At 47.3% G+C, this 43,472-nt stretch carries 47 protein-coding genes, 2 pseudogenes and 1 riboswitch; of the genes and pseudogenes, 14 read left to right on the top strand and 35 right to left on the bottom strand.

Going from position 1 to position 43,472, the window contains the following annotated elements; all coding sequences use genetic code 11:
- Positions 1-131: 131 nt before the first annotated feature.
- Positions 132-281 (top strand): S-layer homology domain-containing protein, encoded by a 150-nt coding sequence (locus ACFPXP_RS14440; protein ID WP_379895011.1) that lies wholly within the window; start codon positions 132-134, stop codon positions 279-281.
- Here ACFPXP_RS14440 and ACFPXP_RS14435 read toward each other — a convergent pair.
- The 3 genes from ACFPXP_RS14435 to ACFPXP_RS14425 all read right to left on the bottom strand — a co-directional run bounded on the left by ACFPXP_RS14435 (position 244) and on the right by ACFPXP_RS14425 (position 2,816).
- On the bottom strand, positions 244-1,143 hold the full coding sequence (locus ACFPXP_RS14435; RefSeq protein ID WP_379895013.1) for an IS3 family transposase: 900 nt from the start codon (positions 1,141-1,143) through the stop codon (positions 244-246). The genes ACFPXP_RS14440 and ACFPXP_RS14435 overlap by 38 nt on opposite strands.
- A 17-nt stretch (positions 1,144-1,160) precedes the next feature.
- A complete protein-coding gene (locus tag ACFPXP_RS14430) occupies positions 1,161-1,493 on the bottom strand; it encodes a transposase (protein WP_379895010.1) in 333 nt (110 codons plus the stop codon).
- 576 nt (positions 1,494-2,069) lie between these two features.
- Positions 2,070-2,816 carry an IclR family transcriptional regulator gene (locus ACFPXP_RS14425; RefSeq protein ID WP_379895009.1) on the bottom strand — a complete coding sequence of 249 codons (747 nt, stop codon included), beginning with the start codon at positions 2,814-2,816 and terminating at the stop codon, positions 2,070-2,072.
- A 225-nt stretch (positions 2,817-3,041) separates the two neighbouring features.
- On the opposite strand from ACFPXP_RS14425, the gene ACFPXP_RS14420 reads away from it, so the two are divergent.
- The gene (locus tag ACFPXP_RS14420; RefSeq protein ID WP_379895008.1) at positions 3,042-4,250 is read left to right on the top strand and encodes a Fe-Mn family superoxide dismutase; all 1,209 of its coding nucleotides are present in this window, start codon (positions 3,042-3,044) and stop codon (positions 4,248-4,250) included.
- Between the two features lie 14 nt (positions 4,251-4,264).
- Here the strand turns inward: ACFPXP_RS14420 and ACFPXP_RS14415 are convergent.
- Positions 4,265-5,221 (bottom strand): annotated as a pseudogene (locus ACFPXP_RS14415) (IS30 family transposase).
- 120 nt (positions 5,222-5,341) lie between these two features.
- Complete coding sequence (locus ACFPXP_RS14410) at positions 5,342-6,568, bottom strand: MFS transporter (protein ID WP_379895007.1); 1,227 nt, start codon at positions 6,566-6,568, stop codon at positions 5,342-5,344.
- Between the two features lie 145 nt (positions 6,569-6,713).
- On the opposite strand from ACFPXP_RS14410, the gene ACFPXP_RS14405 reads away from it, so the two are divergent.
- A complete protein-coding gene (locus ACFPXP_RS14405; protein ID WP_379895006.1) occupies positions 6,714-7,466 on the top strand; it encodes a MerR family transcriptional regulator in 753 nt (250 codons plus the stop codon).
- A 317-nt stretch (positions 7,467-7,783) separates the two neighbouring features.
- Here ACFPXP_RS14405 and folE read toward each other — a convergent pair whose 3' ends face one another.
- The 7 genes from folE to ACFPXP_RS14370 form a co-directional block, all read right to left on the bottom strand.
- A complete protein-coding gene (folE, locus tag ACFPXP_RS14400; protein ID WP_379895005.1) occupies positions 7,784-8,377 on the bottom strand; it encodes a GTP cyclohydrolase I FolE in 594 nt (197 codons plus the stop codon).
- A gap of 270 nt (positions 8,378-8,647) precedes the next feature.
- The gene (locus ACFPXP_RS14395; protein WP_379895004.1) at positions 8,648-8,860 is read right to left on the bottom strand and encodes a YneF family protein; all 213 of its coding nucleotides are present in this window, start codon (positions 8,858-8,860) and stop codon (positions 8,648-8,650) included.
- A 100-nt stretch (positions 8,861-8,960) separates the two neighbouring features.
- On the bottom strand, positions 8,961-9,488 hold the full coding sequence (locus ACFPXP_RS14390; protein ID WP_379895003.1) for a methylated-DNA--[protein]-cysteine S-methyltransferase: 528 nt from the start codon (positions 9,486-9,488) through the stop codon (positions 8,961-8,963).
- Entirely contained in the window at positions 9,488-10,654 is a 1,167-nt protein-coding gene (gene queG, locus ACFPXP_RS14385) for a tRNA epoxyqueuosine(34) reductase QueG (RefSeq protein WP_379895012.1), read from the bottom strand. The genes ACFPXP_RS14390 and queG overlap by 1 nt, the downstream gene beginning before the upstream one ends.
- 28 nt (positions 10,655-10,682) lie before the next feature.
- Entirely contained in the window at positions 10,683-11,120 is a 438-nt protein-coding gene (gene rnhA / locus ACFPXP_RS14380) for a ribonuclease HI (RefSeq protein ID WP_379895002.1), read from the bottom strand.
- A gap of 38 nt (positions 11,121-11,158) precedes the next feature.
- Positions 11,159-11,710: a DUF402 domain-containing protein gene (locus tag ACFPXP_RS14375; RefSeq protein WP_379895001.1), complete on the bottom strand. Its 552-nt coding sequence runs from the start codon at positions 11,708-11,710 to the stop codon at positions 11,159-11,161.
- Between the two features lie 153 nt (positions 11,711-11,863).
- A complete protein-coding gene (locus tag ACFPXP_RS14370; protein ID WP_379895000.1) occupies positions 11,864-12,289 on the bottom strand; it encodes a GNAT family N-acetyltransferase in 426 nt (141 codons plus the stop codon).
- Positions 12,290-12,628: 339 nt separating this feature from the next.
- Here ACFPXP_RS14370 and ACFPXP_RS14365 point away from each other — a divergent pair, with 339 nt between their 5' ends.
- The 3 genes from ACFPXP_RS14365 to ACFPXP_RS14355 all read left to right on the top strand — a co-directional run bounded on the left by ACFPXP_RS14365 (position 12,629) and on the right by ACFPXP_RS14355 (position 14,980).
- A complete protein-coding gene (locus ACFPXP_RS14365) occupies positions 12,629-12,811 on the top strand; it encodes a hypothetical protein (RefSeq protein ID WP_379894998.1) in 183 nt (60 codons plus the stop codon).
- A gap of 122 nt (positions 12,812-12,933) precedes the next feature.
- Positions 12,934-13,548: a superoxide dismutase gene (locus ACFPXP_RS14360; protein WP_379894997.1), complete on the top strand. Its 615-nt coding sequence runs from the start codon at positions 12,934-12,936 to the stop codon at positions 13,546-13,548.
- A gap of 346 nt (positions 13,549-13,894) precedes the next feature.
- On the top strand, positions 13,895-14,980 hold the full coding sequence (locus ACFPXP_RS14355; RefSeq protein ID WP_379894996.1) for an acyltransferase: 1,086 nt from the start codon (positions 13,895-13,897) through the stop codon (positions 14,978-14,980).
- 4 nt (positions 14,981-14,984) lie between these two features.
- Here ACFPXP_RS14355 and mutY read toward each other — a convergent pair whose 3' ends face one another.
- Together mutY and ACFPXP_RS14345 are read right to left on the bottom strand one after the other, a co-directional pair.
- Positions 14,985-16,079: an A/G-specific adenine glycosylase gene (mutY, locus tag ACFPXP_RS14350; protein ID WP_379894995.1), complete on the bottom strand. Its 1,095-nt coding sequence runs from the start codon at positions 16,077-16,079 to the stop codon at positions 14,985-14,987.
- 8 nt (positions 16,080-16,087) lie between these two features.
- Positions 16,088-18,067, bottom strand: a complete 1,980-nt coding sequence (locus ACFPXP_RS14345) for an FAD-dependent oxidoreductase (protein ID WP_379894994.1) — start codon at positions 18,065-18,067, stop codon at positions 16,088-16,090.
- A 183-nt stretch (positions 18,068-18,250) separates the two neighbouring features.
- On the opposite strand from ACFPXP_RS14345, the gene ACFPXP_RS14340 reads away from it, so the two are divergent.
- The gene (locus tag ACFPXP_RS14340; RefSeq protein ID WP_379894993.1) at positions 18,251-18,589 is read left to right on the top strand and encodes a c-type cytochrome; all 339 of its coding nucleotides are present in this window, start codon (positions 18,251-18,253) and stop codon (positions 18,587-18,589) included.
- On the opposite strand, the gene acpS is transcribed toward ACFPXP_RS14340, so the two are convergent.
- The 5 genes from acpS to ACFPXP_RS14315 form a co-directional block, all read right to left on the bottom strand.
- Positions 18,590-18,979 carry a holo-ACP synthase gene (gene acpS / locus ACFPXP_RS14335; RefSeq protein ID WP_379894991.1) on the bottom strand — a complete coding sequence of 130 codons (390 nt, stop codon included), beginning with the start codon at positions 18,977-18,979 and terminating at the stop codon, positions 18,590-18,592.
- A gap of 205 nt (positions 18,980-19,184) precedes the next feature.
- Complete coding sequence (gene nadE, locus ACFPXP_RS14330) at positions 19,185-19,994, bottom strand: ammonia-dependent NAD(+) synthetase (protein ID WP_379894989.1); 810 nt, start codon at positions 19,992-19,994, stop codon at positions 19,185-19,187.
- Positions 19,995-20,189: 195 nt separating this feature from the next.
- Positions 20,190-20,624: a BrxA/BrxB family bacilliredoxin gene (locus ACFPXP_RS14325; RefSeq protein WP_379894987.1), complete on the bottom strand. Its 435-nt coding sequence runs from the start codon at positions 20,622-20,624 to the stop codon at positions 20,190-20,192.
- Positions 20,625-20,896: 272 nt separating this feature from the next.
- Complete coding sequence (locus ACFPXP_RS14320; RefSeq protein WP_379894986.1) at positions 20,897-21,031, bottom strand: hypothetical protein; 135 nt, start codon at positions 21,029-21,031, stop codon at positions 20,897-20,899.
- Entirely contained in the window at positions 21,028-21,765 is a 738-nt protein-coding gene (locus ACFPXP_RS14315) for a prolipoprotein diacylglyceryl transferase family protein (protein WP_379894985.1), read from the bottom strand. The genes ACFPXP_RS14320 and ACFPXP_RS14315 overlap by 4 nt, the downstream gene beginning before the upstream one ends.
- A 195-nt stretch (positions 21,766-21,960) precedes the next feature.
- Here ACFPXP_RS14315 and ACFPXP_RS14310 point away from each other — a divergent pair, with 195 nt between their 5' ends.
- A complete protein-coding gene (locus ACFPXP_RS14310; RefSeq protein WP_379894984.1) occupies positions 21,961-23,235 on the top strand; it encodes a BaiN/RdsA family NAD(P)/FAD-dependent oxidoreductase in 1,275 nt (424 codons plus the stop codon).
- A gap of 93 nt (positions 23,236-23,328) precedes the next feature.
- Here ACFPXP_RS14310 and ACFPXP_RS14305 read toward each other — a convergent pair whose 3' ends face one another.
- Genes ACFPXP_RS14305 through ACFPXP_RS14295 form a run of 3 tightly spaced genes read right to left on the bottom strand, consistent with a single transcriptional unit; the run spans position 23,329 to position 25,733 of the window.
- Entirely contained in the window at positions 23,329-23,736 is a 408-nt protein-coding gene (locus tag ACFPXP_RS14305; protein ID WP_379894983.1) for a DNA/RNA helicase, read from the bottom strand.
- Positions 23,737-23,796: 60 nt separating this feature from the next.
- Positions 23,797-25,023 (bottom strand): ABC transporter permease, encoded by a 1,227-nt coding sequence (locus ACFPXP_RS14300; RefSeq protein WP_379894982.1) that lies wholly within the window; start codon positions 25,021-25,023, stop codon positions 23,797-23,799.
- Positions 25,020-25,733, bottom strand: coding sequence for an ABC transporter ATP-binding protein (locus ACFPXP_RS14295; protein WP_379894980.1), 714 nt, complete (start codon positions 25,731-25,733; stop codon positions 25,020-25,022). The genes ACFPXP_RS14300 and ACFPXP_RS14295 overlap by 4 nt, the downstream gene beginning before the upstream one ends.
- A 196-nt stretch (positions 25,734-25,929) precedes the next feature.
- Between ACFPXP_RS14295 and ACFPXP_RS14290 the strand changes: the two genes are divergently transcribed.
- The gene (locus ACFPXP_RS14290; RefSeq protein ID WP_379894979.1) at positions 25,930-26,268 is read left to right on the top strand and encodes a hypothetical protein; all 339 of its coding nucleotides are present in this window, start codon (positions 25,930-25,932) and stop codon (positions 26,266-26,268) included.
- 6 nt (positions 26,269-26,274) lie between these two features.
- Here ACFPXP_RS14290 and ACFPXP_RS14285 read toward each other — a convergent pair whose 3' ends face one another.
- The gene (locus ACFPXP_RS14285) at positions 26,275-27,267 is read right to left on the bottom strand and encodes a ComEC/Rec2 family competence protein (protein ID WP_379894978.1); all 993 of its coding nucleotides are present in this window, start codon (positions 27,265-27,267) and stop codon (positions 26,275-26,277) included.
- A 293-nt stretch (positions 27,268-27,560) separates the two neighbouring features.
- On the opposite strand from ACFPXP_RS14285, the gene ACFPXP_RS14280 reads away from it, so the two are divergent.
- Complete coding sequence (locus ACFPXP_RS14280; RefSeq protein ID WP_379894977.1) at positions 27,561-27,857, top strand: HesB/YadR/YfhF family protein; 297 nt, start codon at positions 27,561-27,563, stop codon at positions 27,855-27,857.
- Positions 27,858-27,883: 26 nt separating this feature from the next.
- Here ACFPXP_RS14280 and ACFPXP_RS14275 read toward each other — a convergent pair whose 3' ends face one another.
- Entirely contained in the window at positions 27,884-29,359 is a 1,476-nt protein-coding gene (locus ACFPXP_RS14275) for a putative bifunctional diguanylate cyclase/phosphodiesterase (RefSeq protein WP_379894975.1), read from the bottom strand.
- Between the two features lie 199 nt (positions 29,360-29,558).
- Positions 29,559-29,643, bottom strand: a riboswitch (cyclic di-GMP riboswitch).
- 321 nt (positions 29,644-29,964) lie between these two features.
- Here ACFPXP_RS14275 and ACFPXP_RS14270 point away from each other — a divergent pair.
- On the top strand, positions 29,965-30,189 hold the full coding sequence (locus ACFPXP_RS14270) for a cold-inducible protein YdjO-related protein (RefSeq protein ID WP_379894974.1): 225 nt from the start codon (positions 29,965-29,967) through the stop codon (positions 30,187-30,189).
- Between the two features lie 189 nt (positions 30,190-30,378).
- Positions 30,379-30,594 (top strand): hypothetical protein, encoded by a 216-nt coding sequence (locus tag ACFPXP_RS14265; RefSeq protein WP_379894972.1) that lies wholly within the window; start codon positions 30,379-30,381, stop codon positions 30,592-30,594.
- 1 nt (position 30,595) lies between these two features.
- Here the strand turns inward: ACFPXP_RS14265 and ACFPXP_RS14260 are convergent, their stop codons facing one another.
- The 9 genes from ACFPXP_RS14260 to ACFPXP_RS14220 all read right to left on the bottom strand — a co-directional run bounded on the left by ACFPXP_RS14260 (position 30,596) and on the right by ACFPXP_RS14220 (position 39,717).
- The gene (locus ACFPXP_RS14260; protein ID WP_379894971.1) at positions 30,596-31,090 is read right to left on the bottom strand and encodes a GNAT family N-acetyltransferase; all 495 of its coding nucleotides are present in this window, start codon (positions 31,088-31,090) and stop codon (positions 30,596-30,598) included.
- 127 nt (positions 31,091-31,217) lie between these two features.
- Positions 31,218-32,411: an anhydro-N-acetylmuramic acid kinase gene (locus ACFPXP_RS14255; protein WP_379894970.1), complete on the bottom strand. Its 1,194-nt coding sequence runs from the start codon at positions 32,409-32,411 to the stop codon at positions 31,218-31,220.
- 85 nt (positions 32,412-32,496) lie between these two features.
- Positions 32,497-33,678 carry an exo-beta-N-acetylmuramidase NamZ family protein gene (locus tag ACFPXP_RS14250; RefSeq protein ID WP_379894969.1) on the bottom strand — a complete coding sequence of 394 codons (1,182 nt, stop codon included), beginning with the start codon at positions 33,676-33,678 and terminating at the stop codon, positions 32,497-32,499.
- The gene (locus ACFPXP_RS14245; RefSeq protein WP_379894968.1) at positions 33,650-34,348 is read right to left on the bottom strand and encodes a hypothetical protein; all 699 of its coding nucleotides are present in this window, start codon (positions 34,346-34,348) and stop codon (positions 33,650-33,652) included. Before ACFPXP_RS14245 ends, ACFPXP_RS14250 begins: the two co-directional genes overlap by 29 nt.
- 34 nt (positions 34,349-34,382) lie before the next feature.
- Positions 34,383-35,486: an ABC transporter ATP-binding protein gene (locus tag ACFPXP_RS14240; RefSeq protein WP_379894967.1), complete on the bottom strand. Its 1,104-nt coding sequence runs from the start codon at positions 35,484-35,486 to the stop codon at positions 34,383-34,385.
- Positions 35,487-35,499: 13 nt separating this feature from the next.
- Positions 35,500-36,333, bottom strand: coding sequence for a carbohydrate ABC transporter permease (locus ACFPXP_RS14235; protein ID WP_379894966.1), 834 nt, complete (start codon positions 36,331-36,333; stop codon positions 35,500-35,502).
- Positions 36,334-36,382: 49 nt separating this feature from the next.
- Positions 36,383-37,297: a carbohydrate ABC transporter permease gene (locus ACFPXP_RS14230; protein ID WP_379894965.1), complete on the bottom strand. Its 915-nt coding sequence runs from the start codon at positions 37,295-37,297 to the stop codon at positions 36,383-36,385.
- Positions 37,298-37,375: 78 nt separating this feature from the next.
- Positions 37,376-38,806, bottom strand: a complete 1,431-nt coding sequence (locus tag ACFPXP_RS14225; RefSeq protein ID WP_379894964.1) for an ABC transporter substrate-binding protein — start codon at positions 38,804-38,806, stop codon at positions 37,376-37,378.
- 74 nt (positions 38,807-38,880) lie between these two features.
- Complete coding sequence (locus ACFPXP_RS14220; protein ID WP_379894963.1) at positions 38,881-39,717, bottom strand: MurR/RpiR family transcriptional regulator; 837 nt, start codon at positions 39,715-39,717, stop codon at positions 38,881-38,883.
- A 244-nt stretch (positions 39,718-39,961) separates the two neighbouring features.
- On the opposite strand from ACFPXP_RS14220, the gene ACFPXP_RS14215 reads away from it, so the two are divergent.
- Both ACFPXP_RS14215 and murQ read left to right on the top strand, forming a co-directional pair.
- The gene (locus ACFPXP_RS14215; RefSeq protein WP_379894962.1) at positions 39,962-40,921 is read left to right on the top strand and encodes a BadF/BadG/BcrA/BcrD ATPase family protein; all 960 of its coding nucleotides are present in this window, start codon (positions 39,962-39,964) and stop codon (positions 40,919-40,921) included.
- A 62-nt stretch (positions 40,922-40,983) separates the two neighbouring features.
- Positions 40,984-41,892 carry an N-acetylmuramic acid 6-phosphate etherase gene (gene murQ / locus ACFPXP_RS14210; RefSeq protein WP_379894961.1) on the top strand — a complete coding sequence of 303 codons (909 nt, stop codon included), beginning with the start codon at positions 40,984-40,986 and terminating at the stop codon, positions 41,890-41,892.
- A 41-nt stretch (positions 41,893-41,933) separates the two neighbouring features.
- On the opposite strand, the gene ACFPXP_RS14205 is transcribed toward murQ, so the two are convergent.
- Together ACFPXP_RS14205 and ACFPXP_RS14200 are read right to left on the bottom strand one after the other, a co-directional pair.
- Positions 41,934-42,509 carry a nitroreductase family protein gene (locus ACFPXP_RS14205; protein ID WP_379894960.1) on the bottom strand — a complete coding sequence of 192 codons (576 nt, stop codon included), beginning with the start codon at positions 42,507-42,509 and terminating at the stop codon, positions 41,934-41,936.
- Positions 42,510-42,570: 61 nt separating this feature from the next.
- Positions 42,571-43,277 (bottom strand): annotated as a pseudogene (locus ACFPXP_RS14200) (DNA alkylation repair protein).
- Between the last annotated feature and the right edge of the window lie 195 nt (positions 43,278-43,472).

Genomic DNA, 43,472 nt, shown 5'->3' with positions numbered 1-43,472 from the left:
GAGTTCACCTCATCTCATTTGGTATCGTTTGGTCACTTTACCTATTCGAGATTTGGGGAGGTACTCCTTTTTCTATGTCTAAAAAAGTCAGTCATATCAAGGCATGAGATTTATGAAATTGATTCAACTTTGTGTTTATAGTTCATGCTGCTGATAAAAATGATATTCAGGGACATTGGTCAGAAAATATTTTTTCTGAATGGATCAGTGAAAAATTAATATCTGGATACCCAGATGGTTCCTTTAGATTATTTTTGGCACAATCTGCCCTGTCGCTATAGCTTTTCGGTACTGCTCGGGAGCCAGATCTTTTAAACTTCCATGCATTCGACGTTTGTTATAAAACTCAATGTATTTCGTTACAACAGCATAAGCTTCCTGGTAGGTTGCAAATTCATGCCTTTGCAAACACTCTGATTCGAGCACACTGTGGAACGATTCAATGTGAGCGTTCTTATTTGGCGTTTTCGGCGGGATGCGCTCATGTACGGTTTCATTTGTCAAGCAAGCCTCTTCGAAGACATGGCTAATAAACTGTGGTCCGTTATCTGTTCGAACGACAGGGCGAATGTTAGTTTGAAACAACCGCCTCTTCCACAAGCTGCGCTGGATGAGAGCCGCCGCGTGCTTTCCTTCACAGGAGAGCCCAAAGTGAAAATCCACTACTTCCCGATCACAAACATCAAATACACAAAGAAGGAAAAAGAAGCGCTGCTCACCTGCGATATAACCGTATTTCACGTCCATCTCCCAAAGCTCATTCGAAGCCGTAATCTCGCGGTTATTCGCCAACCTGCGCGGATATGCGGTGCGTTTCCGGCGTTGTGGCTGCAAAAGCTCCAACTGCTTCAGCAGTCGATAGACTTTCTTCTTGTTAATGACAAGGTTGTATTCCCGTTGCAGACAAACGGTAAGCTTACGATAACCATATACTTCAGTTTCATCGCTAATGAGCTCACATAGCCACTCACGTATCTGTTCGTCACTGATTTCTTTGCCGGTGGTTGTTTTCGAATAACCCGGCACAGGACGGCCACCTCTGCGCTTCACAGCTTGCGGGGAAGGAATGTTCTTCTTGCGATAGTAGTAGATTTGCTCGCTAACACCGACAATCTGTAAGATGCGCTTAGCCGCATATCCCAGCTTGATCCACTTGTCGGCTATTTCAATTTTGTCCGATAAGCTGGGTTCTGCTTTTTTAGCAAGTCACGTAATACAGCAATCTCTAGATCTTTTTCACCAAGGATCTCCTTAAGTTGTTTGTTCTCTCCCTCGAGAGCTCGGAATTCCTGCGGTGACGGCACATACGCTTTTATGGCCTTGGCTGATGGCTCAGTCTGCTGCCAGTCGGTATGCTCCGCCTGCTCTATCCAACGATACAGCACTTTTGGATTAATGTTATGTCTACGTGCGACCTGCGAGGCGTTCCCGACTTCCTTCGCTTCTTGTACAACCTGTTGCTTGAACTCTAACGTGAACCTTCTTCGTTGCATAAATAATCCCCTCCACTGGTTCTGCTTCTAGCTTACACTGTTAAGTGGGCTAGACTCAAATCCAATTTCGGGGCTTAAGAGTAACCTTACCATACCTTTTTTTGCTATTACAACTAAATATACCAATTAATTGGTTTTCCTTAAAGGTATTTTTCCTTTTATGCATCTTTTGTTAAATAACTTAAGAAATTCATACTAATCTACGATACCGTTATGGCTTTAACAAGTGTTAGCGCAATTATTATTGCAGCGTTTGTCACTACACTTTTCAGGTAGCCCATATGAATATCGAACTCAGGTTGCTGGAATTGTTTTTTAATTAATATTTACTTGACCGTGGTCAGTTCAGTGGATGTAGAGGCATTTTGATTACTGAAAAGGGGTATGGTGAAGTATGGTTTATACCGAAGTGCCGACTTTTGAAAGAGCGTTTTCACCTTAGGATATTTTATTGTGAAATTAAACGCTCGTTCAGGCGGCAGGCCGAAGGTATACCCCGTACGTATTTCATGGTGATATTCCTTTCGTTTTAAATAGCAACCCCCATACCGTAATCGGCATGGGGGCTTATTTTGATTATGGCCGGATCATGCTGCCCATTCTTCTCGCCGCTTCAATCAGCGTAGGCACATGCTCCTTCATTTTATCAACGGTTAACCGATTCGCTGGGCCGGACACCGACAACGCCGCTACCATTTGATGATGTCGGTCATAAATCGGCACAGCGACAGCAGCCGCTCCCGCTTCCCTCTCCTCAATACTGGTCGCATAGCCAATCTCGCGAATCTGTGCCAGCTGCTGCTCGAAGGCCATCTTTTCGATAAAATCCGGCCATTCCTCATCTCGCAATATTTGCTCCTGTATTTCCTTCGGAGCAAATGCAAGCAGCACCTTGCTGGACGCGCCGACATAGAGCGGAAGTCTTGCTCCTACGGTTGCGACTCTGCGAATCGACTGCCGGCTCTGCACCGCTTGAATTCGAATCCGTTCTTTGCCGTCACGAATGTAAAGGCTGACGGTCTCTTCCAGCTGATCCCTCAGCCGCTCCAGCTCCGGAAGCAAAACGATTGCTGGATCATCGGTTTCGGAAAGATGTGCCGACAGCTCCCAAATGCGGAACCCCAGCTTATATTTATCCGTCTCCGGATTACGGGTAACAAAGCCCTTATGCTCTAGGGAGGCAAGCAGCCGATGTACCGTGCTTTTATGCAAATTTACCTTGGAAGCGATCTCCGTCATGGCCCATTCCTGATGCTCGGTAAAGCACAGCAGAATGTCTAACGCCCGTTCAACAGATCTCACGGTTGACTTTCCTTCTTCCATGGCAAACACCTCTTTTCTACATGTTTCACACTGTGAAACTCGATACCATTAGTATAACGAACAGAATCATCATCGTAAAGCTTAATCTCCGTGTTTCAGTCAGTGCGCAGCTTCCATATTTCAAGAGATGGACCAAATTGGAGGGACCCTATTTTTTCATAAAATCAACGATACCAGAATATACATGATTACAGTTTGAAGCTTGAATCGGGGAGGCGTATTGCGGTGCTGATGATTTACGGCAGGCTCATGCCGCTTAGAATTTTAGAGGAAATCCGGTTTTGGAAAATGCAGGAGAAGGAACATACGGTTGTCATTCGCAGTCTTGTTCCCCAGCTGGAACCCCCATTTGTCCGTTTGATGAATGAATGGGAGCAGGTATTTGGACAAACCGAAGAGTCTGCAAATGCACTCATCACTTCGGCTCTAGGTTCGGCACCTTCCTACATCCCAACAAGTGAAACAAAGCTCCAACAGCTCATGCAAGTCTCTATGATGCAGTCTCAAGAATTTATAAAACAGCTTTATCAGATGATGGAGCACAGCCGTGCCATTCGCAGCCTTCCGATCGCTAGAACCGTTATCATCCATATTATCCGTGAATCAGAATATTTCCTTAACGTCATCCATGCCTATATGCATGCCGAACCGTCCCCATATCGAGAGAACTATCGAAGCCAACACGGGTCTACCGAACCCTCTGCCTCTGCTCATTCTTATGTGGAGCGCTTTGAAGACACGATCCAATCGCAACAGGCAACCGCTACGAATGAAGGACTTTGGTCTTCTGCGTATCAAAAAGAAGGTCAAGTACCGATCGGCAAACATACGCTTCCTCCTCTGCCCTACGCTTACAACGCTTTAGAGCCTTATATTGACGAAAAGACGATGCGACTTCACCATGACGAGCATCATCAAAGCTATGTGAACGGGTTAAATCAGGCGGAGAAAAAAATGATGGAAGCGCGGCGAAGCGGTAACTTCGACCTCATCAAGCATTGGGAACGGGAAGCAGCCTTTAACGGAGCTGGCCATTATTTACATACGCTGTTCTGGGAAACGATGAGCCCAGAAGGCGGCGGGAAACCAGAGGGAGCCATCGCCGAACAAATCCGCAATGATTTCGGCAGCTTCGATGCCTTTAAGAAACATTTCAGCCAAGCTGCTGAGAAAGTGGAGGGCGGCGGATGGGCCATCCTCGTTTGGAGCCCTCGCAGCCGCCGAATGGAGATTCTACAGGCGGAGAAACACCAAAATTTATCCCAATGGGATATCATTCCGCTGCTTCCGCTCGATGTTTGGGAACATGCCTATTACTTGAAATATCCGAATAAGCGGGCGAAATATATTGAAGCTTGGTGGAATGTCGTCCATTGGCCTTCTGTGAACGAACGTTTTCGAAAAGCCCGGGAGTTGAAATGGCAGCCTTTTTAATAAAGGACGGATTGTCAAGCTAAGTGCAACAGATCCTCCATGAACGATTCATTTGCAGACTTCCACCCGAGACACTTCCGAGGCCGGTGGTTTATGAGGTGGAGGGCGCGGGCCAGTTCTTCATCTGTAACCTCCGCAAAATCTTTCCCCTTCGGGAAAGATTCGCGGAGGAGCCCATTTGCATTCTCATTGGATCCACGTTGCCAGGACGAGTAGGGATCGGCGAAATACACGTTGAAATACACGTTAATACCATGAAAGAACTCCAACGCTGTATGGCAAGCGAATTCCTTCCCACGGTCAACGGTCGCGGTCTTGAAGGCTCCTTGTGGAAACTGCCCAGTTACTACGCCAAATGCAATCTCCATGGAATGAGCGGTGCGGTCAGGCATCTTAACAGCTAGGTACATACGCGTCTTGCGTTCAATAAAAGTCGCTACGCAGGCACGACTTTTTCCCCGGCTGGAGACAACTGTATCGAGTTCCCAGTGACCGAATGACTCACGCTTCTTAACGGATTTAGGACGCTGGACAATCGTTTTACCCACTAGAAACCGGCCACGTGTCTCCATAGGCTTCCGTCGTTTTCCTTTAAACTTCGCCCCCAGCCAGACGTCCGTTATAAAGCCACCGGTAAATTGTTTTGAAGCATACAAACGACTTTCCGCTTGCACGACGTTCTTCAGCGATCTGCTCAGGCGACCAGATCAGGTGCAGCTTATCCTCCAGTTCATCAGCTAACTCCGTCGTGTAGCGACCTTTTTTCGGCTTGCTGAACTTCCGCCGATCTTCGTAGGCAACCTGCGCTGCTCTGCTTGGTATACGCCACTCAAGCTTCCTCGCTTTCGTTCTCTTGCGATTGCTGAGTGGTGCCGCCCTAACTCCCTGCCGATTTCTCGATTCGACCATCCAATTCGGATTAGGACTTCTAGCTGGCTACGTTCGGTTATGCTAAGATGAGTGTAACTCATGGTTATATTCTCCTGTTGTTATATGAAAATAAAGCGCTAAAATTGGTAAATAAAGTTATTAACCACGAACCCGCACGAGCGTGTAGCATAAAATCCTGCCCCGTCCAGAGTAATGATTCATTATGCCACCGATTGCTCCTCTTTACCTTTACTTCGGAAAAGCGGAATCATAATTAGGAATCCTGCAAAAAAACAGAATCCGGCCAATTCGTACACAATGGTAAGTGAAAGAGTATTTTTCAGCACACCTGCAACACTCATCATAAGGAGCATCGCTCCCGTCATAAGCGGAGTGCGGATTCCCATTACCCGACCTATAAAGTTTTGATCGGTATGCTGCACGACCATTGCGCTATTTCCGACAAAAATGGCCGGCTGCAGAAGCGCAATGATGAATTGGGCCATCATCGTTAGCCATATCACGGTAGACATCCCTGTTAAGATGATCCCGACACCGTTGACGAGTAAGCCGATCATGAGGAAACGTTGTGGGGCGACCTTAGCCGCGAGAGCAAATGTTACTATTCCTCCGACAATTTCACCCAAACCATAAGGTATGCTAATCCACTTCAAAGCCTCTGCAGGCAAGTCCAATTGCTCCGTAACAAGGAAGATTCCCAGCGGCGAAATTAACCCAACTCCTAGTCCCACCAACGTGAAACATATACTGAGCTGTAAGAGTAACTTGTTTACGTAGACAAAACGAATGCCGTCCGCCATTTCGCGAAAAAGCGATGATGGGTTTGTCTCTCGAATATTTAGTTGCTTTTCATCAGAAGGGACGAAGACTAGGGAGAAAGCGGATAGCAGAAAGCAAGTGCTGGTCGTCAATATTGAAACTTCAATTCCGAATTGCTGATATACCAACGTTCCCAGGATCGGACCAAGAACCATAAAGACAGATGTTAAGGTTTGTAGCAGAGACATGCAGGATTGTGCATCTTCATCACGTACATGATTCTTGAATAGCTTCATGCCGGAAGGCTGTGCAAACTGTGATAGAATGGAGGAGCATAATGTTGCTAAAAAAATGATCTTCCATGTTCCAACTTCCAACATAACAAAGACAATAAATACGGATAACGAACTTAAGCATTCACACCAAACCATTATTCTCTTGGGCCGCCATCTATCTGCGAATACCCCGCCAATGAAAGAAAAGATAAAAATTGGCGCATATTCCGCGACCGAGATCAAGGAAACGGCAATTGAATCTCCGCCTGTCACCTCCATAACATACAAGAGAACAGCAAAATTACGAATCCAAATACCAATTTGAGAAAATAGAGTTGAAATCATAACGGCTCGAACAAAGCCGTTTTGAAGCAGTTGAATGGATCCTGACATTTATAGCTTCCTCCCTCGTCATCTATTCGATTGTCATCTTACGGTCTACTGTAAGGGGAGGGTCAATATACTTTTCGAAAAAAGTTCGTCTTGACTCTCCTCTTAGGGAAGACTTTAAGCTACGTAAGGAAGGGAGGGATGAGCCATGTTGTACACGATAAAAGAAGTATCGGAACTGTCCAATATTACGATCAAAACGCTTCATCATTATCACAAGATCGGTCTCCTCTTACCGAGCAAAGTAAGCGAAGCCGGATACCGATTGTATGGAATGAAAGAGTTAGAACGTTTGCAAGAGATTCTATTTTACAGAGAATTGAATATTTCCTTAGATCAAATCAAGGAAATGATGGAACATCATTCAGACCGGCTATCCATTCTTTCACAGCAGGAGGAGTTACTTCTTAGCCGCAAACACAGGCTGGATACCATCATTCAAACATTGCGTAAATCCATTGCATGTATAAAGGAAGGGGAAACCATGGATAATAGGGAAATGTTCAAAGGTTTTGAAAACGAGGAAGAGTGGAACAAAGCGCTGACTGAGCAAAATCAATATTTGAAGGAATCGTATGGGATGGAGTCTCATGAGGTTGCCCCAACGGATGTTAAGGACTTAAACGAACAAGCAGTTGAAGCCATGACTTTCATGAATGAAATGGCAAGTTCATTAAGAGAAGGCTTAAAGCATAACGATGAAAAAACAAGAAATTTGATTCGATGCCATCTTGAGTTTATGAATAAGCATGGGCACAAAGCATCGATTGAAGACTTTGTGGCACAGACTCGATTTTTTCTAAGTGATGACTTTCATCTTAAGATGCTCGAAAGTCAGCAAACCGGGTTGGCTTATTATCTATCAGCAGCGGCAGAGTCTTTCGCGGCAACGAATCAATAAAGCAAAACCCGGTTGACCAAAAAAGCTGGTGTACCTTTTGAGTATAAGGGCCACCAGCTTTATTTTTCTTGAAGGATGTTATTCCTTGATTGCTTCCGGAGCGCAAGTCTATTTTAATTTTCTTTCTCTCGCTAACATCTACAACTTTTACTTTCAGACGACTACTCTGTAATAGTGGTTGCGGTGATTCCATTTTACATAAATACTTCCATAAGCCTTTAATCTACCTGTCGCACTTCTTTTTACAATCCGTCAAAGTAAAAAGCGGAGCGCATGCTTATCGTCAGCATACGCTCCGCTTTCATATCAACCGCCATTTATTCTTTCACAAGAGATAAAAATTCAGCGCGCAGAGCAGCATCCTTGAGGAAGGATCCGCGTACCGCAGAAGTCATCGTCTTGCTTCCCGGCTTCTTCACGCCTCTGGAGCACATGCACAAGTGCTGCCCGTCCACGATGACCATTACTCCATGCGGCTGCAGCGTCTCCATCATAATATCCGCAATTTCCGATGTAATGCGTTCCTGCACCTGCAGCTTCCTCGTCACCGCTTCGACTAGACGGGCTAGCTTGCTTAATCCGGCAATCTTACCGCTTGGAATGTACCCGATATGGACGTTGCCGAAAAAAGGTGCCATATGATGCTCGCATTGGCTGTAATAGACGATATCCTTAACAATAACTAGCTCCTCATGCTGCTCATCAAAGGTTACACCCAGCACATCTCGCGGGTCTACTTGATAGCCGGCAAAAATCTCCTCATACATCCGAGTCACTCTGGCCGGCGTATCGATCAAGCCCTCCCGGTCTACATCTTCCCCAATTAATCGTAGAATTTCCCGAATATGCTGTTCGATTTGCTCTCTATTTTGTGCAACTAATTCATTTCTGTAATCTTTAACACCTGACATGATGGGTTCCTCCTTCCGCTGCCTCCCTTGGGTTTGACAGCTGTTACACCACAAATGTAGCATCTGATGCTTAGCCTATTCCACCATTATACAAAATCCCCCGCTAAAGTGAAGCCATTCGGCTGCACAGCTTATCCACATTTCAATTCACAAGCGTCATGCAGAGAGAGTCCACACACACACGGACGATGATTCGTATAACAGCCTACTAGCTTTTTACATTTAAAAAAGCGCCCCTTGGCAAGGTTGCTTCCGGCGGCGCTCCTAAGGTCATTTGAATTTTTTGTTGTTCTTCATCATATGCTGTACTCGATTCATTTGCTTTTGATTCAAATTGTAGCCCATTTGCTTTGCCATTTTTTGCAGCATCTCTGGATTGCTTTGCATTTTCTCCACCTGCTTACGAAGGTAAAATACACCTACTGCAAAGCCGATAACCAGGCCCACAATCAGCATGAGTATGGCAATAATCCAAGTCCACATCAGCCCAACCCCCATTACATCGTTTCCAACGGTGATTCTCTCTTCCATCTAATGAAAAGAGCGATTTCAAGTTCACACTGCAATAATAGCATGGATTGACTCAACTTACAAACCGTTTCCAGCCTTCCAATGCGAGCAGCGTTTCCTTGATATAAAGGCCGCCGCCGTACCCTACCATGGAGCCGTTCTTACCAATTACCCGATGGCAGGGAACGATGATTGGAACCGGATTGCGGTTGTTGGCGCCGCCTACTGCCCTCACTGCCTTCAGATTGCCTACAGCTCCAGCTATATCTTGATACGATCGTGTTTCCCCATACGGAATATCCATCAGCGCCCGCCATACCTTCCGCTGAAAATCGGTTCCGCTTAAGTCCAATGAGAGATCAAAGATTTTCCGTTTCCCGCTGAAATACTGCTCCAGCTGTAAAACAGCAGCTTGGAGCAACCCAGCTTGCGGAGCCTTCTCAACAGTATCCTGATCAAACGCTTCAGCTGGATTAAATGCAGAAAGTCTCTGCACATACTCTTCAAAGCTGCAAAATTCAATACTGCATATTCCTTTGTCCGTCGAAATAAGGGTAAGCGTTCCGATCGGAGAAGACATCTCGCATGCATACCTCTTCACTAGGATTTCTCCTTCCCTGCACCAGCACGAATCTTCTCAGCGGCTTTAGCTAAAGCTTCAAGCACCTCCGGCCTATCTTCCTTGCCCTGCGCCTTATTAATCCACGATGCCGCTTCCTCGCCTGCAATTTCGCCCAAGCTCCATGCGGCGGCTTCCCGGATCTCATACCGGGGATCGTCCATCAGCAGCTGCCCCAGCAGCTGAACGGCACTGCGATCCTTGAAATTACCAAGCGCGATGACCGCATTGCGCTGCAGCGGCTTCTTCCCGCGCCAAGCTGCTGCACTGGCGCCGAATGTCTCCTTGAACTGCTTATTGCTCATCGTCAGCATCGGCTTGAGTAATGGCTTAGCCACTTCTGGGTCCGGCCGCAGCTCCTCATGCTGAGTCCAGTTCTTCCCTTTATTTTTCGGACATACTATTTGACAGGTGTCACACCCGTACAGTCGGTTGCCGATTTTCTTCTTAAAGTGATCCGGAAGTACGGTCTTCGTCTGTGTCAGAAACGATACACAGCTGCCCGCATGAAGCTGTCCGGGGCCAACGAGCGCACCCGTAGGGCATGCGTCGATACAGATCGTACAGTCTCCACATTCATCCAAAATCGGTTTATCCGGAGGCAGTGGAATATCTGTAATCATTTCCCCTAAGTAAACCCATGAGCCGTATTCCGGTGTAATGATCGCACAATTTTTGCCGCTCCAACCGATTCCCGCCCGCTCCGCTACAGCTCGATCCGATAATGCGCCCGTGTCGACCATGATCTCTGTCCTGCAGTCCGGGACTTGTTCCTTCAACCATTCCTCCAAGCGCTGAAGCCGCCTTCTTAACACATGATGATAATCTTCCCCCCATGCAGAGCGGGATAAAATTCCGCGATATTTGCCCGGCTCGGATTTCGGGGGACTGCTCATCTTAGATGGGTAGGCGACAGCGATCGCAATAATCGACTTCGGTGATTCCATCAACCGTTCGGGATGTGTCCGTTTCTCAATATCCGGCTCCTCAAAACCGGATTCTCTGCCCAATTCCCGATGTCGAATCAAAATTTCCTTCAAATCCAAAAAAGGGTCTGCCGAAGCAATCCCTATTTTATCGATCCCCATGCTAGGAGCCGCCTGCAGCAGCTCTTCCTTCAGAAGTGACCAATCCTGCTCGTCCGTCATGCGCACGGAATATGGCACCCTATTCACCTCATGTTAGTTGTTTGATCGCCTCTCTTGCCAGCTCATCACAACGATTATTATATTCATTATCGCTATGACCTTTTACTTTAACATATTCTACTCGATGTGTCTCCATCAGTTGAAGCAGCTGCTTCCATAAATCCTGATTTTCGACCGGCTGATTTTTGCTGTTCTTCCAGCCATTCCGCTGCCATCCCTTATACCACCCCTTCTGAAAACAGTTTACAACATAGGCCGAATCACTATATATCGTGACATGGCACGATTCCTTCAGCAGCTCAAGCGCTCGGATAACAGCCAAGATTTCCATTCGATTGTTCGTCGTTTGGGGCTCTCCCCCGGATATTTCCTTGCGGTGCTCCCCAAACATTAATATGGCCCCATATCCGCCGGGACCCGGGTTGCCGGAACAAGCGCCATCGGTGTAAATATCTATTTTTTTCATCTTATCCCCCTTATGGTTATCCATCTAACGCCCACTGCTTACTGGTCGGTATTCCCATTCTTCCATTCTTCGTAATATTGTATGACCGCTTCATCTTGAAATGGTGCCTGATTCCTACGAATGCGCTCAATCACGGATTCCAATCCTCGCTCGACCTTTTCTTCTACTAAAGGAGAGTAATTATACCGATGCTTATGCAGCTCATACTCTGCTTCGTCGAGCACATGCACCTGCTTATGATGCGTGACAACAACGTCCAAATCGTAATCAATATATGTCATATTCGAACCATCATTATAAGGTGGAGAAGCAATATTGCAGTAATACCTGATCCCGCCCTCTTCAATCAATGCCACCACGTTAAACCACTGCTTAGGGATAAAAAAAGAGATGCCTGGAATGCGGCTGACCCAGTGACTGCCATTCGCCTCCTGAATAGGGGTTTGATCGTTGATCAACACATGTATCCCCTCATTCCGGTGCTCCGGACGCAGCTTATGGCCTGGGATAAGCCAATTTTCTTTCCACATCCGATGCAGGTGGCCGTCATGCTTGAAGCTTTTAATGATGTATGGAAGGTAGCTGTCCATCTCCTAATCCTCTCTTGTTAAAGACATATTTATGGTAAATAAACGAAAATGTATTCCGCTGATGTTTATTCTATAGTAATAGAAAAGCATATCTGTCTGCCATATGCAAATGACAAAAAGATATGCTCTTCCACCTTTTTCGCTGTCTTCCGATCAGCTGGACAGGATGCTTAATTTGTTATTAACCGCGGTCTCAAAGTGCCTGTCCTCATAGCCTAAAGAACGATACATTGGCACCAGAGTTTCATTATGCGGATCGAGTGGAACCACTACACTGCGCACGCCGCGGGCGTCAAAACGCTTATTCAATGCTTGAATCAATCCTGCATTTACGTCTTGCTCATTTTCGTACGAACGGACTGCAATTCTATAGTAGTACCCCCTGCAGTTATCAATCGTGCCGATAATAGCACCAACAATGTCGCCGTCCTGCACCGCCACCATGATCAATTCGGAGTCCCAAGACAATTGGTTGGCAAATGCATCCATCGTCTCTTCGAAGCATTCTCCAGTCAGAACTTCCTCCAACAGTCTACTTGTTGCGGCATAATCGCTCAGTTGAAAAGAACGTATCAGCATCCTATCATTTCGCTCCTGTTCTGTTATCGATGAATTCCCTTACTGACCATGCTCAATAACCCATACTCCTAAGCTGATTTACAGAAGAATAGAAATGTATCGGGATATTGGACAGACTATTAGATTATAACTTAATAATACGACAAAAAGTGTCATTTTCCTTTTAAAACATTAAAAAAAACTTAAAAAAACCGATTTTTCTGTTGTAAGCGCTAACTATTAAGCGCTTACAACCGGATTTCTCATCCATGCTTCATATTATGTATACAAACCGAAAGGCCTGTTCATGATAATAGCGGTTCTTTTTTACCAGCTTATTAATAGGAGGAAAGGATAGCAATGACAGAAAACCATCGCAGGCTTGAGGAGCTGAGTGATGTGCAGTTATCGAATTGGACCAGCGAGGAGCTCATGCACCATCACCGGTCGATGAGCGATCTATCCCCTTGGCTGAATAGTCAAGGCTCTTCCCTGCATCACCAAATTATCGATGAAATCATGCGCAGAAACTCTTCCGATTAGCGTTTTCCCGTTTGCTTAAGTGTGAAATCGGAACTTACTTTTCATACATAAATGTTGATTTATTATCAAAAATCAGGGATAATATGATTGGAAAAAACATCTAATAGGAGGTTTTTATACCCATGGCACATCAATTACCTGCACTTCCGTATGCAAACAACGCACTCGAACCCCATATCGACGAGCAAACGATGATGATTCACCACGACCGTCATCATGCAACTTACGTGAATAATTTGAACGCAGCTCTTGAAGGTCATGCAGATCTTCAAAACAAATCGATCGAGGATCTGATCAGCGATCTGAACAGCGTGCCAGATGCGATTCGTACAGCCGTTCGCAACAATGGTGGCGGACATGCGAACCACTCCTTGTTCTGGACGGTTATCGGCCCTAACGGCGGCGGACAGCCTACTGGCGCTGTTGCTGAAGCCATCAATAACGAGCTTGGCGGATTCGATAAATTCAAAGAAGATTTCTCTAAAGCAGCAGCTACCCGTTTCGGCAGCGGTTGGGCTTGGCTGAGCGTAGACCAAAACGGCAAATTAGTCGTTAGCAGCACGCCAAACCAAGACAGCCCTCTGATGGAAGGCTTGACGCCAATTCTGGGATTAGATGTTTGGGAGCATGCATACTACCTGAACTATCAGAACAAACGCCCTGATTATATTGCTGCATTCTTCAATGTCATCAACTGGGATGAAGTGAACAAGCGCTACGAAGCAGCGAAGAAGTAATCCACATTACGGTGGTAGAAGGAAGCTTCCATACGGTGGCTTCCTTTTTTTATGTAAAAATCAAATGTTCATCGCATTGCCTTCTCCATAAGCTGAATCGATCTTCACTTGTTGTTTTAACCCCTGCACTTCATGCATATCCACCCCAAAAAAAGTCACGCATGACCACCTTGAAATTCCCCACGAAATCCGCCAAAATGGAAATTATAAACTAAAATTGAAATTTATGAAATATGCCAATTCTCTAAAAATGTGACTGTGAATGAATATTTTGCGGGAAGATGCCCGGATAATGAACTAGGGCTTTTCATTTTCATATAGGGTGCGTCACTAGGGAGGATTTTGATTGAAGTCAAAAATTGAAGAGTTGGATATCGTTCGAGCCTTTGCCATGATTGGTGTTCTTCTGATTCATGGCACCTCTCAAGCAACGGTCAGCTTAGCGGTGAAGAGTACAACACATAACCTGTTCCTTGCTGTCAATCGCTTCAGTCTTTTCGCAGTCCCCGTATTTCTCATGCTCAGCGCCCTCGTTCTATTTTATCGATATGGAGACGAGTGGGATGCTGGACGAATTCGATCCTTTTACAGCAAGCGGATTAAATTCATCCTGCTTCCTTATCTTATATGGTCTGTTGTCTATTATACCTATAACTACATATGGCCCAAATTAAAGCTCGGCCTGCCTTGGCAGCCGGGGGAGATGGCTGCAAATTTCTTGGAGAGGCTGCTGCTCGGACAGAACGGTCCGCACCTGTATTACTTCATACTGATGTTTCAGCTGTACCTGATCTTCCCGCTACTGATGTCACTAGCCAAGAGATTGCGCAGAGCGCCGATGCTTTTCATTGCCCTTTGTGTCGCAATAAACGCCGCCTTCTACCTATTCACTTACTGGTACACGCCTAGATACGGCCCCATCCCCCAAAGAGCGACTTATATTTTCGGCTACATGGGACTAATCGGGGTCGGCGCCATGATCGGCATGCATTACCACCGTTTTGTCCAGCGGCTCGACAGACTTAAACTAGCACCGATCGGTTTCATGGCCATAAGCGGGAGCGCGTTAGTTCTATGTTACCTCTTGAGCTACTGGGGGATATACAGGCCGCAAACGATCACGTTTGATATTGTATTTCATCTGCATGCGCTGTTCTCTGCTGCAGCGTTCATTACTCTAAGCAGGTGGCTGCTTCGCAGACATCGTCCGCTTTCACGCATGTTCACCAGCTTGGGGTCCGCTTCCTTCGGCATCTACTTAACCCATGTCCTGATCCTTTCGATTTTACGAAATACGATTGAGCTGCCAAGTACGACCGCCGGATATTCACTGTACACCTTTGGTTTCATTGTGATAACGACGGCTGTGTCTTGGATTTTCGTCAAGATGGCAAGGAAATGGAAATATCAATGGATTTTGTTCGGTCGATAAACATTTATGACTGGCGGGCACCGATGATACGAAGGAATATGTTTGGAAACGCGAAATGCTGCATTTCTTCCTTTCGAATCCAGCGGTAATGATCAGGCAAAGGATGCTGCTGAACGATTTCAAAAGCATACACCTTCATGTTCCAATGGATGTGACTGAATGTATGCTCCGCATTCATTAGAAAACCATGCGGCTTCACGATCAAGCCGGTTTCAGCTTGAATATGTCTCGCTAGCGCTTCTTGTTCTCCTGCCTCTGAGAGCTCCTCCATGCCTTTGCCATATTCCATGTGCGGGAGCTCCCACATATTTGCGAGCAAGCCTTGACCGCTGCGCTGTCTAATCAGAAACGGCTTCTCTCCTTCAACGGAACCGACCATCGCGGCAATCCGATATTCCGGACGAGGCGCCTTTGCCTTCTTCTTGATCGGAAGCTGCTCCTCCTTGCCTTCGAGCCGTCCAGTGCATTGTTCCATGACAGGACACACCAAGCATTGGGGCGATTTCGGCGTACAGATCAGAGCACCCAGCTCCATCAACGCTTGGTTAAAGTCACCCGCCGCATCATGTGGGATCATCTCTCGGATCAAATGCTCCATATGTGCTCGGGTCGAGCCCTTCATGATATCCTCTTCAATCAGAAAATAACGCGAAAGCACCCTCATGACATTGCCGTCGACAGCAGGCTCCGGTCGATTATAAGCGATGCTTAGTACCGCGCCCGTCGTATAAGGTCCTACACCCTTTAACGATGAAAAATGCTGTCTGTCATCAGGCACAACTCCGTTATAAGTATCTCTTACCTCTCTGACAGCGGACTGCAGATTTCGGGCCCGTGAGTAATACCCCAAGCCTTCCCAAAGCTTCAGCACCTCTTCTTCCGGCGCATCGGCTAACGCTTCTACGGTTGGAAAACGTTCGAGAAATCTTTCATAGTAAGGAATCACTGTATCTACACGGGTTTGCTGCAGCATAATTTCTGACACCCAGATGCGGTATGGATCTTTCGTTCTGCGCCACGGCAAATCTCTCTGATACGCCCGAAACCAGGCCAATAAGGAATGAACGAAATATTGTTTTTTCTCTAGTGCGGTTGTCATAAGCTTGCTTATTCCCCTCTATTCTTTGCTCCTGTTCCGTGCTCTCCTGGCGCTATATCTGCTGACTTGTCCTGATTTAGATCTTCAAGTCCCGCAGAAGCTTCTTGACCGGCCAGCTTTAAATCCCCCCATGTAGCATGCTCCATCTTTACTGAAGGCTGTTCGTCCGAATGAAACATTTCAGCGGCAGACTTCACCGTACTTTCCTCTGCTTGACCATCCTGCCCGGTGGTCACCATTTCACCGATTACCGCTGTTGCTTCGGATCTTTCTCTATCGTGGTCATCACTTTCATATTCCTGCTCCGCTTGTTCTGCGTTATGCCCACTGCCTTGCGCTTCGTCTGTCTCCGCCTTCACAGCACCTTCCTGCTGCTCCTGATCTGTCAGCTTTACCCCTCGATGGGAGAGCTCCAGTCGCAGCCATTCCCGCTGTCTGTATTGTTCACCCTTATCCCACTCCAGCAGCTCGCCACAAATCTGGATCACCGAATCCATAATCTCTTCCACATAGCTGTAATGGATGGAACCGAGTCCCGTGCGCCGAATCAGCACATCGGCACAGCTGGCAGCCATTTCATATTCAACGGCATACAAGATTTCAGCACAGAGCAGACGCATCAGTACCGATTCCTTGTCCGATATTTCGCTGAAATAGCTGATAATATACTCGCTGCTGGATCCGTAAGCATCCAGAAGATGGCCTGCCCAGCGTTTGGGAATGCCCCTCTGTACAAAAGACTGTATAGTCAAGTCTCTATAGACGGAAAAGTCCTTACCAATAAAGCCTCCGCCAGGAAGCTTCGAATCTACTAATGGCATGCTTCCGGTACGCCAGTCATGCGCTTCTTTCAAATAATGCACCACCGCCTGTACGGCATCCAATGTGGTTCTTCGCAATTCCGCTAAAGACGCTTCTTCCACTACAATCGCATCGTAGGAGGTCGCATGAAGCCTGCTTGAGGAATCCATAGGAACATGCGATTCCCAATGATATTCCACATCGTTTACGGACAAGTCCACGCCGGGAAACACCTCTTTTAGTCCGCTCAGCATCCAGCCCATTTGCTTATCTATGTTCCAATCGGAATGGAGGTCTGCTGAAGGCACTTTCGCGGTGACATGAATCATCCCTTTGAAAGGAATGACCTCTAGAAATCCCCCTTCCAGCGTAGGTATGCTTAAAGCCTGCTCCAGTTGAAAATGCTTATTCTCAATCACCATATGAAATCTCGAGTCCATTTCTTGCGGAATGTACGACTCTTTATGCAGTGGCTGCAGCTTCAAATATCGACCGTTTAGAGGCCCAGAGGCGATGATGATGGCTTTGGCTTGAATCGTATAAGCCTTCTTCCTCAATCGGTCCTCCACGACCGCTCCAACGATGCTCCCGTTCTGTTCCAACCAACTGCTAACGCCTGCATAGTTGCAGGCGAGCGCGCCCCTTTCATAGGCGCCTTTCATCAATTCAATGGTCAGTCTGCCGATGTCGTGTACATATTCATCATACTCCAAGCCGCCTTTTAGCTTGCGCTGGAGCATAAGAGGATATCGTTCTAGCATCTGCTCAGAGCTAAGCAGCTTCGCTCCGAAAGGCCCCTTCTTCCGCGACATCCACTCAAAGCCTTTCAGCTTCAGTCTTGTTCGCAGATGGGCGGTGCTGTTCTTTTTATAATAGGGAAGGACGAACCGCTGCTGCTGTACCGTATGAGGCGCAAGCCGACGGTAGTAATCACATTCGCTGTTGACCTCCGCCTTGTGTCTCCAATCGTCCCACTCCAAATCGGGGACGGTCCCTGCCGTTAACCCGTCTGACCATGAAGCAAAGTCATGCTCCTCAATCAATCCGGTCCGGAGTCCTTGGCCGGCCGCTTCCCAAGCGATAGAGGCTGCCGTCAATCCTCCTCCAATGATCAGCAGATCCAATCCTTCTCTAGACATATCGCGCAGAAGTTCGCATCGGTAACGGGCCGAGCATTTTCTTTTCATTTTAAAGCCTCCTGTACTGCCCACTCTGTTCATCTCATCTCCTCAAGCATGAATCGATATGAGCCTATGAGCATCAAATTATTGTCATGGCAGCGTCTGCCGATGGGATGAAAAAATGTCTTTCAAGCAAAGATCGTCTATAATAAGTTTAAAATTGAATTTATATCTTATGGAGGATATACGATGGGTGTTCGAGGTTCAATTATCTTCATTGCAGCGTTACTTCTCTTCGCTGCGGGCTGCAGCAATGAAGGCGGCACCGGCTACGATATCGATCAGGATCAAGACCTATATGAAGAAGCCGTCCAGGTGTACAAGCAGTCATGCATTCAGTGCCACGGAACAGATCTGGAGGGCCGCGTAGGCGATCGTTCCAATCTGACGCAAGTGGGCAGCTCGCTATCCAAAGAACAAATTATGGATGCGATCAAACAAGGCCCTAAAATCATGCCGGCATTCGAAGAACTCCTCACCCCTGAGGAAATCGAAGCTCTAGCCGAATGGCTAAAGACCAAGAAGTAGCTACACTTCGACTACCGCATAGGCCACTACATGCTCTTCGCTATGCGAGATGCTAAGATGAATGACAAAAGACGCATTCAGCCCCAGTTCAAGGCGGCTTCTTTCCGTGATGCGGCACAGCGGCTTTCCTGCTGAGTCAGGCACAATTTCAATATCCTTTAAGCCCAGCTTACCGCATATTCCACAGCCCAATGCTTTCGAAACAGACTCCTTGGCTGCAAACCGGCCCGCGGCATATTCCACCTTTCGGGTTTCCGAGCCCATGACTTCATACAGCTCCTGCTCTCGTTCCGTGAGTACTTTGCGCAGAAATGAAGGACCATGCGTGCCGCTCACAATACGGCGGATTCTCGATATTTCCAATATGTCGCAGCCTATTCCGTGTATCATCGTCATCCCTCTACCCGTCTAATGACGTTTTAGTCCTGTAAACTTGGAACTACTCTAGTGTACAACAAAATCGCAAAACATTGAATGCTGCCAGGCCCATTCCTGGAAGTTGTGCCGGATCCATATAAAAAAAGACTGCTCCGCATATATCATTCGCGCGAACAGCCTTTCCTTAAGTGGGCCCCGGTCAACTTCCTGCCGGTGATCAAATGCCGGGAATAGGGGCTCTTTTATGTTCGGTTCTTTCGTATGCTTGGATTAATTTTTCTGCCGCCTTTGGATCAATCGACTTTCCTTCCAAAAAGTCGCTGTTGTCCTCGTACGTAATCCCTAGCTCCTTCTCGTCGGTTTGTCCCTCCCAGAGACCAGCCGTTGGCGCCTTGTCCAAAATGCTTTGCGGAACACCCAATTTCTGTGCCAGCTGCCGAACCTGCCGTTTATTCAGCGTACTGAGCGGTGTAATATCGACTGCGCCGTCTCCATACTTTGTGAAAAATCCAGTGATCGCCTCCGAGGCGTGATCCGTACCGACCACGAGCAGATTTTGTTCAAAAGCGAGCGCATACTGCACTACCATACGAGTTCTCGCTTTGATATTGCCTTTGCCCGGAATGCTGACATGCTTGTGAACCCCAATGCCTTTCAGTGCATGCTCCACCTCAAGGGCAATTTCATTCACTGCCTCCTCAATGTTCGTTTCCACCGTATATTTCAAGTCGAACGCTTTCGCTACCGCGTAGCTGTCGTCAATATCGGATTGCTCTCCGTACGGCTGAAACACACCCAAGGTACGGTATTCCATCCCGGTTTCCTGACTTAATTCATCTGTCGCCTGCTTACACAGTCCCGCTGCCACAGCACTGTCTATGCCGCCGCTGATCGCGATCAATAAGCCTGTCGTTTTCGATTTACGTACATATTCCTTTAAGAAATCCACTCTTTTACGAATTTCCTCATCCACATCAATGGTCGGCTTCACACCGAGCGTACGAATGACTTCCTCCTGTGTAGTCAACACCGCTTCCTCCCATCCGTTTCAATTCTACTTCTTAGTATACCCCACCGATAAGGAACTTCAAGAGAAGAGTGTGAGGAAATCTGACCTCACTTATCTGCATGAAAAATAAGCTGCTTACCTGGGTAAAATGAACATAAAAGCCCGCAGCACCTAGAACATCGCTCCAGTGCGCGGGCTTCAATTACGTTCATATTATTTACAGTGCTCATTAAATGCACCGACTAGATCGGCTGCAATTTCCTCAGCAGAGCGATTCTCAATCTGATGACGCTCGATGAAGTGAACCAGTTCCCCATCCTTCATTAGTGCAATTGACGGAGAAGAAGGCGGGTATGGCGCAAAATATTCTCTTGCCTTTGCTGTTGCTTCGCGGTCTTGTCCAGCAAAAACCGTAAACAGGCGGTCAGGCTGCACATCATTTTCCAGCGCTTTAGCAACTCCGGGACGGCATTGGCCCGCAGCACAGCCGCAAACCGAGTTGACAACGATCAATGCGGTTCCTTTGGCATTCTCCAGCTCCTGCTCCACCTCTTCAGGTGTACGAAGCTCTTTAATTCCAAGACGAGTTAGCTCGTCTCTCATGGGCTGAACCATATCGTGCATATACATTTCAAAAGACATGGACATCTTTTGCTCACTCCTTCACAAGGTTTAGTCTCATTTCATTATACCTTGAAGGAAAGTGAATTCCAATCGCCGCCATCATGAGTGGGGTAAAAAAGATCATTTTAATCCTTTCGCCGATCCTTTATCATTACGCCATACTTGCCTTTGAAAGCATCCTCCAGCTCCCTAGGCAGCATGAATTCGGGCATCAGCGGCTTCGCAGAGGCTTTATCAGCAGACTTCTCTGACCTTTCCTCGCCTTGATGCGGACGATGTGTATCTCTCAGCATGATTTAAGTGGATGGCCGATTAGGGCCGTTCAGCTGCTTATCAACGACATTGCCCATTTGCTTGGACTCATTCGTTGCACGGTTCGCCTGTTCTTGTTTGCGTTGAGCGATGGAATCTCCATTCGTTTGCTGCTTCATGAATGTTCATCTCCTTTCTCGCTTATTATGCTTGTATAAGACCAAACATATCCGAGCAGCATACAAGCGAAATACCACCACTGAAGTTGGGAGAAACCGAGATACTGATCGCCCTTCTGCACCTCAAACAAGCTTATAACCATACGGCTCGTTCCAAAAGCAAGAACAAATCTTCCCGCATGCTTCCCGCTTCCTAAAGGGGATCTCGTCCGCCATAAATATATCCCCGACAGAACCGCCAACACGGCCAAATATACGTTCAGGGGATGGTACTTTACACCTTCCTCGATCACCCGAATCCCCCAGGGAACATCCGCTTCCATGCCGTATTGCCAAAAGAAGACTTGGTATACCGTATGGAAGACCAGCAAACCGTAAGCCAGCACGTCGGCAGCAAGCCATAGCGATACTCTTTTTCTCAGGGACCATATGTAAAAATAAATGATAGCAGCGGCCATCCCGATCCATAAGTAGGTGTCTCCGCCAGATGCGAGTATGATCATAAGCGGTTCTTCCCAAATCCATTGGGGCTGTCTTAGAACAGGTCCGAACTTCCAAAATAAAACACAAATCCACGCCCCCGTCATAAAAGCATCGAGCAGACTAACATGAATGGTAACGGATGAATGCTTCATTCTAAGCTTCATCGTGTAATATGCCGCCACAGCGGCTGCAAATATCATCAGTAATTTCGCCTGCAGCGAAATCGGACCGATCGTTAGAATATCGGGCAATTCATTCCCCCCTTTCGTTCATGATGAAGGCCATAAAAACAATAGGAGCTGTATTTTGTATTGTTCATCTATTGAAGTTACAATAGGACTAATATGATCATACCAGCTTCAAAGCTGCTATGCGAACATGCAAAGCAGGACATAAGTGGTAACGCATGTATATAGATCGGCGTGTAAGAAAGGAGCAAAACGGAAGTGACGCATGATGTCATTATCATAGGAGGAGGCCCTTCTGGACTCATGGCGGCCATCGCGGCCAGCAAGCACGGTGCTTCGGTCCTTCTGCTGGACAAAGGCAAGCATCTGGGAAGAAAACTCGGCATATCCGGCGGCGGGCGCTGCAATGTAACGAATAATAAAGAACTGGACGAGCTTATCCAGCATATCCCGGGCAACGGAAGGTTCCTATACAGTGCGCTGGCGCAGTTCGGCAACAAGGACATTATCGACTTTTTTGAAGGGCTGGGCATTCGTCTGAAGGAAGAGGACCGAGGACGCATGTTTCCCGTTTCAGATAAAGCGAAGACAGTCGTGGATGCACTCATCCATCAGGTCAAGCGGCAAGGTGTCGATATTCGAACCCATGCGGAAGTCGATGAAGTGCTGTACGAAGGGCAGAAGACAGTGGGCGTGCGGCTAAAATCCGGAGAAACGCTGCGCAGCAGAGCAGTGATTCTTGCCACAGGAGGAAAAAGTGTACCTCATACCGGTTCTACTGGCGACGGCTATGTATGGGCTGAGAAGGCAGGGCATACGATTACAGAGCTGTATCCGACCGAGGTGCCCCTGACCTCCGGCGAATCGTTTATTCAAAGCAAGGAGCTTCAAGGCCTATCTCTTCGAAACGTCGTTCTGACGGTGTGGGATCCAAAAGGAAAGAAAATCATCGATCATGAAGGCGATATGCTGTTTACCCATTTCGGCATATCCGGTCCAGCCGTGCTCAGATGCAGTCAGTTTGTCGTCAAAGCACTGAAAAAATGGAATACGACGAAAGTTCTGCTGACGGTTGATCTCTTTCCTAACCAAACATTAGACGAAATATATCAGCTTCATTCTTCGCTCGCAGAGCAGGAGCCGAAAAAAGCCATTAAAAATATACTCAAGCTGATACTGCCGGATCGACTTGTCCCAGTCATATTGCAGCAGGCAGGCGTAGCGGAGGATATCACCTTCTCTCAGCTGCCTAAGGCAGAATGGAGACAATTGAACGAGCGGATGAAGAAGTTCCCTATTCATATCAACGGAACCTTGTCGTTGAATGAAGCTTTCGTAACAGGCGGCGGGATTCATCTGAAGGAAGTAGATCCGAAGACGATGCAGTCAAAGCTGATGCCGGGTTTGTTTTTCTGCGGAGAAATTCTCGACATTCACGGATATACCGGCGGTTACAATATTACCGCTGCATTCAGCACAGGTTACACGGCAGGGAAGCATGCCGCCGAATCGGTGCAGGAGCCTGCAACTTAAAGATCGCTTCGAGGATGACGATTGTAATGGGAAGTTCAACTTCCTATGCTGTCAAAAAAAAGTCCCATCATCGGGACTTTTTTTGGTGATCTTCTATATCCGGTCAACGGAAAAGGAGTTCAAAGTTTCATCAGGGAAGAATAGCGTATCCTCATCTTCATCGTGAGATTGCAAAGCACCTTCGCCGTCGCCTCTCATATAAGCCTCTGAAAAATCCTCATTCACGATATGCGCGGGAATCGACAATTCGTCTGCCATTTCATAAGCGGTGTCATATACATCTGAGGCACCCCCATCTCGTTCCTCTACTAATGTTCCTCCATGAGCCTGCGCAATCTCAAGCGCTGAAGTCAAATCGTTGCGTTCCATATGGATCTGAACCATCGGATACGCTCCCTCATCTTGAAAAACCGGCTGATATCCGAGCTCCATTAATGTATCGAATGCATAATAAGCATCCCGTCTGTCCTGAAATTGAAAACGCAGTTGGTTGGGTTCCACTTTCCTTCTTCGCCCCTTCTTTGGAAATTCATAACCTTATCTTATCCTGCAGAGATCAGGTTATTCTCTTCCGCGATAGAACAGTACGCTTTGTCCAGCCATCCAGCAGACGGCAACAGCTCCAATCGCTAATAGAACGGTCCACCATCCCAAAGCAGAAAACATCCCAATTACAACCGTCAGCAGCAATTGATAGGGGAGCAAAAACCAAAAGGCTGCCGTCGTATCCCCATGTACGGGCCATCTTCCTGATAACATTCGGAGAAAATCATGCGACCTAAACATCCGAATATGAAAACTGAACCAATAGCTGAACAATAAAGGCAGAATTATCCATACTAGTATCTTGAGCCATAAAGGCGGCCCCGCTACGGCTGCCATTCCCAGCAAAGTAAATTGGCCATATCTTAAAATTCCACCAGATTCTCGAAAGTATGATTTGATCAAAAGTGCAGCCGCCGTATACTCACTTTTAGAATAAATCCGCTCAGTCGGCGGGATGACCCGCGGCCGTTTGACATTAAATAGCGGTTTTTTTTCCGTATAGTCTCCTACAAGCAGAGTCGTAAGCCTCATTTGCTCCCGATGCTCCCGCTCCAGGTCGACTCCGAAGCTTCCTCTCATATTCAGCCTTTGTTTCACTGTGTACGTCAATCCGAGGGCTAATACGATCCATTCGATGAAAGCATAAACCATACTTGCTCGAAAATAATACAAATGAGTGAGAACAAGAAGAAGTATCCCGACACGAAAGCAATGGATTCGAATCCATCGGCTGATCCCCGAATAATTGCACTCCATCCATTGAATGCATGTTGTCTGTATTCCTTTAGCCCCTAGTAACAACGGAAGAAGCAGCAATAATTCATACGGCTTCCAACCATAAGCATGGATGGCAAGGGGGGTGATAAACAGCAATAAGGCCGATAACGATAAAATCTGTATTACAAAATAATAGCAAAGAGCATAGCGATACAATGGACGCATCCACTGGTTCGAGTACGTTAAAAAAAGCACATCCGCTTCGTGAATAAACCAGCGGATCGTTCCTAACTGAATAAATACGATAAATAAAAACCATAGAATAAATTCCGGAACGGATTCCGTCCACACAGGGACTTCCTGCCACCAGCTCCAATATTGATACCCTGCAAATAGGACGGCAGGAACGAGTATATACAGTCCAGTCACCCAATCGATGATCATGAAAAAAGCATTACGATATGTATTCCAATGATGGCTGAGCCGATTGCGGAATAAAGTCAAGGGAGTGGCCATATGGTTCATTCCACCCCCTGATGAAGAATTTGAAAGCATTCGAACAAACTGCCCTCTGGACGAAAGCTTCTGGAGCGAATCTCTTCAAGATCACCTGCGACAATTAATTGCCCCTCCCGCATGACTAGAAACCGCTCGCATATTTTCTCTGCAGTATCCAATACATGCGTGCTCATGAGCACGGCAGCCCCTCTTCGCCTTTCCTCTCCTAGAAACTCCAATAAATCCTGCATACCTTGCGGATCCAGCCCGATAAACGGTTCATCAATAATATAAATCGAGGGCGAGTGCAGGAAGCCGATAATGAGCATCATCTTCTGCTTCATGCCTTTGGAAAAGCTCGTTGGATAATGATGCTTTACATGTTTCAGCTTGAAACGCTCTAGCAGCATGTCCCCGCGAGTCTTTAACTGCTCTTTCGACATACCATAAACAGCCGCAGCTAACGCCATATGCTCAAAAAGTGTCATTTGATTATAATAAACCGGCTGCTCCGGAATATAGCCCCACGACATCTCTCCGCTTTTAAACCGAACATCCCCCTTCATATGCCGAAGTAAGCCCAATATTGCTTTAATCGTCGTACTCTTCCCTGCCCCATTCGGACCGATTAATCCAACGAGTTCCCCCGGATAAAGAGAGAATTCAATTTCAAAAATAGAAGCCTTCTGTTCGGAATAACCTGCTTCTTCAATGCGCACATCCATGATACTATCCATTGTAATACCCTCCTGAAGCCTATCCTGTCCTTCAATTCTAACAAAATAAACCAAGGGATACGAATATCCCTTGGTTCTCCTAAGCAGCAGACAAGATATTGTCATGCTCCAGCCTTCACTCACATATCATGGTACTAACCTACTGCGTGAACAAGCCCCATTCTCAAAATCAGAACCTTTTCCGTAAGGAGGATTCATGATGCTTGACTCTGGCAATCGCCATCCAGCACATTCCGTTACGAATCAAGAGAAAATTGTTGCCGTTCTCGCCTACCTTCTATTTTTTCTGCCGCTCATGATGCAGAGAACATCCGCATACGCCCTATTTCATGCGAATCAAGGACTCATTTTTCTCTTGATGGTCTTATCCGTCAATGTCATCGGCACCTTTATTCCCGTACTGGGATGGCTGTTTGTGCTGCCATTTGGCAACCTGCTTCTGCTTGTTTATTTATGCTTTGGCTGGTACCATGCTGTAAAAGGCGAGACACGTCCGTTACCCGGGATTGGACATTATCAGCTGCTGAAATATTGAAATCAATCATGTCACCCGCTGAGTGACTAATTGTATACTGTTTCCATCACAAAGAATTAATATATTCCCATCAATTCCGGTTACGGCAATCCGGCTCCCGCTTTTTCGGTAATTCTCATAAACGGTCTTGCTGTAGACTTCATGAGAGCTGAATATGGTCAGCTTCGGCCTAACGGCTTGAATGAACGGAATGGACGATGACGTATGGTTTCCGTGATGAGGAGCATGCAGCATATCCGCCTTTAAACTGCTGCCGAAGGCCTCAGTAAGCTCAAATTCAGCCCTCTTGTATACATCACACGTGAATAAGAACGTCCTCTCTCCATAATGAAGCTTCAACACCAAGCAGAGGTTATTAATCGCTGAAGTACTCATGGAAGTAGGAATATTCTTCGTCCCCGTTCCCTTGGGCGGCCCCAGCACATCCAGCTGCACATCCGTATTCATGGCAATGACGTCTCCCCGTTCCAAAAAGGAAACCGGAATCGCCTTCTCCTTGATCTTCTCTACAAACTGCTCGAACAAAATCGTATCGTTCGCAACCTTCGGCATATAAACACGGCCCACATGCTTTGCGTCCAAAAGGGAAATAAACCCTCCGATATGATCGTGATGCGGATGGGTCGCTACGACGGCATCGAGATGATCCACTCCCAAGTCGCTTAAGGATTGAACCAATGCTTTACCAGCCTTCTCATATCCAGCATCAATCAGCAGGTTTGAGCCGTCCGGCGCCTCAATGTAAATCGAATCCCCGCCCTTTTCTTGATCACTAAAATGAAAATATCGAATCGAAAGCTTGCCTTCATCCCGGCTTCGGTCCAAAAATGCTTTTTCATCCACGATGCTCTGAAGCGTAAAATCTGCATCGTTCGCTTGCACGGGAGCAGCACCGAAAAATGGCTCCCTCTGTCCGCATCCTGCCAAGAAGAATACCGTGATGCAAATCCCGGTGATGATTCTTGTTAGCTGTACCTTCTTCATATGTCTTACCTTCATACGGCATCCTCCCTTCATGCTGTAGCAAACCGAATATATATGGTATTGTTTGTCATGCATTCGTTTCACATGCAGCATTTTTGTCTTCTACAGCTGCGATGTGCCCAAAAGCATACCTGTGAACTGTGCTGTAAAAATGTTGATATTATATTAAATTCAATAGTAAGCGCTTTCTTTCCTGCTTTTTTGAACAAATTTTCAGAATTTTCTATTAATTAAGCCCAATTTCTTGCTTTCTCTTTATTGTTTTGCCATAATAAAGCTACTTCTTGTAGGGAAAGGTCGATGCAGAAATGAAAATTGATGTAGATTCCCAAGCCGCTCAGCACTTTATTCAAGAGATGGATCTGAAGCCGGGAAGCTATGTCCGTTTCTTCACCAAATACGGCGGACACAGCACCATTCAGACAAGCTACTCCCTCGGCATTTCATTTGATGAGCCTTCAAGAGCCGCTGCCAAGACGGAGGTTGCAGGAATTACGTTTTACGTGGAGCAAACCGATCTTTGGTACTTTGACGGTCATGATTTGAAGGTGCGTTTCAACGAAAAGTCGCAGGAAATCGAATACGAATATCCTGCAAGCGAATGAAAAAAACGCCTACGAGGATGCTTTCCTCACGGCGCTTTTTTTCTGATCATTTCGAATTGTACTCTCTTGGCAAGCTCCATTGGGGGCAAAGGCTTGCTGTATACGTACCCCTGGATATACTCACATCCGTTTTGCATTAAAAATTGTACCTCGTCCTGCTTTTCAACGCCTTCGGCGATCACCATCATATCCAAATGCTTCGTTAAGTCAATAATCGTTTTCAAAATACCCGCTTTTTGTTCATCATTCAATATATTTTGCACAAAGCTTCTATCGATCTTCAGTTTATCTACCGGAAGCTTGTGCAGTGCATTCAGTGAGCTGTAACCCGTACCAAAATCGTCCATACTGATACTAAAACCGGATTCCTTCAAGCTACGGATAGCTTCTGCCGCATGATCCATATCAATTGCGACGCTTTCAGTAATTTCAAACTCGAGAGCGCAAGGATTTAACTGCTCCTGGTGAATGATTTCGAGTACCCTCTTCGGAAAATTCGTATGAAGCAGCTGCTTCAATGACAAATTAATGGCGATTTTAGGCACTTCCAGTCCATGCTCCTGCCATTCTTTAATTTGCTCGCAAACTTTCCTTATCGTCCACTCGCCAAGCGGCACGATCAACCCGCTTTCTTCTGCAAGGGGGATAAATTCCCCGGGAGATATCCATCCCTTATCCGGATGCTTCCAACGAAGCAAAGCTTCTAGTCCAATCATACTAGAGGTTGCAGAATGATATTGCGGCTGATAATGCACCTCGAAATGTTCATTCTGAAGCGCGGACTGCATTTCATTCTCGAGCAGCAGCTGTTCTCTGTACGATTTAATCTCGGGCGAGAAGAACTGCAGCTCCTTGCCGTCCCTTTTTGCGATCTGAAGCGCATAATTTGCCTGTTGATGCAGCTCTTCTAAGCTGCAATGACTCTTCGACAAGGATGCGCCGATTCGAATATGAGCATAAATTTCATAATGCCCGATCAACAACGGCTTCTGAAATTGGTCAATCAACATATTACATAATTGCTGAAGATCCTGCAGCCCGATTTCCTTTTCGATTAGTATGGCAAATTCATCGGCATAAATTTTAAAGAGCTTCATCCCCATACTGATTTGGCCCTTCATCCTTTGCGCAGTCTCACGGAGCAGCTGATCTGCTGTTTCCTCTCCAAAAGCATCATTCATTTGCTTGAATCGATCAATATTTATAAGGAGCAGTGTGACCTTTCGACCATCAACGAATTTACTTTTCCAGTTGGCTTTAAACAACTGCCGATTCGGCAGGCCCGTATTCTCATCCATATACCTTCTTAGCATCGATTTACGTATAAGTATGTACATCAATATGGCTGTCGCCGTAATAAAAACCCAACCTTTGATGGATTGCAGCCGATGTACACTGTCATGCGTGATGCCGAACCACTCCAGCGCATAGTCGGAAAACGCAATATACATGACACCAAATAAGCCGTAAATCACTGCTGCTTTCATAGCAAATTCCTTCATGTACACATTCGACCATCCTTGAACTGCAAAATTCTCAAACTTGGCGCATGCATCCAGTTATGAAACAAGTCCTAAAATCCACCTCCGACTTCATGAATGATATAGATCCAATTTTCCTGATCACCCCGCACTTCCCTAGGCAATACAAAGCACCGATAAAAAAAACCGCCCTTCTAGTAGGCGGCAATAACCCCAACCTCTAGGCGACCCGGCTGCCATTGCTTTTTGCTTTAGGCCCGTGGCTTTGCGTCCCTGTCTTTCGACTAGGTTTGCCTTTTCTGAAGTTTTCTATATGACTTCATCAGTTCTATAGTACTATATTTTTGTAGAAAAAACAGATATTTTGTAAAAAAACAAAGGATAATTTTCCATACGCCTTCGATGCCCGGCCTCATCGCAAAAAAGCAGGAAGTTATGAACTCCCTGCCTCGGATTAACTTGAATTGAAAGTTATTCAGCGTCCTTGCTTAACCAATCCAACTCCAGCTGCGACGGAGCAATCAGCTCGCTGAAATAATACCAACGCGGGTTATGAAGCATTTGTCAACACACGGCAGTCATGAAGCCTTCCATGTGAGGGATATTAAGAGCGGAGGTGAGCATGAATGGATACAGAAACCTCTCCAAAGCCGGAAGTTGCCCCTGTCCCCATCTGGAGATGCCGAAATAACGAATGCAAGGCATGGATGCGTAAAGAAATGTCAGATGACGATTCTCCAGGCTGCCCGCTGTGCGGCGGTCCAATGCTCCGCGGAATTCGTCATTTGCCGAAGTTAGATAAAAAGCCCATTCGCAAAAAGAAAAGCGAGCAGCCTGCGTGGACATCATAATTTCGTGACAATGGAAAATAAGATACTATTTTTGATTTTTGTGTTAGATATGTGATGCAGGTGAACTAGGCAGTCAGCTTTACTGACTGCCATCTTTTCGTTCCCCGCTATCTTGGATGGAGGAATCGCCTTCCTTTTGTTACAATGTTGATACAACCCAATGATTTATAATAGAGGGGGAATCGGTCCATGGCACGCAATCAAAAGCTCGTCACCGATGCCGATTTGGATGAAGCGATGGAAAGAGAAGCGAGAATTCGTGTGTTCCAAGACGACCACATGGTTGGTACTGGGGGCACGATCGTTCGTTACACGGAAGACATGGTCGTCATCCAAAATAGTGTAAGTGATGTGACTTATTACCGCAGAGATGAATGTGAATTTTTCGAGATGAGAAAAAGTTGAATTATTTCAGCATGCCCCGGTAAATGCCTGGAGATGATTCCGGAATTTCAATGGCACCCACGGTCTTACTGTAAAATTGAACGGGACCGGCCCCTCCGATAATGCCATATCCGTATCCTTCTTCTCGCATAGCATGCAGGGCCGCGATCAGCAGCGCCTTGCCTGCCCCTATACCCCTTTCTGCTGGATCGACTCCCGTCGGACCGAAGAATGCTTTGGCCGTTGCGTCATAACAGGCGAAGCCGATCAGCTTTTCCGAAGACTTGCCGTCAATCGTGATCGTCTTTGTTGCAAGCAAGCAGGACACCGGTTGTCTAGCGAACGCCGCCTCGCATTCACTCGACCAATGCGCATTAAAATGGCTCTTCACCCATTCCGTTACGATGTGCTTCTCCGGAGGAAGCCCCCTGCGAATGGTGATTCCTTTTTCTTCGAGTTTTTTGTGAGCGCTCCCATTCGGAGGTAAATCATACAATTTCACAAGCATATCAGGCATATTTACTCCACCTTTCACCATATTTTGTGTTCTAAAGATCATTATACCTCACTAGAGAATGTGCTGACACGAAATTTTCTCGATACATTCTCCATCTCTAATACGAACCTTGTCGCCTTCTCGGCATCTAGGGAAGTGCCAGCTTTCCCAAGACCGTAGCACGATGCGCGCCAGTAGCAGCGGGCAGATTGCTGCTTATGCCATGCAGAAAGTCATTTCCGAGCAGAGCAAATATGACCGCTTCTTTAGCGTCATCATCAAATCCGAGCATATTGGAGGTCATCACGTTCTGTTTAGGCAGCAGAGTACGGAGCATCTGCATCAGTGTTCGATTGTGGGCTCCTCCACCGGTTACGATCACTTCCTCAATCGAATAGCGCGGTAACACAAACCTTCTATATCCGTCCGCTATAGATCTGGCTGTAAAAGCGGTGGCTGTTGCCACAATGTCGGCATCCGTGCAGCCCGCTGATTTTACCTTCGCAATCCAATGTTCGGCATAGGCTTTTCCAAACACCTCCCGCCCTGTTGATTTAGGCGGAGCTTGTTTGAAATAAGGATGAACCAGCATTTCGGTAAGCAGTGCCTCGTTCGGGGTTCCTCTGGAGGCCCAAGCACCGCCGGCATCCAACATAAGCTGTCCCCCGGACAAGGTTTGTACAGCTTGATCGATCAGCATATTGCCAGGACCGGTATCGAAGGCTAACAGCTCTTCTGGTCCCGCTCCAGGAGGCAGTGCTGTACAGTTCCCGATTCCACCGATATTTTGGAGAATCCGGCCCTTGTCGCCTTGGCGAAACAAAATCAGATCACCGTAAGGCGCCAGCGGTGCTCCTTGACCGTTCATGGCCATATCTGCCGGACGAAAATCACCGACGACGATTCTTCCAGTTCGCTTCGCCAATACCGACAGATCGCCAAGCTGCAGTGTTGACCGTATGAGACGAGGATCGTCAGCTGAGTTCTCAGGAATATGCCACACCGTCTGACCGTGTGAACTAATAAAGTCAATCGCCTCGAGCGGCATTCCGGCCTCTTGGACGGCCTCTATCGCAGCCTGGGCGAAGCGCTCCGCCAGTTCGAAATTCATGCTGCACACCAGCGCCACATTCGAATGCTCTAGTGTACAAAGCTCTTTCAGCCTTTCACGGAAGTTCGGATCATACGGCTTATTCACATACTGAATCAGCTTCACCTTGGAATCCAGACCACAGCCTTCAATCGTCACAACGGCCGCATCAATGCCGTCCAGTGAAGTGCCCGACATCAAACCGACAGCGGTCACAACGGTTTTACTGCTTATTGTATTTAATGTTTTCATAAGCGATCACTTATTAAATTTTGATCCTGCTCTTGAACGATTGCCCTATATTGCGTGTTTAGAAGACTTGCGATCATGCGCTTCTTCATCCCAGCCCCTCCTCGTAACGTAAATATGGCTCTCGCATTCGTTTCCACCTCTCCACATCGCTCGACCAACTGGATATGATATGTTCTAAACCATAGATCTTGGCTATGTTCTTCCGAACCTCATCGCTGCCTGTCAGCAAATCGATGAAACAGCGCCTCCCTTCTTCTGCAGGCTTCAGCCATTCGAAATGTTCAGGGTACTGACGGCTTAGCTCATGCAGGAGCACTAATCCGGTGTGAACGGGCTGATACGCCTTCGGGTCCGTCACGAACAGCTGTACACCGCCGCACTTCTGTCCCTTATACTTCGAGTAGACCGGGGACGCATACATCGGATGAAAATGAATACCGGGAAGGCCATATGACTTCATCCTCCCCGCCAATTTCCTACCGTCTATCCAAGGCGCCCCAATCCACTCGAACGGTTTCGTCGTACCTCGACCTTCGGATACATTGGTGCCTTCCAGCAGACAGGTCCCGGCATACGTCCGTACTGTATCCATTGTCGGCATATTCGGTGACGGCATAAGCCAGGGAAGGCCGGTATCTTGAAATTCCATCCGTCGATTCCATCCTTCCAGCCAGACAACTTCCAGCTCACAGCCTAACTGACGTTCCGCGTTATACATGCCAGCCAGCTCACCGATCGTCATTCCAGTACGGATCGGCATCGTCCATGCGCCGACCATGGATTCAAAGCCCGGAACAAGTAATCCGCCTTCACACCTCAGCCCGCCCAGCGGATTTGGACGGTCAAGCACGAGAAGGCTTTTTCCATATTCCGCACAAGCTTCGATGACGTAAAACAGCGTCGACAAATACGTGTAAAAGCGAACCCCTGTATCCTGCATATCAAAAATAACTGTATCCAATGGCTCCAGCATGTCTGAAGTCGGCTTTCGCCGCTCGCCGTACAAGCTGTATACCGGAACGCCATAGTACGGTTCGAACTCATCCCCGAACGTCTCACCTGCCTGCCGTTCCCCGTACAAGCCATGCTCACAGGCGAATAGAGCCGCAATCTTGGCGGAAGCAAGACCAGCGCAAACCTCAATCGTAGAACGGAAATCCGCTGTAATTCCGGTAGGGCCTGTCACTATACCTATTCTCCGATCGGACAGCATCGGGTGGTTTAAATCCGGCAGTCGATCAATCCCCGTACGCACGATACGATCCATCGTTCATCGCCTCCGCCGCCTCATTCTTACCCGCCTCAGGCTGAAACATGTTATTTGCCGCTTTATGCATATATATCGCGGCAATACCGCCGAACAGCGCGGCAAACCCGACGATCGTGACCAGCAGGGGCATCGTAAAGATCAACGCCTGTATACAAGCCCCAATCGTATAGGCAGGATGGCGAAAAAACAGCTTCACACTTTCCCCCATCGCATGAAATATCCCCATTTGTTTCTGCAGGACGAGCTGGAGTGTATAAAACTGGGAAGCCCATGCCATAAGCGCAAAATACGTCTGAAATACGGCAATCGTCAAATATATGAAGCCATCCTTTCCGCCGTAATACCACCAGGTGGACCAAACGATGAGGATCAAAACCGTGATAAGAAAACCGAACACAGCTGAAGGGACAAAGCCTTTCACAGCACCTGCCCATACATCCCGGATTTTAGATGCTTCTCCCATCCATTTGCGATGATATGCATACATTCCTCCATACAGTAAAGGCATATACAAGAGGGGAAAAAGCATGAGCGCTACCGGCGCAGGCGTGAACAGCACCAATGGAATCAGCACGATCGAACCCATTAGGCTGTGCAGCACCGCCGTGACGATCTCTCGGTACACCTCCGCTCCCGATTTGACGAGTACTTCATTCAATTTGCGCATAATGTATCTCTCTCCTTCTCTAAGGGCGCTCTCTTCATAAAATCCGCTGCTCGGTTAACGGGTCGAAATAATGAACCTTACTCATATCAAGCACAAAGGTTTTCTCCAAGCCGGCATAAGCCTTCGTCTCCGGGTGCACCTTTGCCGTAATTCTACGGCTTCCCATTCGAAAATAGACCAAATTTTCCGAACCGAGATGCTCCACCACTTGAATGCGCGCCTGCAGCGTATGCTCACGATCGATACTCGGCGCATAGTCGTCGCCATATATGTGCTCGGGACGTATTCCCACGACGATAGGCCGATGCTCATACCCTTGCAATACTGCAGCCACATGGTTCGGCACCTTCAAGAAAGTACCCTCCACGATGACCTTATTGCCTTCCACAACAGCGTCTATAAAATTCATAGCCGGTGAACCGATAAATCCGGCCACAAACATATTTTGCGGATTGGCATAGAGCTCCTTCGGCGTGGCGATCTGTTGGATCATTCCTTGATTCATCACGACAATGCGCTCCCCGAGTGTCATGGCCTCGACCTGATCGTGTGTCACATAGACGATCGTCGCTTCTAACCGTTTGTGCAGCTCCGAAAGCTCTACACGCATCTGAACCCGCAGCTTCGCATCCAAATTTGAAAGCGGCTCGTCGAACAAGAATACTTGCGGATCACGGACAATGGCCCTGCCGACCGCCACACGCTGACGCTGGCCGCCTGATAATTCACGTGGCTTGCGGTTTAGCATATCCTCCAGCCCCAATATCACCGCGGCTTCCTTCACTTTCTTCTCAATATAGTCCTTCGGTTTCTTCAAGTTACGCAGACCGAACGAAAGATTTTCCCGAATCGTCATATGCGGATATAGCGCATAGTCCTGAAACACCATCGCGATATCCCGATCCTTCGGATGAAGATGATTGACGATACGATCCCCGATTAAGATATCTCCGCTGGTCTGCCGTTCCAATCCGGCGATCATCCGCAGCGAAGTGGTCTTGCCGCAGCCGGAAGGTCCGACGAATACGAGAAATTCCTTGTCCTGAATGATCAAGTTGGAATCCGCCACGGCCGTGAAGGTGCCCTTTTTCTCATCCGTAAACTCTTTACGTACATTCCGAAATTCAACACAAGCCATCGGTTATCCCCCCTTATCCTTTAACGGCCCCAATGGTGATGCCCTGCAGGAAATAGCGCTGCAGTGCGAAGAACAAAATGATCATGGGCAGTGCCCCTACCGTCGCGCCAGCCATAATCGCCCCATAATCCGTTGCATCCGCGAATACGAAAGAAGCTAATCCCACCTGAATCGTCCGCATTTCCGTGGAGCTGGTGACAAGGAACGGCCAAAAGAACTCATTCCACGAGGTCACAAAAGTAAAGATGGCGAGTACCGCAAGCCCTGGCTTTGCCATCGGCAAAATGACCTTCCAAAAAATACCGAACTCACTACAAGCGTCGATTCGCGCGGCATGAATTAAAGATGACGGCAGTGTGGACATATACTGCTTCATCAAAAAGATATTGCCCACACTGACGAGTGCTGGCGCAATGATGGCTGTATACGTATCTCCCAAATTAAATACGTTGATGACAAGGATGTACAGTGGTATGAGCGTCACCTGTGCCGGGATCATCATCGTGCTGAGCAGAATCCAGAAGACCGTTTTGCTGCCGGGAAACTTTAATTTGGCAAAGGCATAGCCGGCTAACGAAGCGAAAAAGACATTCGTCACGGTCAGCACAGATGAAACGAACAAAGAATTGAAGAGCCAGCGCAGTGCGTCGGTTTTGTCGAAGAAGCGTTCATACGGTGTCATCGACCACGAGGTGGGAAGCATTTTCGGCTTGTAAGTGGCGGAAACGGTCGTGTCCTGAATAGAACCGATGACCATCCAATATAAAGGAATGACCGTAATGAATGCCCAAATGCATAAGACCGCTGCGGATATGATGAGCAGAATGATCTTCGATTTCGAATTCATCTATACACCTCCAGGTTTTACAGGATGAACTGTTCTTACCTGAACCCTATTAATATTCGACGTCGCTGGAAAAATACTTGAATTGAATCACCGAAACAATGATAATCAAAGCCGCGAGCACAAAGGATTGTGCCGAAGCGAGACCGAAATCGTAAAATTTAAAGGCTGTTTCATAGATGAGATAAGCGATCGTTGTCGTTGCGAAATTAGGACCGCCTTGTGTCATTAAATAAACGGAGATGAATACTTGGAAGGATGTAATGACACCTGTGACCAGCAGGTACAGTGTGGTAGGTTTCAGCAGAGGCCATGTAATTTTCGTGAATTTCGTCCATCCGCTCGCATGGTCGATATCCGCCGCTTCATAGAGCGATTTCGGAATACCTCCCATCGCCGCTAGATAGAGGATGATTCCCGCTCCATGCGAACCGAGCCAGTTCATGAGCATAAGAGAAAAAAGCGCGGAACTGGACTGGCCAAGCCAGATGACGGAATCCAATCCGAACCAACCTAAAAATCGATTAAGCAGACCGGCATCCGTTGGATCAAAGATAGCCAGCCATACGATCGAGATCGTAACCCCTGAAGCGACCGTAGGCAAATATAAAGTGGCTTTGAAAAAAGTTTGTGCCGAATTTTTCATTTGAAATATAAAAAAAGCTAAGGCAAAGGTGATCACTATATTGACGGGTACCGTCCCGACTGTAAATATCACCGTATTTCGCATCGATTTCCAAAAGACATCATCCGATACGAGCCGCTCATAGTTGTCCAGCCCGATCCACGTTGTTTCCATAATGCTGTAGTGTTGGAAGCTCATAATCAGCGCAGAGATAACCGGATATAATGTAAATATGAGAAAAAGCAGTACCGGAGTGAGAATAAATACATACGCCCAACCGTATTCACGCCAAAATGCTGCGCGCGGTGATGGAGCGCGGTTCGTCGCCAAATTCGTCTGCATCTTCCAGCCTCCTTCAAAAGAAAAAAGGAAGGCGGCATCGCCCACACCTCGGAGGCAGACCGCCTTCCCGCTGAAGCATTACGGGCCTAATATTTGCTGACCTCTGCTCTTAAACTCCTCGGCGATGTCCTCCGGTGATTTCTCTCCAGCGAACAACGCCTGAATATTCGGCTTGACGACCTGCTCTTTAAACTGCTTTTGCTTTGCCGCCAAATCGACATCCAGCTTCAGAACTACGGGCATGGAAATGTTCTCGGCCATGATCTTCGCCGCTTCCTGATTGACCGGATTGCCCAGCCCCTTGCCTTCGAACAGCTCAGCCTGCGATTTCCTCACGAACGGCAATGCCAGCTCGTTGGCGGAATTGCCCGCTTTCGCTCCACTTAACGCCTCCATGACGAGGAACGTATTTCGAGCATGCTCTTCCCCTTTATCATTCTTTTGGCGGAATGCGACGTAGCCTTCCCCGCCCATCGTTGTTTTCGGCGGTGCGCCATCATGATGCGGCACGGGGAGCAGAACGAAGTCAATCTTTTCTCCTTCCACTTTGCCTGCATCAATATCTTTATTGCGGTTCACAATCATGACATCATAATAAGGAATTGCTTTGGAAATAATTGCGGCCTGACCTGCGTAAAACATTTCCGTCCGTTTGGCTGGAGCAATGGCTGCGGTTTCCTTCGGCATGTGACCCGCATCCAGAAGATCCTTGATAAAGGTCAGCGTCTCCACAATTCGCTCGTCATTCCACTGGAAATTCCCTTCCTCATCCAGCACATCCGGCATGTTGTTATTGCGTGTCAGCATTTCAATAAAATCTAGTGAGGTGCCATCGGTGACCAGTGCGTATTGTGTCGAACCGTCAGGAAGCTGCTTTGTTAGCTGCTGCGCAGCTTCTTTGAATTCTGTCCATGTCCAGCCTTCCTTCTGAATGGTTTGCCAATCAATTCCGGCTTCCTCTAGAATGCGCTTATTGCCCCCCCACGCCCACTGGTATTGATACAGAGGAAGACCATACTGTTTGCCTTGTATTTGTCCCAGTTCCAACGTTCCGGGATAATAATCCTCTTTAATTTCCGGTGTTAAATATTCATCCAGCTGAATAGCCAAACCGGTATTAACGTACATGCCGTCCACGCTGTGGAAATATAAATCTGGCGGGTTTCCGGAATTGAGCGCGACATCGAATTTTTGCGGCCCTTCGGCCCACGAGAGCATCTCCGTCTTCACCGTAATATGCGGATACTGCTGTTCAATGTCGGCTACGAGCTCCTTCAATTCATCCTCATAATAACCATGTACCGGATAAGTCCAAACAACCACCGTATCTTCCTCTGGCTTTTCCTGATCGTTTCCGCTCGGGGCCGGCGTACTGCCGCCTTCATTCCCCCCGTTATTAGCGGAATTCGATCCCCCGCCATTTCCGTTATTTCCGTTATTTCCGTTGCTGCAAGCGGTTATAAACACGAGTACGAGAGCTAATAAGAGTACGAACCACCTTTTCCCCATTCCCCTTCATCTCCTTGACTCTGTGATTGGACTTGCATTGTATTTGCTGCCTGCAGCTTTCGGAAAGCCGCAGTTTACAACCTTTTGATGGCTCTGCGGGTTTGTTCCAAATATTTAACGGATTGTTCGTAGCTGTGGCTGGCAACGCCCAAGTAAAGAATATCTATCACATTCAGCTGTGTAATTCGTGATGACATGGCTCCGCTTCGGATTTCATTCTCCGTAGATGAGGTAAAAAGCGGAATATCCACCAGTTTGCTTAACGTCGATTCACCATACTTCGTAATGCTAATCGTACGGCAATCGTTCTCTCTGGCTATCTTCGCGGCCTGTATCACCTCTTTGGTTTCACCAGAGTACGAAATGCAGACGGCAGCATCCTCCGGCGTGAGCGTTACCGCAGAAGTCAGCTGTACGTGCGGATCCGAGAATGTAAAGCTGAATTTGTTAATTCGAAGCAGCTTTTGCTGCGCATCCATCGCAATCAGGTTAGAGGCACCCAGACCAAAAAAATATATTTTTTTCGCCTGATCGAGCGCTTCAACCGCTCTTCCCACCATTTCGGCATCCAAAATTTTCAGCGTATCTCGAATGGATTGAATATTATTGGCCGACACACTTTGGATGATCGATGCAATGCTGTCATTCGGGCGTATATCTTGATAGCCTATGCTTTCATTCTCCTGCAGATCACCCGCAACCTTCAATTTCAAATCTTGATAGCCTTTCATTCCCATTGCTTTACATAAGCGGATAATCGCCGCTTGACTTGAACCGCTTTTCGCAGCCAGCTCCGCCACGGACAGTTCGATCATTTCACCCGGATTTTGTAATATGTAGGATGCTGCTTTTCGTTCTGAGGGCGTTAATGTGTCAAATACTTCCCGCAATCGAACCAGCCCGCCATTCATTGTTATCACAACCTCTCTAAACAAATATGCTTGATAAGGCTCACCTTCACCCTATCCCCCTCATTAGCATGTTAGACTATCTAACGTGTCCGCATGAAAGAACCGATTGGCATCGCTTTCAATGCGAAGCGGAGTTAGGTTTATTATAGGCGCGGTGAAATATAATTTCAATATTTTTTTAATATATAAAATTTTGTTTTACAAACGTTATTCCTTCTCCTATACTAAAAGGGAAAGTGAAGTGATGGCGATGAAGGTGTTTATCGGAATCGATGGAGGCGGCACCAAAACCGAAGCAGCCGTCATCAGCAATGAAGGGAAACTGTTTACCACTCTTCTCGGGGGCTCCACCAATATGCACGCAGTCCCCTTTCCCAAGGCGGCGCAGGAACTGGAAAGCATCCTTGATCGGTTATTCGAAAAGGTCGATTTAGAGCATCATATATGTGGAGGAATATGCCTTGCGTTGGCAGGCGTAAGGACCGAGGCGGAACAGAAGAAAATCCGTGATTTTCTCTATGCTTATCAAACTCATCAACATCGTTGTTTTCCGATCCTGCTGAAGACGGAAGCTGAGATTGCTCTCATGGCGGCCCTCGAAAAATCCTATGGCATCGTTGTCATATCAGGAACGGGTTCAAATACGTACGGCATTACACGTGAGGGTAAGCATTATCAGGTCGGCGGTTGGGGACATATATTGGGAGATGAAGGGAGCGGCTATCAAATTGGTTTGAAAACGCTTAAGGCAGTTATTCTCAGCCATGAAGGAAGGCTCCCACCTACGAAATTAACCGAGCTCATTAACCAAGCCTATCATTTTAGATCGATCACGGATTTAAGAACGCATATTTATCAACCGCACATCGGCAAAAGGGATATTGCCGCATTCGCCAAATACTGCATTCAAGCCGGTGCGGAAGGTGACGAGGTGGCATGCAGGATTTTGGATGAAGAAGCGGCGCTGCTCGCGCAATCAACCCTTGCACTCATATGTCAAGACCTACTGCTTCAGCAATCGGAAGTTCTGGTTACCGGTTCAATCTTTCAACATTCTATATTTTTTTATGATACGTTTTGTACACAGATCCACGCAAGCTATCCAGATCTGCACATTATTCGTCAAGGGCGGGGCAGGTCAGCCGCAGCAGGAGCCGCCCTGCTGGCTCGAAACACGTTCACCCAAGGGAACGAAACACCATAAAACGAACCACATGGCTGTGATCACCCAGTTTTTCGAGACTGAAATAAAGGGGAATGTGCCTCATGAATCATATTTTAAGCCGATTAATTACGGAGCAGGCGAATACGAAGACACAAAACATCGATGAACTGAGTTCGGAACAGATGATGTATCTCATTAACGAAGAAGACCAGTTGGTTGCTGCAAGCGTAAAAGAAATTATTCCGAAGATTGCGCAGGCGGCAGATTTCATTGTGGATGCTTTTCGGCGTGGGGGGAAATTGTTCTACGTCGGGGCAGGTACAAGCGGCAGAATCGGCATTCTTGATGCATCGGAATGTCCTCCTACCTATGGAACCGATCCTTCCATGGTACAGGGCATTATCGCTGGAGGATTTCAAGCCGTGAAGGATCCGGTCGAAGGCGCGGAAGACAGCGATGCGCTCGGTGCACGTGATATCGATTTACATGGAGTCAGCAAGGAGGATGTCGTCATCGGTATTGCCGCAAGCGGAAGAACCCCCTATGTGCTGGGAGCCATGAGGCGTTCCCGTCAGATTGGCGCGACCGTCATCGGTCTGTGCAACAATCAAGGCACACCCATGACGGAGCACGCACAGCTGATGCTGGAAGCCATCGTAGGACCGGAGGTTATTCTTGGCTCAACCCGAATGAAAGCAGGTACCGCCCAAAAGCTGATCCTCAATATGCTGACAACGACAGCCATGATCCGAATGGGCAAAGTGTACCAAAATCTGATGGTCGATCTTAACCCATCCAATGAAAAGCTGGTCTATCGTGCCAAACGTATCATACGGCTGGCTACCGATGCACCGGAGGAACAGGTGGATCTGGCCTTTTCCGAAGCGGAGGGCCATGTTAAAACCGCCATTGTCATGCTGCTGACTGGCGCTAATGCGGTTGAAGCGCGCAGACGATTAGAACAGCATCAAGGATTCGTCAGACGTGCTGTCATGGAAGCACCCCATTAATATTCAGGCCTGTACGCAATTCGATTCTATCCCGTGAACATTTATTGTTCGATCCAAACCGTCTTCTCTTCCACAGGGCGTCTTTTTCCTTCAGGCAAAGCTACTGCCGGCTCACCTATGTACACAAGGGCAACCAGCTCTTCATGATCTTTCAATTGGAAAGCTCGCTTCATGATCGGATGAAACATCGGCTGACCCGATCGCCAGATCGCCCCTAAACCCAACGCGTGTGCCCTAAGCAGCATGTTTTGAACTGCTGCATGTGCTGCCGCAAACTCTTCCTTCCGCTCAACTTTCGGGTCGGACGAAGGGGAGACCGCGACGGCAATGACAAGGGGAGCTCGGTACGCCTTCTTGGCCTGCTTCTGGCGAATGTCTTCTATATCTTCAAGAGAAGTCGATGCTTCAGCCTGCTCGGCAGCAATATCTGCATAAGCGCTCGCCAGCACATCCCGTCCACGACCTGTCATGACATAAAATCGCCATGGCTCGGTGGCATGATGGCTTGGCGCCCAATTGCCTGCTTCGAGAATTTTTTCGATGACTTTCCGATCCAGAGGGACGTCCTTCACTCTGCCTACACTTCTGCGCTCGCGAATGGCTTGTTCAATATTCAATTTCTTTCTCTCCTCACCATTTACATTTATTGTTTTCAGGAAGATCGAGACTCTTTGATCATTAACAAATACATGTTTTTCTCTTTACACCGATTCTTCCTTTTTCCTCTATTTTTGAATGTAATTCGCGGCAAGCGGTACTTTGCATGCGGTTTGTCCTACATCCACATGCACTTTTCCGATCACCTCCGCTGCGCGGCTTGCTTCCTCGGTTAATGAAGAGACATAGGCACCTATGCAGATCACAAAGTTGTTCATTGCATACCGCACTCGATTTTGTTCTTGATGGATGGTCTGTTCTGCTCTTTTCAGCAGCTGCCTTATTTCGTCCAAGTCTAATGCTTCATCCGGTGTAATAGAGACGTAATTGGCGTAAGTCGTCCAGCCGGCGGTGGCCACCATTTCCCTCTCCGAATCGATCCACTCCCTCGCAAGCTCTAACGCATAATGACTTTCCGCAGCAACTTGTGCTAACGTGTATTCAGCAAGCATGTACCAATATGCCTGATCTACCCATTGTTGTAGCTGTTCCTTCGTCATCCGCTTTGGATCTACGGATAGACCAGCCAAATACATCGCATCGTGGTTTCCGGATTGATATAAAGAAAGGGCCAAATCCTGATCCTTCTTCACAACTTTCACCAGCTTCTTCAAATCCCCTACCTTCACGCCAAAGAAGGGTTCCTTGGCTCCATGGCGTATAAAGGTCTTCTTCGTTTGTTCCGTCCCCATCTCCTTTAACCTGTCCATGATTTCCTCGTACGTCATCCTAAAGCGCCCCTCCTTAATCTTGATGTAAACATGTGCCTGACCTGGTACGGTAATAACCCCTGATGGTCGGCTTAACCCCCTAATATCGGACACTGCACCTCTTATTCGATTGATTGCATAGAATCGCTCGATTTTTCATCGTTTATGATGATTATGCCTCATACCCTGATTTCTTTGGGTGTTACGTTGCCT

This window comes from Marinicrinis lubricantis, from assembly GCF_042658665.1.
GTDB classification, from domain to species: domain Bacteria; phylum Bacillota; class Bacilli; order Paenibacillales; family KCTC-33676; genus Marinicrinis; species Marinicrinis lubricantis.
Note: the sequence above shows the minus strand (reverse complement) of the source record. Positions and strands in the feature narration are given on the sequence as shown.

What these genes read in the sequence shown, in the direction of transcription:
- ACFPXP_RS14430 (WP_379895010.1), bottom strand. Translation starts at nt 1,493, where the DNA reads ATGCAACGAAGAAGGTTCACGTTAGAGTTCAAGCAACAGGTTGTACAA.
- ACFPXP_RS14425 (WP_379895009.1), bottom strand. Translation starts at nt 2,816, where the DNA reads ATGGAAGAAGGAAAGTCAACCGTGAGATCTGTTGAACGGGCGTTAGAC.
- ACFPXP_RS14410 (WP_379895007.1), bottom strand. Translation starts at nt 6,568, where the DNA reads ATGTCAGGATCCATTCAACTGCTTCAAAACGGCTTTGTTCGAGCCGTT.
- ACFPXP_RS14405 (WP_379895006.1), top strand. Translation starts at nt 6,714, where the DNA reads ATGTTGTACACGATAAAAGAAGTATCGGAACTGTCCAATATTACGATC.
- folE (WP_379895005.1), bottom strand. Translation starts at nt 8,377, where the DNA reads ATGTCAGGTGTTAAAGATTACAGAAATGAATTAGTTGCACAAAATAGA.
- ACFPXP_RS14395 (WP_379895004.1), bottom strand. Translation starts at nt 8,860, where the DNA reads ATGTGGACTTGGATTATTGCCATACTCATGCTGATTGTGGGCCTGGTT.
- queG (WP_379895012.1), bottom strand. Translation starts at nt 10,654, where the DNA reads ATGACGGACGAGCAGGATTGGTCACTTCTGAAGGAAGAGCTGCTGCAG.
- rnhA (WP_379895002.1), bottom strand. Translation starts at nt 11,120, where the DNA reads ATGAAAAAAATAGATATTTACACCGATGGCGCTTGTTCCGGCAACCCG.
- ACFPXP_RS14375 (WP_379895001.1), bottom strand. Translation starts at nt 11,710, where the DNA reads ATGGACAGCTACCTTCCATACATCATTAAAAGCTTCAAGCATGACGGC.
- ACFPXP_RS14370 (WP_379895000.1), bottom strand. Translation starts at nt 12,289, where the DNA reads ATGCTGATACGTTCTTTTCAACTGAGCGATTATGCCGCAACAAGTAGA.
- ACFPXP_RS14365 (WP_379894998.1), top strand. Translation starts at nt 12,629, where the DNA reads ATGACAGAAAACCATCGCAGGCTTGAGGAGCTGAGTGATGTGCAGTTA.
- ACFPXP_RS14360 (WP_379894997.1), top strand. Translation starts at nt 12,934, where the DNA reads ATGGCACATCAATTACCTGCACTTCCGTATGCAAACAACGCACTCGAA.
- mutY (WP_379894995.1), bottom strand. Translation starts at nt 16,079, where the DNA reads ATGACAACCGCACTAGAGAAAAAACAATATTTCGTTCATTCCTTATTG.
- ACFPXP_RS14345 (WP_379894994.1), bottom strand. Translation starts at nt 18,067, where the DNA reads ATGAAAAGAAAATGCTCGGCCCGTTACCGATGCGAACTTCTGCGCGAT.
- ACFPXP_RS14340 (WP_379894993.1), top strand. Translation starts at nt 18,251, where the DNA reads ATGGGTGTTCGAGGTTCAATTATCTTCATTGCAGCGTTACTTCTCTTC.
- acpS (WP_379894991.1), bottom strand. Translation starts at nt 18,979, where the DNA reads ATGATACACGGAATAGGCTGCGACATATTGGAAATATCGAGAATCCGC.
- ACFPXP_RS14325 (WP_379894987.1), bottom strand. Translation starts at nt 20,624, where the DNA reads ATGTCCATGTCTTTTGAAATGTATATGCACGATATGGTTCAGCCCATG.
- ACFPXP_RS14320 (WP_379894986.1), bottom strand. Translation starts at nt 21,031, where the DNA reads ATGAAGCAGCAAACGAATGGAGATTCCATCGCTCAACGCAAACAAGAA.
- ACFPXP_RS14300 (WP_379894982.1), bottom strand. Translation starts at nt 25,023, where the DNA reads ATGAACCATATGGCCACTCCCTTGACTTTATTCCGCAATCGGCTCAGC.
- ACFPXP_RS14295 (WP_379894980.1), bottom strand. Translation starts at nt 25,733, where the DNA reads ATGGATAGTATCATGGATGTGCGCATTGAAGAAGCAGGTTATTCCGAA.
- ACFPXP_RS14290 (WP_379894979.1), top strand. Translation starts at nt 25,930, where the DNA reads ATGATGCTTGACTCTGGCAATCGCCATCCAGCACATTCCGTTACGAAT.
- ACFPXP_RS14285 (WP_379894978.1), bottom strand. Translation starts at nt 27,267, where the DNA reads ATGAAGGTAAGACATATGAAGAAGGTACAGCTAACAAGAATCATCACC.
- ACFPXP_RS14280 (WP_379894977.1), top strand. Translation starts at nt 27,561, where the DNA reads ATGAAAATTGATGTAGATTCCCAAGCCGCTCAGCACTTTATTCAAGAG.
- ACFPXP_RS14275 (WP_379894975.1), bottom strand. Translation starts at nt 29,359, where the DNA reads ATGAAGGAATTTGCTATGAAAGCAGCAGTGATTTACGGCTTATTTGGT.
- ACFPXP_RS14270 (WP_379894974.1), top strand. Translation starts at nt 29,965, where the DNA reads ATGGATACAGAAACCTCTCCAAAGCCGGAAGTTGCCCCTGTCCCCATC.
- ACFPXP_RS14265 (WP_379894972.1), top strand. Translation starts at nt 30,379, where the DNA reads ATGGCACGCAATCAAAAGCTCGTCACCGATGCCGATTTGGATGAAGCG.
- ACFPXP_RS14260 (WP_379894971.1), bottom strand. Translation starts at nt 31,090, where the DNA reads ATGCCTGATATGCTTGTGAAATTGTATGATTTACCTCCGAATGGGAGC.
- ACFPXP_RS14255 (WP_379894970.1), bottom strand. Translation starts at nt 32,411, where the DNA reads ATGAAAACATTAAATACAATAAGCAGTAAAACCGTTGTGACCGCTGTC.
- ACFPXP_RS14250 (WP_379894969.1), bottom strand. Translation starts at nt 33,678, where the DNA reads ATGGATCGTATCGTGCGTACGGGGATTGATCGACTGCCGGATTTAAAC.
- ACFPXP_RS14245 (WP_379894968.1), bottom strand. Translation starts at nt 34,348, where the DNA reads ATGCGCAAATTGAATGAAGTACTCGTCAAATCGGGAGCGGAGGTGTAC.
- ACFPXP_RS14240 (WP_379894967.1), bottom strand. Translation starts at nt 35,486, where the DNA reads ATGGCTTGTGTTGAATTTCGGAATGTACGTAAAGAGTTTACGGATGAG.
- ACFPXP_RS14235 (WP_379894966.1), bottom strand. Translation starts at nt 36,333, where the DNA reads ATGAATTCGAAATCGAAGATCATTCTGCTCATCATATCCGCAGCGGTC.
- ACFPXP_RS14230 (WP_379894965.1), bottom strand. Translation starts at nt 37,297, where the DNA reads ATGCAGACGAATTTGGCGACGAACCGCGCTCCATCACCGCGCGCAGCA.
- ACFPXP_RS14225 (WP_379894964.1), bottom strand. Translation starts at nt 38,806, where the DNA reads ATGGGGAAAAGGTGGTTCGTACTCTTATTAGCTCTCGTACTCGTGTTT.
- ACFPXP_RS14220 (WP_379894963.1), bottom strand. Translation starts at nt 39,717, where the DNA reads ATGAATGGCGGGCTGGTTCGATTGCGGGAAGTATTTGACACATTAACG.
- ACFPXP_RS14215 (WP_379894962.1), top strand. Translation starts at nt 39,962, where the DNA reads ATGGCGATGAAGGTGTTTATCGGAATCGATGGAGGCGGCACCAAAACC.
- murQ (WP_379894961.1), top strand. Translation starts at nt 40,984, where the DNA reads ATGAATCATATTTTAAGCCGATTAATTACGGAGCAGGCGAATACGAAG.